At 64.5% G+C, this 57,671-nt stretch carries 49 protein-coding genes and 2 pseudogenes (2 of these 51 only partly in view); 26 read left to right on the top strand and 25 right to left on the bottom strand.

Going from position 1 to position 57,671, the window contains the following annotated elements; all coding sequences use genetic code 11:
* The 5 genes and pseudogenes from OWC48_RS27305 to OWC48_RS27290 form a co-directional block, all read right to left on the bottom strand.
* On the bottom strand, window positions 1-265 hold the 5' portion of the coding sequence (locus OWC48_RS27305; RefSeq protein ID WP_282522746.1) for a GGDEF domain-containing protein. 884 nt of this gene lie to the left of the window's left edge; only the first 265 of its 1,149 coding nucleotides appear in the window; it begins with the start codon at window positions 263-265; the stop codon falls past the left edge of the window.
* A gap of 117 nt (window positions 266-382) precedes the next feature.
* Window positions 383-1,666, bottom strand: coding sequence for a TRAP transporter large permease (locus tag OWC48_RS46970; RefSeq protein WP_306664507.1), 1,284 nt, complete (start codon window positions 1,664-1,666; stop codon window positions 383-385).
* A 240-nt stretch (window positions 1,667-1,906) separates the two neighbouring features.
* Window positions 1,907-2,251, bottom strand: a pseudogene (locus tag OWC48_RS46965) (TRAP transporter small permease); the annotation flags it as partial.
* 260 nt (window positions 2,252-2,511) lie between these two features.
* Complete coding sequence (locus tag OWC48_RS27295; RefSeq protein WP_282522745.1) at window positions 2,512-3,513, bottom strand: DctP family TRAP transporter solute-binding subunit; 1,002 nt, start codon at window positions 3,511-3,513, stop codon at window positions 2,512-2,514.
* A 212-nt stretch (window positions 3,514-3,725) separates the two neighbouring features.
* Complete coding sequence (locus tag OWC48_RS27290; protein ID WP_282522744.1) at window positions 3,726-4,496, bottom strand: methyltransferase domain-containing protein; 771 nt, start codon at window positions 4,494-4,496, stop codon at window positions 3,726-3,728.
* 145 nt (window positions 4,497-4,641) lie between these two features.
* Between OWC48_RS27290 and OWC48_RS27285 the strand changes: the two genes are divergently transcribed.
* Window positions 4,642-5,385, top strand: coding sequence for an SDR family NAD(P)-dependent oxidoreductase (locus OWC48_RS27285; RefSeq protein ID WP_282522836.1), 744 nt, complete (start codon window positions 4,642-4,644; stop codon window positions 5,383-5,385).
* A 101-nt stretch (window positions 5,386-5,486) separates the two neighbouring features.
* On the opposite strand, the gene OWC48_RS27280 is transcribed toward OWC48_RS27285, so the two are convergent.
* The gene (locus OWC48_RS27280; RefSeq protein WP_282522743.1) at window positions 5,487-5,840 is read right to left on the bottom strand and encodes a UBP-type zinc finger domain-containing protein; all 354 of its coding nucleotides are present in this window, start codon (window positions 5,838-5,840) and stop codon (window positions 5,487-5,489) included.
* A gap of 334 nt (window positions 5,841-6,174) precedes the next feature.
* Here OWC48_RS27280 and OWC48_RS27275 point away from each other — a divergent pair, with 334 nt between their 5' ends.
* Window positions 6,175-7,269: an amidohydrolase family protein gene (locus tag OWC48_RS27275; RefSeq protein ID WP_282522742.1), complete on the top strand. Its 1,095-nt coding sequence runs from the start codon at window positions 6,175-6,177 to the stop codon at window positions 7,267-7,269.
* A gap of 146 nt (window positions 7,270-7,415) precedes the next feature.
* Complete coding sequence (locus OWC48_RS27270; protein WP_282522741.1) at window positions 7,416-7,883, top strand: hypothetical protein; 468 nt, start codon at window positions 7,416-7,418, stop codon at window positions 7,881-7,883.
* Between the two features lie 94 nt (window positions 7,884-7,977).
* Here OWC48_RS27270 and cax read toward each other — a convergent pair whose 3' ends face one another.
* Together cax and OWC48_RS27260 are read right to left on the bottom strand one after the other, a co-directional pair.
* The gene (gene cax, locus OWC48_RS27265) at window positions 7,978-9,078 is read right to left on the bottom strand and encodes a calcium/proton exchanger (protein ID WP_282522740.1); all 1,101 of its coding nucleotides are present in this window, start codon (window positions 9,076-9,078) and stop codon (window positions 7,978-7,980) included.
* A 339-nt stretch (window positions 9,079-9,417) separates the two neighbouring features.
* Entirely contained in the window at window positions 9,418-10,479 is a 1,062-nt protein-coding gene (locus OWC48_RS27260) for an isocitrate/isopropylmalate dehydrogenase family protein (protein ID WP_282522739.1), read from the bottom strand.
* A gap of 171 nt (window positions 10,480-10,650) precedes the next feature.
* Here OWC48_RS27260 and OWC48_RS27255 point away from each other — a divergent pair, with 171 nt between their 5' ends.
* Complete coding sequence (locus OWC48_RS27255; RefSeq protein WP_166105605.1) at window positions 10,651-12,039, top strand: MFS transporter; 1,389 nt, start codon at window positions 10,651-10,653, stop codon at window positions 12,037-12,039.
* Window positions 12,040-12,043: 4 nt separating this feature from the next.
* On the opposite strand, the gene OWC48_RS27250 is transcribed toward OWC48_RS27255, so the two are convergent.
* Window positions 12,044-13,666, bottom strand: coding sequence for a B12-binding domain-containing radical SAM protein (locus OWC48_RS27250; protein WP_282522835.1), 1,623 nt, complete (start codon window positions 13,664-13,666; stop codon window positions 12,044-12,046).
* A 321-nt stretch (window positions 13,667-13,987) separates the two neighbouring features.
* Between OWC48_RS27250 and OWC48_RS27245 the strand changes: the two genes are divergently transcribed.
* From OWC48_RS27245 to OWC48_RS27200, 10 genes are read left to right on the top strand one after another with little or no spacing between them, the layout of a single operon-like run.
* Window positions 13,988-14,437, top strand: a complete 450-nt coding sequence (locus OWC48_RS27245; protein ID WP_282522738.1) for a (2Fe-2S)-binding protein — start codon at window positions 13,988-13,990, stop codon at window positions 14,435-14,437.
* A gap of 11 nt (window positions 14,438-14,448) precedes the next feature.
* Entirely contained in the window at window positions 14,449-16,635 is a 2,187-nt protein-coding gene (locus OWC48_RS27240; RefSeq protein WP_282522737.1) for a molybdopterin cofactor-binding domain-containing protein, read from the top strand.
* 46 nt (window positions 16,636-16,681) lie between these two features.
* Entirely contained in the window at window positions 16,682-17,965 is a 1,284-nt protein-coding gene (locus tag OWC48_RS27235) for an NAD(P)/FAD-dependent oxidoreductase (RefSeq protein WP_282522736.1), read from the top strand.
* The gene (gene soxX, locus OWC48_RS27230; protein WP_282522735.1) at window positions 17,958-18,410 is read left to right on the top strand and encodes a sulfur oxidation c-type cytochrome SoxX; all 453 of its coding nucleotides are present in this window, start codon (window positions 17,958-17,960) and stop codon (window positions 18,408-18,410) included. The genes OWC48_RS27235 and soxX overlap by 8 nt, the downstream gene beginning before the upstream one ends.
* A 4-nt stretch (window positions 18,411-18,414) precedes the next feature.
* Entirely contained in the window at window positions 18,415-18,882 is a 468-nt protein-coding gene (locus OWC48_RS27225; RefSeq protein WP_282522734.1) for a SoxY-related AACIE arm protein, read from the top strand.
* Window positions 18,882-19,199, top strand: a complete 318-nt coding sequence (soxZ, locus tag OWC48_RS27220) for a thiosulfate oxidation carrier complex protein SoxZ (protein ID WP_282522733.1) — start codon at window positions 18,882-18,884, stop codon at window positions 19,197-19,199. The genes OWC48_RS27225 and soxZ overlap by 1 nt, the downstream gene beginning before the upstream one ends.
* The gene (gene soxA, locus OWC48_RS27215; RefSeq protein ID WP_282522732.1) at window positions 19,196-19,975 is read left to right on the top strand and encodes a sulfur oxidation c-type cytochrome SoxA; all 780 of its coding nucleotides are present in this window, start codon (window positions 19,196-19,198) and stop codon (window positions 19,973-19,975) included. Before soxZ ends, soxA begins: the two co-directional genes overlap by 4 nt.
* Window positions 19,976-20,033: 58 nt before the next feature.
* Complete coding sequence (locus OWC48_RS27210; RefSeq protein ID WP_282522731.1) at window positions 20,034-21,383, top strand: ABC transporter substrate-binding protein; 1,350 nt, start codon at window positions 20,034-20,036, stop codon at window positions 21,381-21,383.
* Window positions 21,380-22,318: a carbohydrate ABC transporter permease gene (locus OWC48_RS27205; RefSeq protein WP_282522730.1), complete on the top strand. Its 939-nt coding sequence runs from the start codon at window positions 21,380-21,382 to the stop codon at window positions 22,316-22,318. Before OWC48_RS27210 ends, OWC48_RS27205 begins: the two co-directional genes overlap by 4 nt.
* Entirely contained in the window at window positions 22,315-23,184 is an 870-nt protein-coding gene (locus OWC48_RS27200) for a carbohydrate ABC transporter permease (protein ID WP_306664494.1), read from the top strand. Before OWC48_RS27205 ends, OWC48_RS27200 begins: the two co-directional genes overlap by 4 nt.
* A gap of 58 nt (window positions 23,185-23,242) precedes the next feature.
* On the opposite strand, the gene OWC48_RS27195 is transcribed toward OWC48_RS27200, so the two are convergent.
* The 3 genes from OWC48_RS27195 to OWC48_RS27185 form a co-directional block, all read right to left on the bottom strand.
* A complete protein-coding gene (locus tag OWC48_RS27195; protein WP_282522729.1) occupies window positions 23,243-24,910 on the bottom strand; it encodes a regulator in 1,668 nt (555 codons plus the stop codon).
* 10 nt (window positions 24,911-24,920) lie between these two features.
* Window positions 24,921-25,619, bottom strand: a complete 699-nt coding sequence (locus tag OWC48_RS27190; protein WP_282522728.1) for a cysteine hydrolase family protein — start codon at window positions 25,617-25,619, stop codon at window positions 24,921-24,923.
* A 348-nt stretch (window positions 25,620-25,967) separates the two neighbouring features.
* Window positions 25,968-26,921, bottom strand: coding sequence for a hypothetical protein (locus tag OWC48_RS27185; RefSeq protein ID WP_282522727.1), 954 nt, complete (start codon window positions 26,919-26,921; stop codon window positions 25,968-25,970).
* Window positions 26,922-27,085: 164 nt separating this feature from the next.
* On the opposite strand from OWC48_RS27185, the gene OWC48_RS27180 reads away from it, so the two are divergent.
* Complete coding sequence (locus OWC48_RS27180) at window positions 27,086-30,562, top strand: indolepyruvate ferredoxin oxidoreductase family protein (RefSeq protein WP_282522726.1); 3,477 nt, start codon at window positions 27,086-27,088, stop codon at window positions 30,560-30,562.
* A 140-nt stretch (window positions 30,563-30,702) separates the two neighbouring features.
* Here the strand turns inward: OWC48_RS27180 and OWC48_RS27175 are convergent, their stop codons facing one another.
* From OWC48_RS27175 to OWC48_RS27160, 4 genes are all read right to left on the bottom strand, one after another.
* A complete protein-coding gene (locus tag OWC48_RS27175; RefSeq protein WP_282522725.1) occupies window positions 30,703-32,433 on the bottom strand; it encodes an FAD-dependent oxidoreductase in 1,731 nt (576 codons plus the stop codon).
* A gap of 59 nt (window positions 32,434-32,492) precedes the next feature.
* Window positions 32,493-33,512, bottom strand: a complete 1,020-nt coding sequence (locus OWC48_RS27170) for a S1C family serine protease (protein WP_282522724.1) — start codon at window positions 33,510-33,512, stop codon at window positions 32,493-32,495.
* A 105-nt stretch (window positions 33,513-33,617) separates the two neighbouring features.
* Complete coding sequence (locus tag OWC48_RS27165) at window positions 33,618-34,067, bottom strand: hypothetical protein (protein WP_282522723.1); 450 nt, start codon at window positions 34,065-34,067, stop codon at window positions 33,618-33,620.
* Window positions 34,068-34,074: 7 nt separating this feature from the next.
* Window positions 34,075-35,673, bottom strand: coding sequence for a GMC family oxidoreductase (locus tag OWC48_RS27160; protein ID WP_282522722.1), 1,599 nt, complete (start codon window positions 35,671-35,673; stop codon window positions 34,075-34,077).
* 201 nt (window positions 35,674-35,874) lie between these two features.
* Between OWC48_RS27160 and OWC48_RS27155 the strand changes: the two genes are divergently transcribed.
* On the top strand, window positions 35,875-36,663 hold the full coding sequence (locus tag OWC48_RS27155) for a thermonuclease family protein (protein WP_282522721.1): 789 nt from the start codon (window positions 35,875-35,877) through the stop codon (window positions 36,661-36,663).
* Between the two features lie 214 nt (window positions 36,664-36,877).
* Here OWC48_RS27155 and cyoD read toward each other — a convergent pair whose 3' ends face one another.
* From cyoD to OWC48_RS27135, 4 genes are read right to left on the bottom strand one after another with little or no spacing between them, the layout of a single operon-like run.
* Complete coding sequence (cyoD, locus tag OWC48_RS27150; protein ID WP_282522720.1) at window positions 36,878-37,267, bottom strand: cytochrome o ubiquinol oxidase subunit IV; 390 nt, start codon at window positions 37,265-37,267, stop codon at window positions 36,878-36,880.
* Window positions 37,264-37,905: a cytochrome (ubi)quinol oxidase subunit III gene (locus tag OWC48_RS27145; protein ID WP_247307599.1), complete on the bottom strand. Its 642-nt coding sequence runs from the start codon at window positions 37,903-37,905 to the stop codon at window positions 37,264-37,266. The genes cyoD and OWC48_RS27145 overlap by 4 nt, the downstream gene beginning before the upstream one ends.
* Window positions 37,905-39,905 (bottom strand): cytochrome o ubiquinol oxidase subunit I, encoded by a 2,001-nt coding sequence (cyoB, locus tag OWC48_RS27140; protein WP_282522719.1) that lies wholly within the window; start codon window positions 39,903-39,905, stop codon window positions 37,905-37,907. The genes OWC48_RS27145 and cyoB overlap by 1 nt, the downstream gene beginning before the upstream one ends.
* Entirely contained in the window at window positions 39,895-40,728 is an 834-nt protein-coding gene (locus OWC48_RS27135; RefSeq protein ID WP_282522718.1) for a cytochrome ubiquinol oxidase subunit II, read from the bottom strand. The genes cyoB and OWC48_RS27135 overlap by 11 nt, the downstream gene beginning before the upstream one ends.
* Window positions 40,729-40,962: 234 nt before the next feature.
* On the opposite strand from OWC48_RS27135, the pseudogene OWC48_RS27130 reads away from it, so the two are divergent.
* The 3 genes and pseudogenes from OWC48_RS27130 (at window position 40,963) to OWC48_RS27115 (ending at window position 43,142) form a co-directional block, all read left to right on the top strand.
* Window positions 40,963-41,774 (top strand): annotated as a pseudogene (locus tag OWC48_RS27130) (SDR family NAD(P)-dependent oxidoreductase).
* Between the two features lie 11 nt (window positions 41,775-41,785).
* A complete protein-coding gene (locus OWC48_RS27120) occupies window positions 41,786-42,340 on the top strand; it encodes a carboxymuconolactone decarboxylase family protein (protein ID WP_282522717.1) in 555 nt (184 codons plus the stop codon).
* 1 nt (window position 42,341) lies between these two features.
* Entirely contained in the window at window positions 42,342-43,142 is an 801-nt protein-coding gene (locus tag OWC48_RS27115; RefSeq protein ID WP_282522716.1) for an SDR family NAD(P)-dependent oxidoreductase, read from the top strand.
* A 45-nt stretch (window positions 43,143-43,187) separates the two neighbouring features.
* On the opposite strand, the gene OWC48_RS27110 is transcribed toward OWC48_RS27115, so the two are convergent.
* Window positions 43,188-44,528 (bottom strand): sorbosone dehydrogenase family protein, encoded by a 1,341-nt coding sequence (locus tag OWC48_RS27110; protein WP_282522715.1) that lies wholly within the window; start codon window positions 44,526-44,528, stop codon window positions 43,188-43,190.
* Window positions 44,529-44,764: 236 nt separating this feature from the next.
* Here OWC48_RS27110 and OWC48_RS27105 point away from each other — a divergent pair, with 236 nt between their 5' ends.
* The 3 genes from OWC48_RS27105 (at window position 44,765) to OWC48_RS27095 (ending at window position 47,334) form a co-directional block, all read left to right on the top strand.
* Window positions 44,765-45,955 carry a urate hydroxylase PuuD gene (locus OWC48_RS27105; RefSeq protein WP_282522714.1) on the top strand — a complete coding sequence of 397 codons (1,191 nt, stop codon included), beginning with the start codon at window positions 44,765-44,767 and terminating at the stop codon, window positions 45,953-45,955.
* A gap of 171 nt (window positions 45,956-46,126) precedes the next feature.
* Window positions 46,127-46,984 carry a VOC family protein gene (locus OWC48_RS27100; protein WP_282522713.1) on the top strand — a complete coding sequence of 286 codons (858 nt, stop codon included), beginning with the start codon at window positions 46,127-46,129 and terminating at the stop codon, window positions 46,982-46,984.
* A gap of 74 nt (window positions 46,985-47,058) precedes the next feature.
* Window positions 47,059-47,334: a hypothetical protein gene (locus OWC48_RS27095; RefSeq protein WP_282522712.1), complete on the top strand. Its 276-nt coding sequence runs from the start codon at window positions 47,059-47,061 to the stop codon at window positions 47,332-47,334.
* Window positions 47,335-47,342: 8 nt separating this feature from the next.
* Here the strand turns inward: OWC48_RS27095 and OWC48_RS27090 are convergent, their stop codons facing one another.
* Window positions 47,343-48,377, bottom strand: a complete 1,035-nt coding sequence (locus tag OWC48_RS27090) for a L,D-transpeptidase family protein (protein ID WP_282522711.1) — start codon at window positions 48,375-48,377, stop codon at window positions 47,343-47,345.
* A gap of 176 nt (window positions 48,378-48,553) precedes the next feature.
* On the opposite strand from OWC48_RS27090, the gene OWC48_RS27085 reads away from it, so the two are divergent.
* Window positions 48,554-49,498, top strand: coding sequence for a lytic transglycosylase domain-containing protein (locus OWC48_RS27085; protein WP_282522710.1), 945 nt, complete (start codon window positions 48,554-48,556; stop codon window positions 49,496-49,498).
* Window positions 49,499-49,536: 38 nt separating this feature from the next.
* On the opposite strand, the gene OWC48_RS27080 is transcribed toward OWC48_RS27085, so the two are convergent.
* The gene (locus tag OWC48_RS27080; RefSeq protein WP_282522709.1) at window positions 49,537-50,511 is read right to left on the bottom strand and encodes a tripartite tricarboxylate transporter substrate binding protein; all 975 of its coding nucleotides are present in this window, start codon (window positions 50,509-50,511) and stop codon (window positions 49,537-49,539) included.
* A gap of 423 nt (window positions 50,512-50,934) precedes the next feature.
* On the opposite strand from OWC48_RS27080, the gene OWC48_RS27075 reads away from it, so the two are divergent.
* The 3 genes from OWC48_RS27075 to OWC48_RS27065 all read left to right on the top strand — a co-directional run bounded on the left by OWC48_RS27075 (window position 50,935) and on the right by OWC48_RS27065 (window position 55,555).
* Complete coding sequence (locus OWC48_RS27075) at window positions 50,935-51,609, top strand: hypothetical protein (RefSeq protein ID WP_282522708.1); 675 nt, start codon at window positions 50,935-50,937, stop codon at window positions 51,607-51,609.
* A gap of 29 nt (window positions 51,610-51,638) precedes the next feature.
* Window positions 51,639-51,875, top strand: coding sequence for an HGGxSTG domain-containing protein (locus OWC48_RS27070; protein WP_071917640.1), 237 nt, complete (start codon window positions 51,639-51,641; stop codon window positions 51,873-51,875).
* A gap of 353 nt (window positions 51,876-52,228) precedes the next feature.
* Window positions 52,229-55,555, top strand: coding sequence for an adenylate/guanylate cyclase domain-containing protein (locus OWC48_RS27065; RefSeq protein ID WP_282522707.1), 3,327 nt, complete (start codon window positions 52,229-52,231; stop codon window positions 55,553-55,555).
* 98 nt (window positions 55,556-55,653) lie between these two features.
* Here the strand turns inward: OWC48_RS27065 and OWC48_RS27060 are convergent, their stop codons facing one another.
* Together OWC48_RS27060 and OWC48_RS27055 are read right to left on the bottom strand one after the other, a co-directional pair.
* Entirely contained in the window at window positions 55,654-55,881 is a 228-nt protein-coding gene (locus tag OWC48_RS27060) for a hypothetical protein (protein ID WP_282522706.1), read from the bottom strand.
* A 53-nt stretch (window positions 55,882-55,934) separates the two neighbouring features.
* A protein-coding gene (locus OWC48_RS27055) for an efflux RND transporter permease subunit (protein WP_282522705.1) crosses the window boundary here: on the bottom strand, window positions 55,935-57,671 show its 3' portion. The gene runs 1,446 nt beyond the window's last position; 1,737 of the gene's 3,183 nt are visible here — the last part of the coding sequence; its start codon lies beyond the right edge, outside the window; the stop codon is at window positions 55,935-55,937.

The following is a 57,671-nucleotide window of genomic DNA, read 5'->3' as shown; positions in this document are numbered from 1 at the left end:
CCCGAGCGAACTGCGGTGGACGCGCGAGGCGACGCCGGAATGCGACAATTTCGAACAGACGGACGATGGCCACCACGACACCAGCGACCGTCAGGGCCGCCGTCACCTTATCACCGGTCTCATAGGTCGTGATCGCGCCGACCATCGCCAGGCAGGCGGCCGCAAGAATGTTGGGCACCGTCGTGCCGTGAAGGCCCGTGATGACTTCCATATAGACGGCGTCGGAAATCGACGCCCGTCCGGATTCCATTCTGTTGAAGAACATGCCAGCCCCACCCGCTGACATGGTTCTACCGCAAATCCGTAAAATCGGTTCCCAGCGCAGCGATGGCATTTGAGCGTGCGGGTTTACCGCGCGTTAGCCATGTCTGGCCGAGATAGGCTAGTGCATCCCGAGCACCCGCGGCAGCCACAGCGTCAAATCGGGCCAGTAGGTCACGATCACGAGGAAGCCGAGCATGGTGATCAACCACGGCATCACCGCGACCGCGAGATCTGTGATCCGCATTCGCGCGATCATCGAGGCGACGTAGAGGTTCAAGCCGACAGGCGGATGGCAGAGGCCGACCTCCATGTTGACGTCCATCACGATGCCGAAATGCACGAGGTCGATGCCGAGCTTCTTGGCCGCCGGCGCCAGGATCGGCGCCATGATCAGGATGATCGAGTTCGGCTCCATGAAGTTGCCGGCGAGCAGCAGGAGGATGTTGACGACCAGCAGGAAGCCGACCCAGCCGAGATTCTGTGCCGCGATCCAGTCGGCCAAGGTCGCCGGTAGGTTCTCGTTGGAGAGCACGAAGGAGAACAGCACCGCGTTGGTGACGATGTAGAGCAGCATCGCGCTGGTGTTGGCGGCGCGCAGCAGCACCCGCGGCACGTCCACGATCTTGATGGCCTTGTAGACGAACACCGCGATGATGAAGGAGTAGACCGCAGCCATCGCGGCCGCCTCGGTGGCGGTGAACAGGCCGCTATAGATGCCGCCGATGATGATGACGACCAGCATCAATCCCCAGATGCTCTCGCGGAAGGTGCGCACCGTCTCGCCCCAGGTCGCCTTCGGCAGCCGTGGATAATCGCGCTTGCGGGCGAGCCACCAGGTGACGATGCAGAGCATGGTCGTCAGCAGAATGCCCGGCAGCAGGCCCGCGACGAACAGCGCGCCGATCGAGGTGTTGGTGGAGACCGCGTAGACGATCTTCGGAATCGAGGGCAACATCAGGATGCCGAGTGAGCCGGCAACGGTGATGATGCCGGCGCCGAAGCGCATCGGATAGCCGTGCCGCACCATCTCCGGCAGCACGATGGCGCCGATCGCGGCGACGGTGGCGACGCTCGAGCCGCACACCAGCGCGAACATCGCGCAGGCGACGATGCCGGCAAGGCCGAGGCCACCGTGCCAGTGGCCGATCAGCGAGGTCGCGAAATTGATCATGCGGCGCGCGACACCGCCATGGGTGAGGAAATTGCCGGCGAGGATGAAGAACGGGATCGCCATGATCTCGAACCCCTCGATGCCGGTGAAGAGCTTCATCGAGACCGCTTCGATCGGCACCGTGGTCAGCGTGAACAGGAACGTCATCACGGTGAGGCCGAGCGCGATCGAGACCGGGATGCCGGTCAGCATCAGCGCGATCAGCAGCGCGAACACGGTCGCCGCACGCATCCAGTGCGGCAGCACCACCACGCCGAACTTCTCGGCGAGACACATCGCGAAGATCAGGATCGGCGCCATGATCAGGATCACGCCGAGCGGCGACACTTTTCGCGCAGCGGCCCTGGTCGCCGCGCCGGCGGGCTGGGGATGCAGCGCCGGCGAGACGTCGGCCTCCACGCCCTCGACATGGCTCTCGTCGTGATGCGGCAGATGGCCGGTCCAGTAGTAGGACCACGAGACCTGGAGGAAGCGGAAGCACATCAGGCCGGAGCCGAGCGGGATCGCCAGATAGACGAACCACATCGGCGCTTCGAGGTCGTTCGATTGCTGGCCGGTCTTGAACATCTCGGCGACGAAGGAGGCGCCGAAGGCGGCGATCATGCCGGTGAAGAGCGCGCCGCAGAGCAGCGAGAACAGGATCACGTGCTTGCGCGAATGTTCTGGCAGGCGGTTGACGAGCAGGTCGACGCCGACATGGATGCCGGTGCGCACGCCATAGGCCGCGCCGAACTTGGCCATCCAGATGAACATGTAGATGCAGAGTTCCTGCGCCCAGGACAGGTCGAGCTCGGACAGGAAGGTGAACACCGCCATCGACAGGGTCGCGAGCCAGCTCATCCCGTGCGCAGCCGCCCATCTGGAGAGGACGATCGATTCGCCTGCGCCGTAACGGTGCAACACGGCGATGAAGATCAAGCCGGTTGCAGCCGCGATGAGCGTCGCGATCAGCCATTCTTCGAGATGGTTGAGCGCCTGGTTGAGCACGCGAAGCAAATCAAAGTCCCCCTATCGATGCGAAACGGCCGGGAGTGCGCACACTCCCGACCGTTCGTATTGTCCTTGCGGAAAACGCGTCAGTTCATCTTGACGTCGAGTTCCTTGGCGACGAGATCGAGCACCTCCTGCCCGACCCGGCCCTTTGCCCATTTGTAAGTCGGCTGCATCGCTTCCTGCCACGCCTTGCGATCGGCGTCAGTCAGATAATGCAGCTTGGTCTTGCCCGTCTTCTTGATCTCGGCCAGCGCGTCCTCGTTCTCCTGGTGCGCGATCTGGTTGGTGTACTCGGTTGCATCCACCATCGCCTTCTCGAGCTGGGTGCGGATGTCAGGCGGCAGTCCGGACCAGAATTTCGAGTTGACGATCACGGCATATTGCAGATGCGCGTGATAGGACACGGTGATGTCCTTCTGCACCTCGTAGAACTTCTGCGTCAGATAGTTGGACGCGGTGTTCTCGCAGCCGTCGACCACGCCGGTTTGCAGCGCCTGGTAGACTTCGGAGAACGCCATGATCTGCGGGATCGATCCCATCAGGCGGAAATACTGGTCGGCGATCTTCGATCCGGAAATGCGGAACTTCAGGCCCTTGAAATCCTCGGGCTTCGTCAGCGCACGGTTCGACGACACCATGTGGAAGCCGTTGTCCCAATAGGCGAGCCCGGTGATGCCCTTGGCTTCCAGCTTCTGGAACAGCCATTTGCCGACGGTGCCCTTCATCGCGCTGGAATAGGTCTCGTCGTCCTTGAACAGCCAGGGCAGGTCGAGCGCCTCGAATTCCTTGATACCGAGCGGCGCGAATTTCGCGGTCGAGGGCGCCAGCATCTGCACCGAACCGAGCTGAAGCGCCTCGATCTCCTCCTTGTCCTTGTAGAGCGAGGAGTTCGGATAGACTTCGATCTTGACCTTGCCGTCGGTGTACTTCTCGGCGAGCTCCTTGAACTTCAGCGCGCCCTTGCCCTTCGGGGTATCGTTGGCGACGACGTGGCTGAACTTGATGACGATAGGGCTCTGGGCCTGGGCCAAGACAGGGGCAACGAGAATAGCTGCGGCGGCGACTGCAAGAAGCAGCTTGCGCATGAAATAACCTCCCAACAACCTCTAAAACCGGGTTCTTTTTGTTTTACAGCCCGGTTTGCAGCCCAGTAGTGGCAGCAATCTACCACCCGAACAACTAGACCTAAGCCCAATTTGTCACAGGCAAGCTAGCTTGACGGCTGTTGTCCGCGCAACCCGGGACCCGCTCCCAGTTCCGGGTTGCGAACGGTTTATGTCGCATTGCGGCAGTGTGATCAGCTCTTGCGCTCGGCGACCATGAACAGACGCCGGAACGGAAACAGCGTCTGCCCCGCGGCATTCTTCGGATAGGCCTTCGCGACCCGCTCGCCATAGGCGGCCTCGAACGCAGCCTTCTCGTCGCCCTGCAGGATGTCGAGATAGCGCGTCAGCCAGGTCCCCTTGGTCCACTCCTTCACGGGATTGTCGCCTTCGAGCACCTGCAGATATTCGGTCTCCCAGATGTCAACGTTCTGGGAAAGCGGCGCGAGCAAATCATGATAGAAGGCCGGCCCTTCGACCGGCGGCGGGGTAACGAGATGCTCGACCTTTGACCGCCACGGACCGTTCAGCGCCGTCTCGCCGATCAGCACATGCGATGGCGCGAGGAAGTTGCGCGGCATCTGCACCGCAAGCATGCCGCCGGGCGCCACCTTCTCCATGACTGACGGAAACAGCGCCGCATGATTGGGCAGCCAGTGCAGTGCGGCATTGGAATAGATCAAATCGTATTGCCTGGCGGGGTGCCAATGGCCGAGATCCTCGTGCGACCATTCCACATCCGGCGCCGCCTTGCGGCCCGCGGCCACCATCTCGGCCGAGCCCTCGACACCGGTCACGGTCGCGTCCGGCCAGCGCTCCTTGATCAGTTTGGTCACGTTGCCGGCCCCTGCCCCGAGATCGGCGATCGCGCGCGGGGCGAAATCCGGAATCCGCATCAACAGGTCGACGGCGGGCCGAAGCCGATGGCCGGAGAATTTCAGATATTGCTGCGGATCCCAGACCATTGCTCAACGCCTTTTCTTTTTCGTGTTTCCTTCGTCGAGGCTCTTGGTTACCACTGCTCGTCCCGCTCAGGCAATTCGCGAAGCCCGCGGGACGGGCAGGAAACGAACGACAAGAAGCAAAAAGCAAACAAGAGAGCGTGTGACCATGGACCTCGGGCTCAAATCGAAAACCGCAGTCGTGACAGGAGCGAGCATCGGCATCGGCCGCGCCATCGCCAAGGGCCTGGCTGCCGAAGGCGTCCGCGTCGTCGGCGTGGCGCGGCGCACTGATCTCCTTGCCGAGCTGGTGCAGGAAGTCGGCTCCGGCCTGATCACACCGTTCGAGCAGGACGTGATGGCCAAGGACGCCGCGGAGAACATCGCGGCCTTTGCGCAAAAGGCGCTCGGCCATGTCGACATCCTCATCAACAATGCCGGCGGCAGCCGCCCGCTGCCGGTCGATGCGCCCGACAGCAAATGGGACGAGGCGATCGCGCTGAATTTCACCAGCTACCGCCGCATCGCGCACGCGCTGCTGCCGCAGATGATCGAGCGCAAATGGGGCCGCATCGTCAACATCACCGGCAAGTCCGAGCCGGAAGGCCTCAACGCGGCGTTCGCCGCGAAAGCCGCCGTGCACGCCTGGGCAAAAGGCCTGTCGCGCGAGATCGGCGAGCACGGCATCACCATCAACTGCATCCCGCCCGGCCGCATCATGAGCGAGCAGATCCGCCGCAACTACCCACCGGATTACCGCGAGCGCTTTGCGGAAGAAGAAATCCCGGTCGGCTATTGGGGCGAGCCGGAGGACCTCGCGGCGCTCGCGGTGTTTCTGGCGTCGCCGGTGGCGCGCTACATCACGGGGACGGTGATCCCGGTGGATGGGGGACTGCGGAGATATCAGTTTTAGGGCGAGGGCTCCCAAGTCCGAGGCTCCCAAGTCCGATCAGCCCGCGAAAGCATGCCACGTCCACTCTGCTCTCGGGAGCGGACAGCGTCCGATCAGACTCCCTATTCATGGAGGAGCGTTTGCCAGTCTGAAGGCACCGCCTCGGCCGGTCCGGGCACCGGCTGATCCAACGGACGCGAGTGAGGGCCTTGAAGCTTCGGGCCGGCAAAACTCTCTCCTGTGCGATAGTCGTAAAACCATCGTTCGCCCGGCTCGAAGCTCGTGATAACAGGGTGACCTGTCGCCGCGTTGTGTTTCGATGCGTGCTGGTTTGGTGAAGTATCGCAGCAGCCGATGTGACCGCATTCGACGCATCTGCGAAGATGCAGCCACCACCCGCCCGCAACCGAGCATTCCACGCAACCCGTTCCGGTTGGCTTGGCTGCGAGGTTGATGCCATCCCTCTCAGACTTCATAGGTCAACTCACTGGAAATGCTCGCGGTCACCACAGATGCATTCACGCCGCGATCTCCGCCATGTGCACATTTTGCCAGTGTTTTGTCCGACGGGTCAACATCGCGACAGCACGGAGCCTCTCGCGGGACAATTGGTGCCGCGTTCACGCAAAGTTGCGGCCGCGATGCGCAGGCGTGACAAGAGGTATCGTTCGGCGACGAAAAATCGGCACATTCCAATCCCCAACAATCACCGCCCACGCTGCAGCCACACCGCGGACAGCGGATGGACGAAGCGTTCTGCCTATAGAAACACCACAGGCCTTTGCCTGTTCGTCATCGGAGACGCGCAACATGAAGACGTGGGATCCGAAATCGGCAGGGCATCAGCCCTGCTCTACCTGTTGCGGCACGTCCTCGTCGCGGCGCGGCTTTCTCGCTGGCGTCGGTGCGCTTGGCCTTGCCTCGGCCATCCCCGCCGTTGCGGTGCACGGACAGACCAGGCCGGCGCTGATCGATACCCATCTTCATTTCTATCCGCCCGAATATCAAAAGCTTTGGCTTGGCTATGAGGACGCACGCAAGCAACCGCACTTTCCCGGTCAGGTGGCCTGGACCCGCGACAAGCTCGTCGAGGACATGGATCGCAATGGCATACGCACAGGCATCCTGTCGGTCGCCTCCACGCCCGGCGTGTGGTTCGACCTCGGGCCGGCGGAAGCCGGCCGGCTCGCGCGCGCCTGCAACGAGTACGCGGCGGAGATGATGCGCGACCATCCGGGTCGTTTCGGCCTGTTCGCGACCTTATCGATGCAGGACGTCGATGCCACGCTTGGGGAGATCGAATATGCGTTCGACACGCTGAAGGCGGATGGGATCGGACTGCAAAGCAGCTACGGCGACAAATGGCTCGGCAATGTCGCCTACAGGCCGGTGTTCGAGGAACTGAACCGTCGCAAGGCGGTCGTTTATGTGCATCCGCTGGTCGCGAGTTGCTGTAGCGGGCTCAGCGTCGGCACGTTTCCGGCGGTGATCGAAGTCCCGCACGACACCACACGCACCGTGACGAGCCTTCTGCTCAGCGGCGCATTCGCCCGCCACCGCGACATCAAATGGCTATTCTCGCACGCCGGCGGCACGATACCGATGATGGCCGGGCGCATCAATTCGTTCTATGGGGCGCGGCCCGACCTGAAGGAGTTTGCGCCGGACGGGATCGAAGGCGAACTACGCCGGCTTCACTACGACACCGCGAATGCGACTTTCGCACCGTCCATGGCCGCGCTGCTCAAGCTCGTGCCCGCCTCCCAGATCACCTATGGCAGCGACTATCCGTATTTCGGCCTCGGCCAGTTCGCGCAGTTGCAGAAGCTTGGCCTCTCGACAGAGGATCTCGATGCGATCGGCCATCAGAACGCGGCACGTCTCGTTCCCCGCTTGCAGGGTTAGGGCATTGGGCAGCGTCTCCTGACGGCGCGGCGGTGCGCGACAAGGATGCTTGATCTAGATCAAGCCCGCCGCGGCAACGCCATCCCGGAATAGGCTGTCGATGGCCGCGCAGAAGCGCCGCCCGTAAGCCAAGGAGATGATCGATCATGACATCCTCGAATTCCCTGCGTACCTTCGTTCTCGCCGGAGCCGGCGCCCTGCTATCAGGCACAATCGCTCAGGCCGGGCCGATCCCGACGCATCTTTCGACGATGAAATCGATGGTCGATCAGACCACCACCGAAGTGCGCTGGGTCGGCGGCTGGCGCGGCGGCGGCTACGGCTATCGCGGCGGCGGCTGGGGCTACCGCGGAGGCTGGGGTTATCGCGGCTACGGCTATCGCGGCCTCGGTTACGGTGTGGCCGCCGGCGCGGTCGTCGGCGGCGCGATCGCGCGGAGCGCCTATTACGGCGGCTATGGCGGGTCCTACGGTGGCTACTATGGCGGTTATCCCGCCTACGGCTACGGCTACGGCTACCCGGCCGCATCGTATTACGGCTATGGCGGCGGCGACTACGGCTATGGCTACGGCGGCGACAATTGCCCGCCCTCCGGCAGCTATTGGGCCTACTAGCGGGAAACGTATTCGCCGCTTCAGGGGATGGCTCGCCACGGGCCGCCATCCCCCGACGAGCCAATTCACCCCTGTTCCGACGGGCAGCAGCACCTCATCCCTCGCCCGCCGGCGGGACCACATACAGCGTCAGCGCAAACACCGCATAAATGAAGATCATGAGCACGCCGACGAACCATGCCGAGCGCCCACTGGTGGTGATGAAGGTCGCCGTGACTGTTGCGATCATCACCATGGTGACGGCGCCAGGCCAGAACTGAAGGTTCATCGGCGTGGGTCCGACGACATAACTGAGCAGCACGAGCGCGGGTGCAACGAACAGCGCAATCTGGGAGGCGCTGCCGAGCGCGATGCTGACGACCATGTCGAGCCGGTCCTTGCGCGCCGCGGCAAAGGCCACCGCAAATTCGGCAGCGGCTCCGACCAGCGAAACGATGATGAAGCCGACAAAGGCCGGACTCATGCCGAACGTTTCCGCCGCTTTCTGCACCGATTCCACGAAGATCTCGCTCACCAGCGCGACCAGCACGGTGACGACCAGCAACGTCCCGACGGCGACGCTGATCGGCCAGTGCGCCTCCTTGTCCTCGCCGTGATCGCCACTTGCGAACAATTCCTTGTGGGTCCCGAGCGAGAACCACAGGCCGAGCGCGTAAGCCGCGATCAGCAGGATCGAAATGCCGACGCTGAGCTTGTGAATGACGCCTCCGTCCTGCGGCAGATGTTCGAGGTCGGCGACCGCCGATGGCGCCAGCAGGGCGACCGTTGCCATCAGCAACAGGCCGGACGACAGCCGCGCGCCGGCGCGATTGTACTCCTGCACATGATAGCGCAGGCCGCCGAGCAGCAGGCAGGCGCCGAGCATGAATGTCGCGTTGGTGACGATCGCGCCGGCAATCGAGGCCTTCACCAGCATGTACTCGCCTGCACGCAGCGCCGTGATGGCGATGATCAGCTCCGTCAGATTGCCGAGCGTTGCGTTGAGCAGTCCGCCCACGGCATCGCCGGTCCTGGCGGCGACCGCTTCGGTGGCGTGGCTGAGCAGCGCCGCCAGCGGCACGATCGCTAGCACGGCCAGCACGAACAGCAGCGTGTGGGAATGCGGGGCGACCGCCTCCGCCACCAGCACGATGGGCACGAAGACCAGCATCCACAGCAAAGGCGTATTCCGGATCTCCCTGAGCAGGGTTTGCATGTCAGCCGCCCCTTTCCATCGATGCGTTGGTGGAAAGGTCTGGCGGACGCTTGGGCTGAGTATTGATCTGCCTCAACGTGAGCCGGATGAAGCACGCCGCTGGATGGCATGAGGCGGACATCGCGCATGATGGGAAAGCGCCCTCGTCCCCGACCCCTGGCACGATAGTCACGATAGTATTGTGCCAGTGTTTTGCCCGACGGGTCAACGCGATCACGGTCGCGAATGTCGTCGCGACGCGCTCCGAAAATCCCTTATCGATCAAGGGACCTTCTACTGTGCATGGGGTTGTTTTTCGACTTTTTGTGTTGGGCCCCACAATAAAATCGCGAGAGCTCCTCACTCCGCCTGCAAGATCTCCGCAACCGCAGCCCCCGCCGCAATCGTGCCGAGCCTGCCGCCGATGTCGCGCGTCGCCCAGCCTTCGCCGATCGCCTTCGCCACCGCGGCTTCGATCGCACGCGCCGCTTCCTCATAGCGGACGGCGCCGGTCTTCTCGCCATGCCAGGCCAGCAGCAAGGCGGTCGAGAGGATCAGCGAGACCGGGTTGGCGACGTCCTGCCCCGCGATGTCAGGTGCCGAGCCATGCGCCGCCTGCGCCATCGCATAGCGGTCGCCGACATTGAGCGAGCCGCCGAGGCCGAGGCTGCCGGAGAGCTCGGCCGTGAGATCGGACAGGATGTCGCCGAACATGTTGGTGGCGACGATGACGTCGAAGCGATCGGGGTTGCGCACGACATGCGCCATCATGGCGTCGACCAGGACGTCGTCGACTGCGAGGCCGGGATAGCCATTCGCCGCCGCACGGCAGATGTCGAGGAACATGCCGTCGCCGAGTTTCAGCACATTGGCCTTGTGCACGATGGTCAAATGTCTTCGCCGCTTCATCGCCAGACGGCAGGCGGCGTGCGCGATGCGCTCGCAGCAGAGGCGCGTGATCCGGCGCAGCGAGATCACGACGTCGGGCGTGACCAGCATCTCGCCATTGCCCTGCTCCATGTTGCGGTCGGCGTAAAACCCTTCGGTGTTCTCGCGCACGACGACGAGGTCGAACTCGCCGAGCCGGCCGGGCCGCCCCGCATAGGTGCGCGCGGGCCGGACATTGGCGTAGAGGTCGAGGCTCTTGCGGAAATGCCTGGACGGATTGATCTCGCCACGGGCCTCGTCCTTGAAGTCGAAGGTCGCGGTCGGGCCCAGGATCAGGCCGTCGGCGGCGCGGACGATGTCGAGCAACTCGGGGCGCACCGTCGTGCCTGATAGCTTCAGGCTCGCATGGCCGACCGCGTGCTCCTCGAGCCGCAGGTCAAGCTGGAAGCGCTCGGAGGCCGCGCGCAGCACGCCCGATGTCGCCGTCGTGATCTCCGGTCCGATGCCGTCACCGGGCAGAACGACGATTTGCATGGTGATCCCCCAAGATTGCATCAGCTGGCGCGATCATACGCCAGCTGCCGGCCGCATCGCCTGACCTTCGCGCATACACAGCATGCAAGCATATGCCTGTGGAAGCGGCCTTCGGCGTAGTACATGCGAAAAGTCCCCTTTCACCACGCCGCCGGAGCAACGCGCCAGGCAATGACAATCACGTTACCTGCCGCCGCGCGCGAGCCCGACCATCCCATTGCCGACGGCCTTCCGGCCACGCAGCGGCGCTGGGCGATCGCCGCCATCTTCACCGCGCTGGCGATGGCCTCCCTCGACACCGCGATCGCCAATATCGCGCTGCCAGCCATTGCCGCCGACCTGCACGTCACGCCGGAGCAATCGGTCTGGGTGGTCAATGTCTACCAGATCGCGCTGGTGGCCACTTTGCTGCCGCTCGGCGCACTCGGCGAGATCGTCGGGCACCAGCGCATCTATCTCGGCGGCCTGATCCTGTTCACCATCGCCTCGCTGTTCTGCGCGGTGGCGTGGTCGCTGGACAGCCTGCTCGTCGCCCGCACGCTGCAGGGCTTGGGCGCCAGCGGCATCATGAGCGTCAATACGGCGCTGGTGCGGTTCGTCTATCCCGGCCGGATGCTCGGCCGCGGCTTTGGCCACAACGCGCTCGTGGTCGCAACCGCCTTCACCTTCGGTCCGTCGATCGCCTCTGCCATCCTCGCATTCGGCCCGTGGCCGTGGCTGTTTGCGGTCAACATCCCGTTCGGTCTCGTCGCGATCGGCATCGGCTATGCGATGCTGCCGAAGACGCCGCGCGCCGATCACGGCTTCGACTTCCTCGGCGCGGTCCTGGCGTCCGCCTGCCTCGGCCTGTTCATCACGGGCATCGGCAGCGCCGCGCACAATCTGTCGCCTGTTATCGTGGGCATCGAGCTGATCACGGCCCTCGCACTCGGCTTCATCCTGACGCGCCGGCATGCCGACCATCCCGCGCCGATGCTGCCGATCGACCTGTTCAGCCGACCGATGTTCGCGCTGTCGGCGGCGACCGCGGTGTGCTCGTTCGCCGTGCAGGGCCTCGCCTTCGTCTCGCTGCCGTTCTATTTCGAGGACGTGCTCGGGCGTTCGCAGGTCGAGACCGGCTTCTTCATGACGCCCTGGCCGCTCGTCGTCGGCATCATGGCGCCGATCGCGGGGCGCCTCTCCGACCGGCACGCGGTCGGCCTGCTCGGCGGCATCGGGCTCGTGCTGCTCGGCCTCGGCATGGCATTGCTCGCGATGCTCCCGTCCAATCCTGCTATCCCCGACATCATCTGGCGGATGGTGATCTGCGGCATGGGGTTCGGCTTCTTCCAGGCACCGAACATGAAGGCGGTGATGTCGAGCGCGCCGCCGCACCGCAGCGGCAGCGCCTCTGGCATCGTCGCGACCGCGCGCCTGACGGGCCAGACCACGGGCGCGGCGCTCGCCGCCCTCTGCTTTGCGCTTGCCGGCCACGACGGCGCAACCGTCGCGCTGGCCCTCGGCGCCGGCTTTGCCGCGCTCGGCAGCGTCATGAGCTTCTTGCGGCTGGCGGTGAAGTAAGCCTTCAGGCCAGGTGCCGGGCTGCGGTGGTGTCGAGCGTCGCAGCGGTCGGGATGACCGTCTCGTCATCGAGCGCAGCGAGGCGCCCGTCGATGGCTTCGATGACCTTGCGCGAGAACGGCCCGAGATGCGCATAGGCGGCAATCATCTGTACGGCAATGCGCGCCGATGAGGTGTCGCGCTTGGCGCAGTTCATGAAGGTCTGCCACAGCGGCCCGCGCGCTTCGGGAAGGGCGGTGACAACACGGTGCACCGTCTCCATCGCCCCGACCCGCGAGCGGATGTCGCCCTCGGCGAGCTCGGAGCGCTGCCTGGATCGGTCGAGCAGCGTCATCAGGCGGTCGACGCGTCCTGCGTAGGCGGCGGGGCTGTAGATGTGCTCCAGCACCCGCTTGTAGTCCGTCAGGATGTCGCGCAACGGGCGGACCGTATCGAAGTTGATGCCGTCCGTGCACTGATCGGCGCCGATGGTCGGCGCCAGATCGTGGCCCGGATGCAGCCGGCCTTCACGCTCGAGTCGGCGCGTGAGCTGCGTGTTCGGCAAGGCGTAGAGCAGGCCGACCATGGCGACGGGAATGGCGGCCTCCTCGATGAAATCGATCATCGCCTCCGCCATCGAGACCTTCTCGGTGTCGAAGCCGACGATGAAGCCCGCAGTGACGAGCATGCCGGCGGCATAGATCTTGTGGATGCTCTCGGCGATGTTGCGCCGCGTGTTCTGCTTCTTCCGCATCGCGACCAGCGTTGCAGGGTCCGGGCTTTCGATGCCAACGAAGATGCCGAAGAAATTGGCCGTGCCCATCAGCTCCAATAGCTCGGGATCGTCGGCCAGGTTGACCGAGGCCTCGGTGGACAATTCGAAGGGATAGCCGTGCGCGCGCTGCCATTCGGCGAGCTGGGGCAGGAACTGCCGCAGCGACTTCTTGTTGCCGATGAAATTGTCGTCGACGAAGTCGAGATGGCCGCGGTAGCCCATCCGGTAGAGCGTCTCGAGCTCGACGAACATCTGCTCGACCGTCTTGGTGCGCGGCACACGGCCGTAGAGCTCGATGATGTCGCAGAACTCGCAGGTGAACGGACAGCCGCGCGAATACTGCACACCGAGGTAGAGATAGTCCTCGAACTTCAGGAGATCGAAGCGTGGCACCGGCGTCTTTGTCACGTCGGCCTGGAATTTCGGCGCAGTGAAGACGCCGGAGCGGGCCCCGCTTTCCCAGGCCGCGATGAACTCGTCGATGATGCCCTCGGCCTCGCCGAGCACCCGGAAGTCGGCCTTCTCGTAGATGTGCGGGCTGGAGGTGGGATCGGGTCCGCCGACGACCACCGGCTTGCCGGCGGCGCGGCAGAGTTCGATCAGGCGCAGCGTATCGGCCTGCTGCGGCAGCATGCCGCCGGTGAACACGACGTCGGCCCAGGTGAGATCCTCGTCACCAAGGGGCTGGGTGTTGCAGTCGATCAGCCGGACCGTCCAGTCCTTCGGCAACATCGCGGCCACCGTGATCAGGCCGAGAGGGGCTGCGGGTCGCTTCACACCCATCAGCTCACAGGATTCGCCAAAGCTCCAGAACGACTCCGCCGTGAACAGCGGATAGAGCATCAGTACGTTGCAGGGGCTGGCCACGTTTATGGAACTCCTTTTGAATCGGGTGCAGTGTAGCAAAGCATGGCCGTCTTGCACCCCGGCAAAAGGGACAAACTGTCGCCGCAGTGGGAACTGGCCGGAACGCGCCGGGCGTCGTTCCGAGCCACCTCTTGGCGCCGGGAGAGGCTCATCCGGCCGCTTGGACGGGCGATTTCGGCGGCAACACCGCGCTCCCGACATTCTTCCCCGCGCATGCCAGCCTCGCTGTTGGCCTTCCCTCGGACTATTGATTTGAACAGTTCCAATTTGCCAGACACATTGTTCCGTAAGTCTAATCGGTGGATTGGGCCAATCAGGGGACTTGCGATGGCAAACCTAACAATCAACGGAAAAACCTTCACGCTCGACGTCGAGCCGGATACGCCGCTGCTCTGGGCGATCCGTGAGAATGCCGGCCTGACCGGCACCAAATATGGCTGCGGCATTGCGCAATGCGGCGCCTGCACCGTTCACATGGACGGCGTTGCCATCCGTTCCTGCGGGATTTCGGTCAGCGAGGCCGAAGGCAAGAAGATCACCACGATCGAGGGGCTCGCGTCCGGCGACGCGCTGCACAAGGTGCAGAAGGCCTGGATCGCCCAGGACGTCCCGCAATGCGGCTATTGCCAGAGCGGCATGATCATGGCGGTGGCGGCGCTGCTCGCCGAAAAGCCGAAGCCGACCGACGCCGATATCGACGAGGCCATCACCAATATCTGCCGCTGCGGCACCTTCCAGCAGGTGCGCGAAGCGATCCACACGATCGCTAGCGCCTGAGGAGCCGCCCCATGAACAAGCATGTTTCTCCCAAGATGAACCGTCGCGCCTTCGTCATCGGCACCGCCGCTGTCGGCGCCGGCCTCGCCATCGGGCTCGATCTCCCCTTCGGTGGCCCCGCCGTGGTCCGCGCGGCCGACGGCTCGCCGGAAGTCAACGCCTGGGTCGTGGTCAGGCCCGATGACACCGTGGTGATCCGCATCGCCCGCTCCGAGATGGGCCAGGGCTCGCTCACCGGCCTCGCCCAGCTGGTCGCCGAGGAACTCGAATGCGACTGGTCGAAGGTCACGACCGAATATCCGACCCCCGGCCAGAGCGTCGCCCGCAAGCGCGTCTGGGGTGATTTCTCGACCGGCGGCAGCCGTGGCATCCGCAGCTCGCAAGACTATGTCCGCAAGGGCGGCGCGACCGCGCGCGTGATGCTGATCGAGGCCGCCGCGAACGAGTGGAAGGTGCCGGCCTCCGAATGCACCGTCGCCAAGGGCGTCATCACCCACAAGGCGTCGGGCAAGACGACGACTTACGGCAAGGTCGCCGAAGCCGCCGCCAAGCTGACGCCGCCGGCCGACGTCAAGCTCAAGGATCCCAAGGACTGGACCATCGCAGGCAAGGGCCTGCTGCGGCTCGACACCGCCGACAAGACCACCGGCACGATGATCTACGGCATCGACGTCAAGCTGCCGGGCATGCTGAACGCCGCGATCAAGGACTGCCCGGTGTTTGGCGGCAAGCTGAAGAGCTATGACGAAGCCAAGATCACCGGCATGAAAGGCGTCAAGAAGGTCGTCAAGGTCGGCGACACCGCCGTTGCGGTCGTCGCCGACACCTGGTGGCACGCCAAGAGCGCGCTGGAAGCGCTGCCGATCGTCTGGGACGAGGGCGAGAACGCCAAGGTCACGAGCGAGTCGATTGCGAAGTGGCTCGCCGAGGGCCTCGACGATTCGCAGCCGGCCTATGTCGGCAACAAGAACGGCGATGTGAAGGCGGCGATTGCCGGCGCAGCGAAGAAGGTCGAAGCCGTCTACAATTACCCCTACCAGAACCACGCCACCATGGAGCCGATGAACGCCACCGCGCTCTACACGGTGGACAAATGCGAGGTCTGGTGCGGCACGCAAAACGGCGAGGCGGCTTTCGCGGCCACGTTGGAAGCCTCGGGCCTACCGGCGGAGAAGTGCGACGTGCACAAGGTGATGCCCGGCGGCGGCTTCGGCCGGCGCGGCCAGACCGACTATGTCCGCCAGGCGGTCATGATCGCCAAGCAGATGCCGGGCACGCCGATCAAGCTGTTGTGGTCGCGCGAAGAGGACATGGCGCACGGCAGGTATCACCCGATCACCCAGTGCAAGATGACCGGCGCGTTCGACGCCAACAACAATCTGGTGGCGCTGCACTACCGCCTGTCCGGGCAGTCGATCCTGTTCTCGCTGCGCCCCGAAGCGCTGCAGAACGGCATGGATCCGGCTGCATTCCAGGGCGTCGCCCAGTCCGGCGAAGCCGCGTTCGGCTATTCGGTGCCCAACCTCCTGGTCGAGCACGCGATGCGCAACCCGCACGTTCCGCCCGGCTTCTGGCGCGGCGTCAACGTCAATCACAACGCGATCTACATGGAATGCTTCATGGACGAGCTGGCCCAGGCCGCAGGCCAGGACCCGCTCGAATTCCGCCGCAAGCTGATGCGCAACCATCCCAAGCATCTGGCGGTACTCAATGCCGTGGCCGAGAAGATCGGCTGGGACAAGCCGGCACCACTGGGCGTCTATCGCGGCATCGCGCAGGTCATGGGCTATGGCAGCTACGTTGCCGGCGCCGCCGAGATCTCGGTGACCGACGGCAACAAGATCAAGGTGCATCGCATCGTCGCCTCCACTGATCCCGGCTACGTCGTCAATCCGGCGCAGGTGGAGCGGCAGATTGCCGGCTCCTTCGTCTATGGCCTCTCCGCGCTGTTCTACGGCGGCTGCACCGTCAAGGACGGCAAGATCGAGCAAACCAACTTCGACACCTACAATTCGATGCGCATCAACGAGATGCCGAAGGTGGAATCGGTGATGGTGCCGAGCGGCGGGTTCTGGGGCGGCGTCGGCGAGCCGACCATCGGCGTCGCGGCGCCGGCGGTGCTCAACGCCTATTTCGCGGCGACGGGCAAGCGCATCCGCTCGGTGCCGCTGCGCGACCAGAACATCACCTTCGCCTGAGAAACGCCGCGGCGGCTGCAACGGCCGCCGCGGCATTTTTGCCTGGATGATCCCGATGACCACGCGCCCGGTGACACGGCGGAATGCCGTGCTCGGCATCACCGCGGCCGCCGCAACACTGGCGGGGCCATCGGTCCTGCGTGCGCAATCGGCAGCACGCATCGTCGTGGTCGGCGGCGGCTTTGGCGGCGCGACATGCGCCCGCGCGCTGAAACGCGCGCGTGAAGACTTGCAAATCATCCTGATCGAACCCAACGCGGTCTTCACCTCATGCCCCTTCAGCAACGAGGTGATTGCGGGGCTGCGCGAGATCGACGCGCAGCAGTTCGACTATGACAAGTTCGCCGCCGAGGGCATCACCGTGATCGGCGAGGCCGTGACCACAATCGAGCCGCAGCGGCGCAGCGTCGTGACGACCGACGGCGTCGCGCTGCCCTATGACCGTCTCGTGCTCTCGCCCGGCATCGACTTCCATTTCGAGGCCCTGCCCGGCTATGACGAGGCGGCATCCGAAAAAATGCCGCACGCCTGGAAGGCCGGCGCGCAGACGCTGCTGCTGCGCAGGCAACTGGAGGCGATGACGGACGGCGGCACGGTCGCCATCGCCATCCCGGCCAATCCCTCGCGCTGCCCGCCGGCGCCCTACGAGCGCGCCAGCCTGATCGCGCATTACCTGAAGACGAAGAAGCCGCGCTCGAAGGTACTGGTCCTCGATGCCAAGGACACTTTTTCGCAGCAGCGGCTGTTCGAGAAGGCGTGGAAGGAGCTCTATGGCGACATGATCGAGCGCATCGCGCTGTCGCAGGGCGGTCGCGTCACCTCGGTCGATCCTTCGACAAGGACCATCATCACCGAGTTCGGCAATTACACGCCTGATGTCGCCAACGTCATCCCGCCGCAACGCGCCGGCCGCATCGCCGAGATCGCGGGCGCGGCGGATGCGACCGGCTGGTGCCCGATCGATCCCGTGACCTTCGAGTCGAAGCTCGTCCCGAACATCCACGTCATCGGCGATGCCTGCCTCGGCGGCGGCATTCCCAAATCGGCCTCGGCCGCGAGCGCACAGGGCAAGGCTTGCGCCGCCGCCATCGTCAACCTGTTCGCGGGCCGCGCGCCGGAGGCGCCGCGGTTGACCGGCGTCTGCTACAACACCGCCGCGCCCGGCTACGGCTTCTCGCTCGCCGGCAATTACCAGCCCAGGGGCGACATCTTTGCCGAGGTCGAAGGCGGCGCGACCAGCCCGGTCGACGCACCGCGCGAGCTACGCGCCCGCGAGGCGGCGGAAGCCGAGCGCTGGTTTCAAACCATCACGGCGGACACCTTTGGCTAGAGCATTCCTTCATATCGCAGCGCTGATCGTCGCCGGCCTTGCCCTGGCCAGCGGAGCAAGAGCCGACGAGCTCGTGCCCTACAAAGTCATCGGTGACACCATCCCGCAGCCGCTCACGGGCACGCCGGGCGATCCCGCGCGCGGCCGCGCGCTGGTGGTGGCGCGCACCACGACCTGCATCCTCTGCCATTCCGGTCCGTTCCCGGAGGCGCGGTTCCAGGGTGACCTCGCGCCTGACCTCACCGGCACCGGGAACTGGTGGTCGGCGGGCCAGTTGCGGCTGCGGCTGGTCGATGCATCGCGCTACAACCCGCAGACCATTATGCCGTCCTATTATCGCGACGACGGGCTGGTCCGGGTCGGGCGCAATTTTGCCGGCATGCCGATATTGTCCGCCGCGGAGATCGAAGACATCGTGGCCTTTCTTGTAACGCTTCGGAACTAGCTTCATGCCAACCACGCGACGACAATTCCTGAGTATTGCAGGCGGCGCGACGGTCGCCGGAACAATCCCGATCGTCACGCTGCGACCGCTGGAAGCGACGCCCGCGACGCTCAGCACCGCCATCCGCAACGTCGTCGGCGAAGCCCAGATTCGCACCGGCAAGGTCAAGCTCGACATTCCGCCGCTGGTCGAGAACGGCAACACGGTGCCGATGACGGTGAGCGTCGCAAGCCCGATGACCGCGAACGACTACGTCAAGAGCATCCACGTCTTCAACGAGAAGAACCCGCAGCCGAACATCGGCAATTTCTATCTCAACCCCTCCTCCGGCCGCGCCCAGGTCTCGACCCGGATCCGGCTCGCCGACACCCAGAAGGTGGTGGCAATCGCACGGCTGTCCGATGACACGTTCTGGCAGGTCGGCGCCGACATCGTCGTGACGCTGGCCGCCTGCACCGAGGAGATGAACTGATGGCCGCGCTCATCAACGTTCCGGCAAAAGCCAAACGCGGCGATGTCATCGAGATCCGCACGCTGACCTCGCACATCATGGAGACCGGCTTCCGCCACACCGCGGACGGCGCGCTGGTGCCTCGCGACATCATCACGAGTTTTACGTGCCGCTATAATGGCACCGAAGTTTTCCGTGCCGACCTGTTTCCGGCGATCGCGGCCAACCCATATCTCTCCTTCTTCACGGTCGCGAAGGAGAGCGGCAAGTTAGAATTCGAATGGATCGGCGACAACGGCTATTCGTCGACCGCATCGGCCTCGATCACGGTCGAATGATCTTTTGGCACGCGATAGCGGCGGCCACATTGTTGGCCGCGGCCCCTGCCCTGCTCGCCGGCGAGATTCCGCCGGACGCGCGCCGCTCCGGCTATTCGTTCATGGGGCCCGACACGCGCGCGATGCAGGATGACGACACGTCCAATCCGGGCATGCTTTTCGTGCTCGACGGCGAGGCGCTCTGGGCAAAGAAGACCGGCAGCTCCGACAAGGCCTGTGCGGATTGCCATGGCGATGCTCGCAGCAGCATGAAGGGCGTTGCGGCGCGCTATCCGGCATTCGACAAGGTGCTGGCGCGCCCCGTCACCCTCGACCAGCGTATCAACCTCTGCCGCGCCAATCATCAGCAGGCGCCGGCGCTGCCCTACGAGAGCGGCGACCTCCTGGCGCTGTCCGCCTTCGTCGCCCACCAGTCCCGCGGCGTCGCGATCACGGCCGGCGATGATCCGGAGCTGAAGCCTTTCGTGGCACAGGGCCGCGACCTCTTCATGCAGCGCGAGGGCCAACTCAACCTCGCCTGCACCAATTGCCACGACGACAATTTCGACAAGCGTCTTGCGGGCGCGCCGATCACGCAAGGACAGCCGACCGGCTATCCGCTCTACCGCCTGGAGTGGCAGACGCTGGGGTCGATCGAGCGCCGGTTGCGCAGTTGCATGACCGGCGTTCGCGCCCAGGCCTATGATTACGGCGCGCCCGAGCTGGTCGCGCTTGAACTCTACCTGATGTCGCGGGCGCGCGGTCTGCCGATGGAGACGCCTGCCGTGCGTCCCTGAGACCCCAGATTAGGACTAGGCAGGCGTGGCACGGCCGTTAGTATCCCTCCCAAAGAAAATGAATCAGAGGGAGGGATTTGACGTGGCCAACCATAATATCTCGCGCCGCACGCTGTTGACGGGGACCGCCGCGGCTGGCGCGCTCAGCCTGACCGGACTACCGGCACGCGCCGAGGTCAACTGGAAGAAATACGCCGGGACCAAGCTGGAGGTGATCCTCGCCAAGGGTCCGCGCGGCGACAACCTGCAAAAAAACATCAAGGAGTTCACCGAGCTCACCGGCATCCAGGTGGAATCCGAACAGATCCCCGAGCAGCAGCAGCGCCAGAAAGTGGTGATCGAGCTGACCTCGGGCCGGCCGAGCTTCGACGTCGTCCATCTTAGCTATCACGTCCAGAAGCGGCAGTTCGAGAAAGCCGGCTGGCTGGCGGACATGTCGCCCTTTATGAAGGATCCGACGCTGACGGCACCCGATCTCGTCGAGAGCGATTTCTCGGCCGCCGGCCTGCAATACGCCAAGAACGACAAGGGCCAGATGCTGTCGCTGCCCTGGTCGGTCGATTACTTCATCCTCTACTACAACAAGGAGTTGTTCCAGAAGAAGGGCGTCGCCGTCCCCAAGACCCTCGACGAGATGGTCGCGGCCGCCGAAAAACTGACCGACACCAAGGAAGGCACCTACGGTTTCGTCGGACGGGGCCTGCGCAACGCCAACATGACGTTGTGGACCAACTTCTTCCTCGACTATGGCGGCGAATTCCTCGACGCCAAAGGCAACATCCTCACGGACGGCCCCGAGGCGGTCGCGGCGACAAAGCTCTATCAGACGCTGCTGACGAAGGTCGCCCCGCCAGGCGTCGCCGGCTTCAACTGGATGGAGTCGATGGCCTCGTTCACGCAAGGACGTTCGGCGATGTGGATCGACGGCGTCGGCTGGGCGCCGCCGCTGGAGGACCCCGCCGCCTCGCGCGTGGTCGGCAAGGTCGGCTACACCGTCGTGCCGGCCGGACCGAAGGGGCAATATTCGGCCACCTATGGCGACGGCATCGGCATTGCCGCGGCGAGCAAGAACAAGGAAGCCGCCTATCTGCTCTGCCAGTGGGCGGTCTCGAAGCAGCAGGGCGCGCGGCTGTTGCAGGCCGGCGGCGGCGTGCCGTTCCGCAACTCGATCCTCGGCGATCCCGAGGTCCAGAACGGCGTGAAGATGCCCAAGGAGTGGCTGCAGTCGGTGATCGATTCCGCCAAGATCAGCAAGCTCGGCCTTCCCGTCGTGATCCCGGTCGCCGAATTCCGCGATCTCGTCGGCGCGGCCCTCACCTCGACACTATCGGGCGCCGATCCCGCAACCGAGCTGAAGAAGGCTCACGATCAGTACCGGCCGATCCTGGAGCGCAGCGAAAAGGCGTGAGTACATTGACACAATCGACTCCGGCCGCGGCACAGTCTGATGCCGCGCCGGAGAAGGCGTTGCGGCCGCCGTCCTACTGGCCATTCGTGGTGCCGGCGCTGGTCGTCGTGCTCGCGATCATCATCTTCCCGTGGGTCTTCACCATCTGGATGAGCCTGAACGAGTGGAAGGTCGGCTCACCGACCACCTTCGTCGGGTTTTCCAACTATCTGCGGCTGACGAGCGATCCCCGCTTCATCGAAGCGGTGGGCCACACCATGGTCTACACTTTGCTATCGGTGCTGCTGCCGCTGATCCTCGGCACGTTCGCGGCCGTCGTGTTTCATCAGAAGTTCGCCGGCCGCGGCTTTCTGCGCGGTATCTTCATCATGCCGATGATGGCGACCCCCGTCGCGATCGCGCTGGTCTGGACCATGATGTTCCACCCGCAGCTCGGCGTGCTGAACTACCTCTTGTCGCTGGTCGGGATACCCGCGCAGCTCTGGGTCTTCCACCCCGCAACCGTCATTCCCTCGCTCGTGCTGGTCGAGACCTGGCAATGGACGCCGCTGGTCATGCTGATCGTACTCGGCGGCCTCGCCGCGATCCCGACCGAGCCCTATGAAAGCGCGCAGATCGACGGCGCGAGCTTCTGGCAAGTGTTCCGCTTCATCACGCTGCCGCTGATCATGCCGTTCCTGTTCATCGCCGGCATGATCCGCATGATCGACGCCGTGAAGAGTTTCGACATCATCTTCGCGATCACGCAGGGAGGACCGGGCTCGGCGTCGGAGACGATCAACATCTATCTCTACAGCGTCGCCTTCACCTATTACGACCTCGGCTACGGCTCGGCGATCGCGGTGGTGTTCTTCCTCCTCATCGTCGCCCTCGCGGCCGTGATGCTCTATGCCCGCCAGCGCATGCTGTGGACCGAAATTGCGAGCGGCGCATGAACCCAAGTCAGGTCAGCCCAAGTCAAGTCAACCCAAGTCAAATCAACCTACGTCAGGTCATTGGCAGGATCGGTCTGTGGCTCTCGGTGTTCGTCATCGTGTCGCCGGCGATCCTGTTCTTCCTCTGGATGGCGTCGCTGTCGCTCAAGTTCGAGGTCGACAACGCCGCCTACCCGCCGGTGTTCATCCCCGATCGCATCGCCTGGAAGAACTATGCCGACGTGCTCGCTTCCAACCGCTTCCTGACCTATTTCGTCAACAGCCTGATCGTCACCGGCGGCGCGACCACGCTGGCGCTGCTCGTCGGCGTTCCCGCCGGCTACGGCATCGCGCGCATGGCCGCGCACAAATCCGCGATCGTGATCCTGATCGCGCGCATCACGCCCGGCCTGTCCTATTTGATCCCGCTGTTCCTGCTGTTCCAGTGGCTGGGATTGCTCGGCACGCTGGTGCCGCAGATCATCATTCATCTCGTCGTGACGGTGCCGATCGTGATCTGGATCATGATTGGCTATTTCGAGACCACGCCGCTGGAGCTGGAGGAAGCCGCGCTCATCGACGGCGCCACGCGCTGGCAGGTCTTTCGGCACGTCGCCCTGCCGATCGCCAAGCCCGGGATCGCGGTCGCCTTCATCCTCGCCGTGATCTTCTCCTGGAACAATTTTGTGTTCGGCATCGTGCTGGCCGGACGCGAGACGCGCACGCTGCCCGTCGCCGTCTACAACATGATCTCGTTCGACCAATTGAGCTGGGGACCGCTGGCCGCGGCCGCATTGATCGTCACCTTCCCGGTGCTGCTGCTCACAGTGTTCGCCCAGCGGCAGATCGTGGCCGGGCTGACCGCGGGCGCCGTCAAGGGCGGGTAGCAAATAAAGCAGCCGGGCGACACGACATCGCCCGGCTGCGTTTCATGTTTTCCAAGACCTACTCCGCAGGCGCGGCGTGCATCTCCGGATGCGCGGCATAGTGCTCGGTGGCGCCGAGCTTGCTGGCCGCGAACAGTCCCGCCGCCATCACGGCATAAGCGAACGCCACCGCGGGCGTGACGCCGAAGCCACCGCCGATACCGACGGCTTCGCCATGCATGAAGCCGAAGTAAGTGAGCACAGCACCGACCAGCGCGAAGGCCGAGGCCTTCTCGAAGTCGCGCTCGATGATGAAGACGCCGATCGCGCCGAGGATGAGGCCGCCGAGGATGGAGCCGCCGCCCATCACCTCGAGGCCGTGATAGAACACGCCCTGCTGCGGCAGTGCTGCAATCGCGGCCGCCTTGACCGCGTCGGCCTTGTCGGCGGCCATGCCGCCGACGGTCGCCGCCGCCGTCATGGTCGAGCCGAGCATCGTGTCGATCTGGAGCTTGGCCCAGGCGGCAAGATGCGGGGTCAGAGCCAGCACGATCGCAGGCGCGTGCTTGACCGGCGTGGTCTGGAACGCCTGTGCGCCGATCAGCATGCCGATATAGAGCAGGATCGGCGAGATCGCGACCACAGGCACGAGCGCCAGCAGCACCGAGATGATGCCGAACCAGGCCAGCACCACCACCATGATGCCGGTCGCAGCCGAATAGCCGATGCGGCCGCCCATCGCCTTCCAGCCGGGATGCCCGATATAGACGGCGTTGATGAAGGGGTTGCCCATCAGGCAGCCGATCAGGCTGACGACGCCGTCGGCGGTGAGCACTCGCGTGGTCGGATATTCGTCGCCGGCCGCTTCCGCGCTCTCGACATTGTCCATGGCCTCGACGAGGTCGTAGATGCCGAACGGAATGGCGGTGACGAGGATGATGCCGAGGAATTCGAAGCCGGAGAAGACGTAGCCCACCGCCGGGATCGGCACCGAGAAGCCGAAATTGGCAAACGCTGCGCCGACGCCCGCGACGCTCAACCCACCGAGGCCGAGGCCGAACAGGTTCGAGCCCCAGGCGATGACCATGCCGACCGCGATGGCGACGAGGCCGGCAGGAATGCCGCGCCAGTATTTCACGCCGCCGAACCAGCTCACCAGGATGATGGCGAAGCAGACCAGACCAATCTGCGGCGTCATGTACATCTCCAACGCAGGGCGCATCGAGATGAAGGTGACGGAGACGCCGGCGAGCGTGCCGAGCAGCGCGGCGCGCGGCGTGATCTTGCGGATGAACGGTGCGATGAAGCCGCCGATCATCAGGATGAAGCTCTGGAAGAACACCCAGACGAGGCCGGCCGACCAGCCCTTGAGCGGATCACCGGTCTTGATCGTGATCGGCAGCATGATCACGAAGGTGACGATGAACATGTGCGGCACGCTGACGCCCGAAGGCAGTGCGCAGACATCGTTGCGGCCGGTCTTCTGCGCCAGCCGATAGGCGAGATACGCGTAGTAGAAGGTGGAGAGGCACATCATCAGCCCGAGCGCGGGCAGGATGCGGCCGAACACGAGACTATCCGGCATCTTCAGGACGAAGCGCAGCAGGCCCGTGAGCACCAGCATGTTGACGAGGATGTTGGTGCCGAAGCCGAAGAACGCGTTCCAGTCGCCCGATGTCCATAGTGCCGGCTTGAACTCGGACTTGCTCAGATCAGAACTGCCGGCCGTCCCCGTCAATGTGCTCATGATGTTACCCCTATGTGGTCGAAGTCTTCATTGCCTCCAGTACTGCGGCTGAGTCCGCGACCCAGCCGAAGATGCCGCCCTGGGCCTTGATCATCTTCAGGCCCATCTCGTGAAATTCCGGGAAGTAGGATGCGCAGCCGTCCGCGATGACGACGCAGCGATAGCCGCGGTCATTGGCCTCGCGAACGGTCGTGTTGACGCACACTTCCGTGGTGACGCCGCACACCAGAAGATTCTCGATGCCGTATTTCTCCAGCACGTCCGTGAGCTCGGTGGCGTAGAACGCGCCCTTGCCGGGCTTGTCGATCACCACCTCGCTGTCGAGCGGATAGAGCTCGGGAATGATGTCGTGGCCGGCTTCGCCGCGAATGAGGATGCGGCCCATCGGACCGGGATCGCCGATACGCAAGGACGGCGCGCCGCGCTCGACCTTTGCGGGCGGCGCATCGGAGAGATCGGGCAGATGGCCCTCGCGCGTGTGGATCACCAGCATGCCGGTGTCACGCGCCGCCTTCAGCACCGCGCCGATCGGCTTCACCGCGCGCGCGAGCTGGCTGACATCGTTGCCCAGCGTCTCGCCGAAGCCGCCCGGCTCCATGAAATCCCGCTGCATGTCGATGATGAGAAGCGCGGTGGCAGGCCAGTCGAGCCTGATCGGCTCGGGCTCGGCGCTGATGACGCCCAGTGTCGGCTTGGTCGAGTTCAACATGACTCAAGGCCCCCGCGAGAACTCTCTTCGCCAGGAGTTCTGCAAACGCCGTGCCATTGTGTACAATTGAGATCGGGAGGACCGCGCGAGGAAATTTGCTGCGCTGTCAGAATGTTATCGGAAAAGCACGCGCCTGCTTATTCGCTGTGCGACGACTTTGCGACGTGCATTTGCTTAAAGGATGAGCGCTCTCCGTCGTCATTCCGGGGCGACGCGAAGCGTCGAGCCCGGAATCCATGGGGCTGCAGCACGCGAGGTGAAATGGATTCTCTGATGCGCAATTGCGCATCATAGCTCGCGCGACGCGCGCCCCGGAATGACGAGGGAGTGTGTGGCGACGCCTTGCCCCTACCGCCCCGCGCCGTACAGCTGCCGATACTCCATCTCATACGGCGCATACGAATCCTTCAGCGTCGCCATGTTGAGCAGCATGGTGGCCACCACCGCGCCCGCCTTGTCGAACACCCGCGTCTTGATCCAGGCGCTCTCGGTGCGGCGGCTGCCGGAGAGCGCGACGACCTCACGCTCGACTTCGTATGCCTCATCGACGAAGAGCGGTCCCTTGATCAGCCTGATCTCCTGGTCCGCGAACAGGCCGACCGCCGGCCCCTTCGCCGGCAACGGATCGTCCTTGGAGCGGTACTGGAGGAGTACGCTCAACATCTCCATCGGGATGATCGCGCTGCCCCACGGATTGTCGGCGCCGGAATAATACGGCGAGTTCTCGGTGATGACGGCGAGCTTCTGCCTCAGGGAGAACGGATAGAGGTCGCCCATGTTCTGGTCGAACGCCATCCGTACCGCCTGCCGCCTGGTGGTCTGCGCCACCTTCACGTCGCGCAGGATCACGGGATCGGTGAGTGGCTTGAGCTCGGTGAGGCGCGCCTCGAGCGCGGTCGCCGCGTGCGGTTCGCCGACCGAGGCCGTGCCCCGCAGCACCTCGGTGCCGTCGCGCTTGACCATCTGGATCTGGCACTGGCTCGTGCCGGGCAGCGGCTTCGACAGCATCGCCTGCACCTCCTCGCCTTCGAAGCAGGCGTTGCGGTAATGCGCGGACAGGCAACCGCTTTCGAACCAGGCCTGCCCCCACAGCCGCGCGCCGAGCGGGGCGAACTGGCTGAAATGCGTCGGGCCTTCGATGGTGCCGCCCTTGAAGCCGAGCTTCTGCGCGGTGGCATCGTCGTAGATCGAGGCGTGCGCGTCGTAGACTTGCGCGTGCAGCATCTGGCGCGGCTGGCGCCACGGGCCAATCAGCGCCTCGGGCGTCTCTGTCATCTCGGTGTCGAATGCGTTTGCAGCCATGGTGTCCTCCACAGGCAGCCATGACTAGCAGGAGCGCCACGGATGCGGCTAGCCGTATTGACTTCGCCGGCCCATGCTCTTGACTGTCACAATTCGCGTCGCGCCGCCGCACTCCCTCCCGCAGCGCAAACCCCCACGCCGAACGAGAGACGAGGACTCCTGAAATGACGCTGATGCAGGTCGAGCTGGACGACAAATACCGGCTCGAATCGAAGCGGATCTTCCTGTCCGGCACGCAGGCGCTGGTTCGGTTGCCCATGTTGCAGCGCGAACGCGACCGGCTCCAGGGCCTCAACACCGGCGGCTTCATCTCGGGCTATCGCGGTTCCCCGCTCGGCATGTACGACCACGCGCTGTGGCGCGCGAAGTCGCACCTCCAGCAGCACGACATCGCCTTCGTCCCCGGCCTGAACGAGGACCTGGCTGCGACCGCCGTCTGGGGCAGCCAGCAGGTCGGCCTGTTCCCCGGCGCCAAGGTCGATGGCGTGTTCGGCATCTGGTACGGCAAGGGCCCGGGCGTCGACCGCTCGGTCGACGCGCTCAAACATGCGAATGCGGCCGGCACCTCGCTCAACGGCGGCGTGCTCGCGCTTGCCGGCGACGACCATGGCTGCCAGTCCTCGACGCTGGCGCATCAGAGCGAGCAGGTGTTCGCGGCGGCGCTGATCCCCGTGATCAATCCGGCGACGCTCCAGGACTATCTCGACCTCGGCCTCTATGGCTTTGCGCTGTCGCGCTTCTCAGGCTGCTGGGTCGGCTTCAAGGCGATCAGCGAGACAGTGGAAAGCTCGGCCTCAATCGACAGCGATCCAGAGCGCATCCGGATCAAGCTGCCCGACGATTTCGAGATGCCGCCCGGCGGCCTCAACATCCGCTGGCCCGATCCGCCGCTGGACGCCGAGAGACGTCTGTTCGGCCCGAAGATGGCCGCCGTGCAGGCCTTTGCCCGCGCCAACCAGCTCGACCGTATCGTGCTCGATTCAAAGCCCGCCCGGCTCGGCATCGTCGCGACCGGCAAGGCCTATCTCGATCTGCGCCAGGCGCTGGCCGATTTGGGCATCACCGACAAGGACGCGCAGGATCTCGGCCTTCGTATCTACAAGGTCGCACTGACCTGGCCGCTGGAAGAGAGCGGCGCCAAACGTTTCGCCGAAGGTCTTCAGGACGTGCTGGTGGTCGAGGAGAAGCGCGGCTTCATCGAAGACCAGCTGATGCGCATCCTCTACAACATCGATGCGTCGAGGCGGCCGACCGTCACCGGCAAGCGCGACGAGCGCGGCGCGCCGCTGTTGCCGAGCGAAGGCGAACTGACGCCGACCATCGTCGCGGGCGCGCTGGTGGCGCGCTTGCGAAAGCTCGGCCATCACAGCCCGGTGCTGGAGCAGCGCCTCGCGCGGCTCGAGGCCTTCGACAATCCCGTCACATCAAGCACGCAGATCAAGCTCGCGCGCACGCCATTCTTCTGCTCGGGCTGCCCGCACAACTCCTCGACGCGCGTGCCCGAGGGAAGCCGCGCCATGGCCGGCATCGGCTGCCACGGCATGGCCCTGAGCATGCCGACCCGCCGCACCGATCTGATCTCGCATATGGGCGCCGAGGGCGTGAACTGGATCGGCCAGTCGCCCTTCACCACCGAGAAGCACATTTTTCAGAACCTCGGCGACGGTACCTACACCCATTCCGGACTTCTCGCCCTTCGCGCGGCTTCCGCCGCCGGCATCAACATCACCTACAAGATCCTCTACAACGACGCGGTCGCGATGACCGGCGGCCAGCCGGCCGAAGGCGCCTTCAACGTCGCGCAGATTGCGCATCAGGTCTGGGCCGAGGGTGTCAAGCGCCTCGCGATCGTCTCCGACGACCCGAGCAAGTACCCGCAAGGAAACTACTTCCCGCAAGGCGCGACCATCCATCACCGCCGCGAGCTCGATGCCGTGCAGCGCGAGCTGCGTGACATCAAGGGCCTCACGGTCGTGATCTACGACCAGACCTGCGCCGCCGAAAAGCGCCGCCGCCGCAAGCGCGGGCTCTATCCCGATCCCGCCAAGCGCGCCTTCATCAACGAGCTCGTCTGCGAAGGCTGCGGCGATTGCTCGCAGGCCTCCAACTGCGTCTCGGTGCAGCCGCTGGAGACCGAGTTCGGCCGCAAGCGCCAGATCGACCAGTCGAACTGCAACAAGGATTTTTCCTGCGTCGAAGGTTTTTGCCCGAGCTTTGTCACCGTGCATGGCGGCAGCCTGAAGCGGATGAAGACGTCGGCGGTCGATTCCGGACAGTTGTTCGCCGACCTGCCGCTGCCTCCTGCCCGCGAGCTCGAGGCGCCGTACAACATCCTCGTCACCGGCATCGGCGGCACCGGCGTCATCACCATCGGCGCGCTGCTCGGCATGGCCGCCCATGTCGACGGCCGCGGCTGCTCAGCGCTCGACTTCACCGGCCTGTCGCAGAAGAACGGCGCGGTGATGAGCCATGTGCGCATCGCACAGAGGCCGGAGGACATCTCTGCCGTCCGCATCACCACCGGCGGCGCCGACGTCATTCTCGGCTGCGACATGATCGTCTCGGCAGGTCCCTCCGCGCTCAGCCGTGCCGAACGCGGTGTGACCAAAGCCTACATCAATGCCGACCTGCAACCGACCGCGAGCTTCGTGCAAAATCCCGATCTCGACTTCGAGATGGGCACGATGCAGACCGTGCTGCGTGACGCCGTCGGCGACAAGAACCTCGACATCATCGACGCGACAGGCATTGCCTCGGCCCTGATGGGCGACTCGATCGCGACCAATCCCTTCATGCTCGGCTTCGCCTTCCAGAAGGGCGCGATCCCGCTGTCGCTGGGGGCCCTTCTCCGCGCCATCGAGATCAACGGCGCCGCGATCGAGATGAACAAGCTCGCCTTCACCTGGGGACGGCTGGCCGCCCACGACATGTCGCGCGTGCGCAGCGTCCTCCAGTTCAAGAGCCGCGCTTCCGCGCCGACGAAGTCGCTCGACGACGTGATCGCGACCCGCGCGGAGTTTCTGACCGGCTATCAGGACAAGGCCTACGCCGACCGCTACCGCACGGCCGTCGCCAAGGTGCGCAAGGCGGAAAGGGCCGCCTCGCCCGCGTCCACCGAGCTGACCGAGGTGGTCGCGAAGAACCTGTTCAAGCTGATGGCCTACAAGGACGAGTACGAGGTGGCGCGGCTCTATACCGACGGCAGCTTTGCCAAGAAGGTGTCGGAGAAGTTCGACGGCGACTTCACGCTGAAATACCACCTCGCCCCGCCGATCTTCGCGCAGCGCGACAAGACGACCGGACACCTTCAGAAGAAGGAGTTCGGCGGCTGGATGATCCACGCCTTCCGCCTACTCGCCAAGCTGAAGGTCCTGCGCGGCGGCGCGTTCGACCCGTTCGGCCGCACCGAGGAGCGCCGGACCGAGCGGAGGCTGGTCGCGGATTATCTCGTCATGATCGACCAGCGGATGGCTGGGCTGAAGGCGGAGCAGATCCCGCTGCTGGCGCGGCTCGCCCGCGTGCCCGAGACGATCCGCGGCTTCGGCCACGTCAAGGAAGCCAACATCAAGCTGGCGGCGGCCGAGACAGCCCGGCTGGAGGCCGAGCTGGAGAACAGCCGCTTTGCCGCGGCTGCGGAGTAGGAGAAGGCGGGTGCACGTTCCCGGTGTCATCGCCCGGCTCGACCGGGCGATCCAGTACTCCGAGACGGTTGTGGCTCAATCGATAGGCCCCGGCGTACTGGATTCCCCGCCTTCGCGGGGAATGACAGCGGTGGAGATGGTTAGACGGGAGTCCCTGCAACCGCAGACGTCGCTGTCATCACACTCCCCTCCGCCAGATGCCGCCCCGCGATATACCCGAACGTCAGCGCCGGCCCCAGCGTGATGCCCGGTCCCGGATAATTGCCGTTCATGATCGACCCCATGTCGTTGCCGCAGGCGTAGAGCCCCGCGACCGGCGTACTGTCCTCGCGCAGCACGCGGGCCTGGGCATCCACCTTCATGCCGATGGCGGTGCCGAGATCGGCCGGATGGATGCGCATCGCGAAGAACGGCGCGCGGAGGATCGGCGCGACGCAGGGATTGGGCTTGTGCGTGGCTTCGCCGAGGTGGCGCTGATAGATGGTGCTGCCGCGACCGAATTCGGGATCGCGGCCCTGCTTCGCATCAACGTTGTAACCTGCGATCGTCGTCGTGAGCACGGACGGATCGACGCCGATCTTGGCCGCGAGCTGCGCGATGTCGGGAGCCTTGAGCAACTCGCCGCTCGCCACATGGCGCCGGAGGTTGAGCGTAAACGGCTTGATGCGACCGAGGCCATAGCTCCACAGGAACCGACGGTCGCAGACGAGATAAAACGGCCGATCCGGCTCGCCATTGCTGTCGCGCAACATCGCCAGCACGAACTCATGGTGGGACTGCGCCTCGTTGACGAAGCGACGGCCGGCCGCGTTGATGGCGATCACGCCGGGCTTGGCGCGGTCCGTCACCGTATGTGGAAAAACGCCACGGCTGCCATCGGCGCGACGGAACAGCGAGGCCGGCACCCAATAGGCCGGGCTCGTCGCCTCCGTGTTGAGCGCGGCACCGGCCGTGGTTGCAAGCCGGAGCCCGTCGCCCGTGACAGCGGTGCTGGCCGCCGAGACGAAACCGGCCGCGGCCGGGAAGAAGCGTTTGCGCAACACAGCGTCGTGCGAAAAGCCGCCGGTAGCAACCACCACGCCGCGGCGCGCGGCGATCAGGCGGTCACGGGAGCCGTGGCGGATGACAACGCCGCCGACGCGATCGCCCTGCATCGACAAGTCTTCGACATCGGCGCAGAAGAGAATCTCGACCTGACGCGCCAGCAGCGAGGCATAGAGCCGCGCCGCGAGCGCATTGCCGAGATGCAGCGTCGTACCGCGCCGATTGCGCAGCCGCTGCAACGCGTACTCGGAAACCAGCCGCGCCGCGCGCAGGGTCGAACGCAGCGATTTTCCGGCCCGGCGCAGATGCGGGATGTCGAGGCCATTGACCATCATCCCGCCCAACATCGTGAACTCCGGCAGCGGCGCGCGCAGCCGCGCGAAATGCGCGCCGAGCCGGGTGCCGTCGAAAGCGACCGGCTCGAGCACGCGCCCGCCTGATGTCGCGCCCAGCCGCTCCGGATAACAGTCCGGACAGGCTTTCACCGGCTCGAGGCGAACCTCGGTGTTGGCTTCGAGATAGGCGACCGCCTCCGGCCCGCGCGCGAGGAAGGCGGCGCGCAAGCCGGCATTGGCAGGCTCCGGCACGGTGCTCGACAGATACCGGACCGCGTCCGTGATGCTGTCGGACAGCCCTACGTCCTTCATCTTGGGATTGGCGGGGATCCAGACCATGCCGTCGCACCAGGCGGTGGTGCCGCCGACGAACGCCGTCTTCTCGATCACCAGCACGCGCAAGCCTTCAGCGGCGGCAACGGCCGCAGCCGTCATGCCACCGGCACCGGCGCCGACGACAATGACATCGTAGGTCTCATGCGCCGGCATCATGCGGCAAGGGTCCGGGAACGAGGCATGACACCGTCATACCTCGCCCGGAGGCACCAACGCTAGCGCGCCGGCTTGCGTTCGATCGGGTCGATATCGATCGCCCGCAGGCGGCCGAGCCGCAGCACGTCCATGGCGAGCCGGTGACCGATCCGGTCGCGGTCGAGCACGCGGATCAGATCGTCGACGCCGTTGATATCGACGCCGTCGAGCTTGATGACGACGTCGCCGGGCAACAGGCCCGCCTTCGCCGCCGGTCCGTCGGGCTCGATCTGCATCAAGAGCGCGCCCATCTTGTTGTCGACACCGGCCAGCACCGCGTGCCGCCGTGGCACCGGTGCAGTCTGCCCGGCGACGCCGATATAGGCGCGGCGGACATAGCCGTGGCGGATGATCTCCGACAGCACGAACTGCGCGGTGTTGCTGGCAACCGCGAAGCAGATGCCTTGCGCGCCGTTGATGATGGCGGTGTTGATGCCGATCACCTCGGCATTCGACGACACCAGCGGCCCGCCGGAATTGCCGGGGTTGAGCGCGGCATCGGTCTGGATCACGTCCTCGATGGTGCGGCCGCTCACGGAGCGGATCGAGCGCCCCAGCGCCGAGACCACGCCGGCGGTCACGGTCGACTCGAAGCCGAGCGGATTGCCGATCGCGATCACGAGCTGGCCGCGCCGCAGGGTCTTGGAGTTGCCGAGCGCTGCATAGGGCAAGTCGCGGACGCCGTTGGCGCGCAGCAGCGCCAGATCGGTGTCGGGGTCGACGCCGAGCACCCGGGCCTCACCGACGTTACCCTCGACGTCCCGCAGCCGGATCTCCTTGGAGGAACCGACCACATGGCTGTTGGTGAGAACCAGCCCGTCCGGCGAGATCACGATGCCGGAGCCGAGCCCGCCGCGCTCGCGGCTGTTCGGCACCTTTGGCCCGGTCTCGACGCGCACGACGGCGGGACCGACACGGTCGGTCACGTCGATCACGGCGTTGGAATAGGCGTCCAGCAGGGCCCGGTCATCGACCGGAGCAGACGCAGTCGCTCGCGATGACGCGGCGTCATCGACGATGTCTGAGGTAAAATCCAACATGGCAAGAGTCCTTGAGGCTCACACAGATGGTGGCCTGTTCCTGCCAGCGCAAGTGGCCCGCCTGGGGCGCAAGGCTGGGCTGCCAGCGCTTGACTACCAAGGTGGCTAGGGCGCGCGCCGCAGCGTGCCCGCCCTCGCCTTGACCGGATCGAGCAGCGACCAGTCGCCGTCCGGGAGCACGTAGCCCTTGGGGAACGGCGCGCGCAGCTCGAGCCCGAGCGAGCGCAGCACCCGGTCGTCACGGTAGTAGCATTGCAGGACGACGCGGACGAGCGTTGCGGCAGCCGCACCGCCGGAACTCCGAAACTCCTGCGCCACCGCATCGCGCCTGGCGGCATCGAGCTCGGCGAGCGGTTGCCGTGCGAGCCGGGCCAGATGATCCAGCGCCGCCGCCACCAATTTGGTGTCGCGGCCCAGCGTCGTCAGAACATCGGTCTGGATCGCGGGGTCGTCGGCGCCGGGCACCTTGTACTCGTCGCTGGCGGGCACGATCATCGCTGCGATGGTGCGGAGGTCGTTGCATTGGACGCGCGTGAGTTGATTGTCTGCGGACATGACGGCCTCAGTCGAACAAGTTTGCGAGGCGCTGCTTCATCTGGTCGGCGATGTAGAGCGCGAGGGCCTGGATGGTGGACGTCGGATTCACGCCGCCCGAGGTGACGAAGATGCTGCCGTCGACGATGAAGAGATTTTTCACGTCGTGCGTGCGGCCCCATTCGTTCACGACGGAGCGTTCGGGCTCGGTGCCCATCCGCGCGGTGCCGAGCAGATGCCAGCCGCCCCACGGGATCGGCGAGTTGACGCAGATGTCGGTCGCCCCCGCCAATTCCAGAACTTCGCGGCCGCGGGCGAGCGCATGCTCCATCATCTTCCGGCTGTTCTCGCTGATCGTGTAGTCGATCCTCGGCGCGGGAATGCCGTGGCTGTCCTTCATGACGGGATCGAGCGTGACGCGATTGTGCTCCTCCGGCAGGTCCTCGCAGATCGCGGAGAATCCCAGCCGATGGCCGTTGAGCTTGCGGAAGACGCGGTGATGATCCGCGCCCCATGGCAAAATGCCTTTCTGTTCGCTGACGACGGCCTCGAACACCGGTCCTGCCCCGCGCACGAACTGGACGCCGTAGCCGCGCACGAAGCCGCGCGACAGGTCGGTGTCATACCACTCCTTGCTCCACAGGCAGGTCGGCGGCGCGCGGTTGCTATCGGTCGGCTCCTTCACGTAGCCGTAGATCTGCGCATAGGGATGGAACATCAGGTTCTTGCCGACGAGGCCCGACGAATTGGCAAGACCGTGCGGGAAGCGGTTGGATGCCGAGTTGAGCAGCAGCCGCGGCGTGCCGACGCCGTTGCAGGCGATGATCACGACATGCGCCGGCTGGAACTGCTCGACGCCGTCCTTGTCGTAATAGACCACGCCCGAGGCCATGCCGTTCTCGTCGGTGGTGATCTCGCGCACCCGGCAATACGTGCGCAGCTCGACGCCGGCACGGATCGCCTGCGGCCAATAGGTAATGTCGGTCGAGGATTTTGCGCCTTGGGCGCAGGCCGGCGTGCAATGGCCGAGATTGATGCAGCGCGCGCGGCCCTCATAGTCGGTGGTCGCGACCGTCGTGTCCGACGGCCACCAGTGCCAGCCAAGCTTGTTCATGGCCTTGCCGATGATCGCGCCGGACAATCCCATCGGCTGCTGCGGCATCGGCGGATGCGTCAACGGCGACAGCGGATCGCCCGATAGCCCGGACGTGCCCATGATGCGATCGTTCTCTTCGAAAAACGGCGTCAGCGCGTCGTAGTCGATCGGCCAGTCGTCGGCGACGCCGTCGAGCGTCTTCACCTTGAAATCGGAGGGATGGAGCCGCGGCCAGTGCGCGGTGTACATCACCGTCGAGCCGCCGACCGCGTTGTAGTTGACGACCTTGATCGGCGAATTGTCGTCGTTGATCGGATAGTCCTCGGGCCGACCGCGGACATTCGGGCTCGACGACCACTCGCCGTAGAACTTGGCCTCCCAGTCGCGGCCCGTGCTGGGATATTCCGCCGGGTTCATCCAGCCGCCCTGCTCCAGGCAGAGGATGTGCATCTTGGTCTCGGCCAGCGACCACGCGATCGCGGCACCTGAAGCGCCGGCGCCGATGATCAGGACGTCCACGGGGTCTTTCATCGAAACTACTTCCTCCCGCCCTCGCCGCTTCAAGGGCGATTCGGCCTGCGCAGGTTTTTGATCGTGCCGAACGATAGGGGCAGACCGGCCGGTCAGTAAAGGCTGGCGCGCGAATGTCGCACTTCGCAGGGCGCAGACCATTGGTATCGCGACGTCCGGATGCTAGGAACGAGGCGCCAGAGCAATCGATAGCGAGACGTTATGTCCTTTAGGAATTCATTTGCCGCCGCCCGCGCCTTCGCGCTTGTTTCGTTTCTCGCTCTGTCCGGGTTTCTGACCTCTTCCGGGCCGGCCTCCGCGCTGACGGCGGCCGCGACCATCCGGGACGCCAATTCGATCCAGCTCGGCGACGTCACCTACCGCCTCGACGGCGTCGACGCGCCCGAGCTGGACCAGGTCTGCATCGACGATCACGCCGATCCCTGGACCTGCGGCATCGAGGCCCGCGACCAGCTGGCGAAGCTGATCAACAAACGCAGCGTGCGTTGTGACGATGTCGGGCCGGAAAAGAGTTTCGGCAAACGGCACCGGGCGATCTGCACGGCCGAGGGCGACAAGGTCTCGTTGAACGAGCAGCTGGTCAAGCTTGGCTATGCCATCGCCCGCGAGCCGATCAAGGCGAACGTCAAGCCTGCCGCGGCCGATGCCAAAACCGCGTCAGCCGGGATCTGGAAGGGTTGCTTTGTTGCACCGCAAGAATTCCGCATGGGCAAGAAGGACGGCGCGCTGCTCGGCGCCGCCTGCCGCGCCGACCGCGACAAGGAAATCCGCGCGGCGCTTTTTCCGGAGGAGCCGACCATGCCGCCGAGTTGCAGCATCAAGGGCAAGCTCGCCGTGCGGGCGCGCGTCACCGGCAATATCGGCATCTATCACTTGAGGGGCTGCCCGAGCTATCCCGCGACCACCAAGCCGGACCGCTGGTTCTGCTCGGAGGACGACGCGCAGGCCGCCGGCTTCCGCAAGGCCTACAATTGCCGCCGGCCGAAATGAGGAAGCCCGTCACGGGTATGTGAGCGGTAGCCGGAGACAGTATTGATCCGGAATTGAACTCTCTCGGGGGTTGCTACATCTAATATGTACGCAAGCGCTTTGCGCGAGCGTTCCTTGGCAGCAATCCGGCTTCGGTCCGATTGCTTTGCTCGGGCGTTTCCTCCCTAGACTTGGGCCGCTTGTCACAACAAGCGGCTCTTCTTTTTTGTGCGCCCTATTTCCGCATCGGCATGATCTGATCCATCGGCGGCATGTTGGCATTCAGATGCCCCATGATCCAGACGGTGCCGCCAACGACCAGGAAGACGACCAGAAGGCCGAAGGCGAGCGCCAGCACGTTGTTGGTGTTGTCAGGCCCCGTCGTGATGTGCAGGAAGAACACGAGGTGCACGCCCATCTGCGCGATCGCCAGCACGATCAGAGCGACGGGGATGGACGGCTGCCAGACCAGGTCGGTGCCGGCAATGAAGAACGAGGTTGCCGTGAGCACCAGCGCGAGGCCGAGCCCAACGACATAGCCGAGCACCCGCTCGCCGACGCTGTGCTGCTCTTCCTCGCCCGGTGCGAGATCGTGTCCGGTCCGCACATGCATCTGATCGCTCATACGGCACTCCCAAGCAGGTAGACGACGGAGAAGACCCCGACCCAGACGATGTCGAGCGCATGCCAGAACAGCGCAAAGCACATCATCCGGCGCAAGACGTCGGCACGAAAGCCCTTTGCGAACACCTGGGCCATCATGGTGAGCAGCCAGAGCACGCCGGCGGAGACGTGCAGGCCGTGGCATCCGACCAGCGAGAAGAACGAGGTCAGGAACGCGCTGCGCGACGGGCCATAGCCGCGTGCGACGAGGTCGGCGAATTCGCGGAACTCGATGGTGAGAAAGATCAGTCCGAGCACGCAGGTCACGGTCATGCCGAGATAGAACCAGAACCGGTTGCGCACGTCGGCGGCAATGCTGGCCATGCCGCAGGTGAAGCTCGACAGCAGCAGGCAGACCGTCTCGATCGCGACGTTCCTCTGCTCGAAGATCTCCGAGCCGCTGGGGCCGCCGGCGGTCTGGCCGGACAGCACCGCATAGGCCGCGAAGAAGCAGGAGAACATCACGATATCGGAGAGCAGGAAGACCCAGAAGCCGTAGGCAGTCACGATGCGTTTCGATGCCGGGCCGGGGTGCTCGACGACGAGCCCGATGTGGTGGGGGTCGGCATGCGCGCGGCCGGCGGTCGCCGTCATCGACATCAGAGCGCTCCCGCCATGCTGACGAGGCTGCGCCGTTCCTCGAGATTGATGCGGTCTATCGCTGCGACCTCGGCGGCCGGAATGACGTATTCGTCATGGTCACGCCAGGCGAACACGACGAAGGTCGCGAATGCGCCGATGCCGCCCAGGATCACCATCCACCAGATGTGCCAGATCAGCGCGAAGCCCATGATGGTGGCGAAGAACGCGCAGATGAAACCGGTCGGTGAATTCCGGGGCATCTCGATGTCGTGATATTCGGGCGCGGCGTGATCGAGCGATTGCTGCTGGGCGGCCGCCTTCATGTCCCAATAGGCATCCTCGCCGCGCACGTCGGGATGGAACGCGAAATTGAACACCGGCGGCGGCGACGACGTCGCCCATTCCAGCGAGCGGCCGTCCCAGGGATCGCCGGTGCGGTCGCGCAGGGCCTCGCGGTTGCGGATGCTGACCACGAGCTGCACGATCTGGCAGATCACGCCGATCGACAGCACCGCCATGCCGGCGGCCGCCACGAACATCCATGGCCGCCAAGCCGCGACGTCATAGTGCTGCATGCGCCGGGTCATGCCGAGCATGCCGGCGACATAGAGCGGAATGAAGGTGACGTAGAAGCCGAGGAAGGTGAACCAGAACGCGGCCTTGCCCCAGCGCTCGTCGAGACGAAAGCCGAACGCCTTCGGGAACCAGTATTCGAAGCCGGCGAAGGCGCCGAATAGCACGCCGCCGATGATGACGTTGTGGAAGTGCGCCACCAGGAACATACTGTTGTGGAGCATGAAGTCGGCCGGCGGCACCGCGACCAGCACACCCGTCAACCCGCCGATGATGAAGGTGACCATGAACCCGACCGCCCACAGCATCGGCGTCGCAAAACGGATGCGGCCGCCATACATCGTGAAAAGCCAGTTGTAGATCTTCACTCCCGTCGGTATCGCGATGATCATGCTGGCGATGCCGAAGATGGCGTTGACGTCGGGACCGGCGCCCATCGTGAAGAAATGGTGCAGCCAGACCATGAAGGAAATGACGCAGATCGCCATGGTCGCGAGCACCATCGAGCGGTAGCCGAACAGCGCCTTGCCCGAGAAAGTCGACACCACCTCGGAGAAGATGCCGAAGGCCGGCAATACGAGGATATAGACCTCGGGGTGCCCCCAGGCCCAGATCAGGTTCATGAACATCATGACGTTGCCGCCGGCTTCATTGGTGAAGAAGTGGAAGCCGAGGTAACGGTCGAGCAGCAGCATCGCCAGCGTGGCAGTCAGGATCGGGAACGCTGCGACGATGAGGAGGTTCGAGGCCAGTGTGGTCCAGCAGAACATCGGCATGCGCAGATAGTTCATGCCCTTGGTGCGCAGCTTCAGCACGGTGGTCACTAGATTGATGCCGGCGACCAGCGTGCCGACGCCGGAGATTTGCAAAGACCACGCGTAATAGTCGACGCCGACGCCCGGCGAATAGGACAGTTCCGACAGTGGCGGAAAAGCCAGCCAGCCGGTGCGCGCGAACTCGCCGACCACGAGCGAGATATTGACCAGCAGCGCGCCGGTCGCGGTCAGCCAGAAGCCGACCGAATTCAGCGTTGGGAAAGCAACGTCGCGCACGCCGAGTTGAAGCGGCACAATCAGGTTCATCAGCCCGATCACGAACGGCATCGCCGTGAAGAAGATCATGATGGTGCCGTGCGCCGAGAAGATCTGGTTGTAGTGCTCCGGTGGGAGATAGCCTTGTGACTGGTAGGCGACCGCCTGCTGGAGCCGCATCATGATGGCATCGCTGCCGCCGCGCAGCAGCATCACCGAGGCCAGCAGGATATACATGACGCCAATGCGCTTGTGGTCGACGCTGGTGATCCACTCGTGCCAGAGATACGGCAGATGTCCCTTAACGACGACCCAGATCAGCACCGCGAGGATCGCAACCAGCACTACGGCGCCCGCGACCAGAGGGATCGGCTGGTCGAACGGGATCGCCGACCAATCGAGCTTACCGAGCATCGTGGCCTCCACTGTGCGGCCTGCCGGCATCGGAGAGCAGCTCCGGGCCGGGCCCTGGCGGAATGTGCTGGGATGCGATCAGGTCGAACAGCCGGGGATCGTCCAGGCGAAAGGTCAGCCTGTTCTTCTCGATGCCCTGCTGCATCAGTTTCGTGTAGCTCTCCTCGTTCAGCACGGCATCGGTCTTCGCCGTGGTCGCGACCCAGTCCGGGAAGGCGAGCGGCGAGATCACGTTGACGTCGAACATCATGTCGGGAAAGCCGTCGCCGGAGAAATGCGCCGACAGGCCCTGCAACTTGCCCTCGTTGTCGGCACGCAGGTTCAGCTTCGTCACCATGCCGTTCATGGTGTAGATCATGCTGCCGAGCTGCGGGATGAAGAACACGTTCATCACGCTCGACGACGTCAGCTGGAAATTCAACTCGGCGCCGGCCGGCACCGTCAGCGTGTTGACGGTGGCGATGCGCTGGTCCGGATAGATGAAGAGCCATTTCCAGTCGAGCGAGACCGCCTGGATGCGGACCGGACTGCCGGTGCCCGGCACGGGTGCTGCGGGATCGAGCTGGTGCGAGCCGATCCAGGCGACGCCGCCGAGCAGGATCACGGTGAGCGCGGGGATCGCCCACACCACCATCTCGACGCGGCCGGAATAGACGAAGTCAGGCTGGTAACGTGCTCTCGGATTGGACGCACGAAACCAGAACGCAAAGGCCAAGATCGCGAAAATGGTCGGCACCACGATCACGAGCATGATGAAGACGGAATCGACCAGGATGGTGCTGTTGGCGGCAGCCACCGGCCCTTGTGGATCGAGCAGATTCATCGGCAAGCCACTGGCGATTGGGAAACCCCGGGGAAGAGCCTAGCGCGGAAAAGCCCCCGCAACAAACGCAAGCTCGGCAGAACGGTTCCGCGATACGCCCGCTCAATCGCGCGCCGTGCCGCCCGGCGGCATGCAATTCCATGCGATGTCAATGACATCTGCGCGGGACCGCCAGCCTTCTCTCCTGTCAGGGCGATTGCTAATCTGCACGAAAATAATTTGGGATGAGACGACATGCAGGGCCCCGAGGACGATGCCGGCCTCGCCGGCAAGGTGGCGCTGATCAGCGGCGGTGGCGCCGCTGGCGACGGCATCGGCAACGGCCGCGCTGCAGCAATTCTGTTGGCCCGCGCCAGCGCAAAAGTGCTGGTGGCCGATCGCGACCTCAAGCTCGCCGAGCGCACCGTGGAGATGATCATGGCCGAGGGCGGCACGGCAGCGGCACATGGCGGCGACGTCACCAGCGAAACCGATTGCAAAATACTGGTCGAGGCCGCGCTTGACCGCTGGGGCCGGCTCGATTTCCTCGACAACAATGTCGGCATCGGCAGCCGCGGCAGCGTGGTCGACGAGACACCCGAGCAGTATCGCCGCGTCATGCAGGTCAACGTCGAGACCATGTTCCTGCTCTCCAAGCACGCGATCCCCGCGATGATCAAGACCGCCAAGGGCGGCGCGATCGTCAATATCTCCTCGATCTCGGCGCTGCGGCCGCGTGGGCTCACGACCTACACGACGTCGAAGGCGCCATCATCGGTCTCACGCGCGCCATGGCGGTTGATCACGGTCGCGACAACATCCGCGTCAACTGCATCTGCCCCGGACCGATGTACACGCCCATGGTCTATGCCCGCGGCATGAGCGAACAGGCGCGCGCCAACCGCGCCAGGGCCTCGCTGCTGAAGACCGAAGGCACCGGCTGGGACGTCGGCCACGCCGTCAAATTCCTGCTCAGCAACTTTGCACGCTACATCACCGGCCAGGTGCTGGTGGTCGACGGCGGCGTGACGCTGCAAGCGCCGGAACGTGAATCACAGGAACACTGAAAGGAACACGGATGGCCCGCCTGCCCTATCTCGAGGCCGACCAGGTCGCGCCCGAATATCGCGACATGCTCAAGCGCAACACCAATCTGCACAAGCTGCTGGTCAACTCGCCGGAGATGGCGCGCGCCTTCAACGACATCGGCAGCTATATCCGCTTCAAGAGCAAGCTCGACCCGCGGCTGCGGGAGCTCGCGATCCTCCAGGTCGGCTGGATGGAGAAGTCGGAATACGAATTCACCCACCATGTGAAGATCGGCAAGGAGTTCGGCGTCACCGACGAGGACATCACAGGCCTGATGGCGGAGACCGAGGGCAAGCCGTCGAAGCTGGAGCCGCTCGCCAGGGCGATCCTGAAAGGCGCCCGCGAGATGGTGCGCGAGCTCGCGATGTCGGACGCCACCTTCGCCGAGATCAAGAAAGATCTCTCCGACGAGCACATGGTCGACCTCGCGCTCACCATCGCCTTCTATTGCGGCGTGGTGCGCGTGCTCGCCACCATGAAGATCGACAACGAGCCGTATTACAAAGAGGTACTCCAGCAGTACCCGATCCCGGGAGTGAAGTGACATGCGCTTGAAGGACAAGGTCGCGATCGTCGTCGGCGCCGGCCAGAGCCCCGGCGAAGGCATGGGTAATGGCCGCGCCACCGCGCTGACCTTCGCGCGCGAGGGCGCCAAAGTGCTGTGCGTCGACCATCATCTGGAATCGGCGCAGGAAACCGTCGATCTGATCGCAGCGGAGCAAGGCACCGCCGCGGCCTTCAAGGCCGACGTGACCAAATCCGCGGACATCAAGGCGATGGTGGCGGACGCGCAATCGCGCTGGGGCCGTATCGACGTGCTGCACAACAATGTCGGCGTCAGCCTGTCCGGCGGCGATGCCGAGCTGCTTCAAATCACCGAGGAGGCGTTCGACCGTGTCGTCGCCATCAACTTGAAGAGCTGCATTCTCGCAGCGAAGGAAGTGATCCCGATTATGCGCGCGCAAAGAAGCGGCGCCATCGTCAACATCTCCTCGATGGCCGCGATCACGACCTATCCTTACGTCGCCTACAAGGCGACGAAGTCGGCGATGATCGCCTTCACCGAACAGCTCGCCTACCAGAACGCCGAATACGGCATCCGGGCCAACGTCATCCTGCCCGGCCTGATGAACACGCCGATGGCCGTCGACACCCGCGCCCGCGAATGGTCCAAGACCCGCGCCGAAGTCGAAGCCGAGCGCGACAGCAAGGTGCCGCTGCGCAGGAAGATGGGCACCGGCTGGGACGTCGCAAACGCCGCGCTGTTTCTGGCGTCGGACGAGGCGAACTTCATCACGGGCGTGACGCTGCCGGTGGATGGTGGCGCGAGTGTGAGACGGGGGTAAGTCGAGCGCGCTGCTTACCCTCCCCCTCCAGGGGAGGGTACAGCGTCACTGCGGTGCGCGCGTCACCCGCCAGATCGTGCCATTGCCGTCCTCCGACACCAGCAGCGATCCATCCTTCGCCACGGCAACACCAACCGGCCTTCCCCAGACCTCCGTGTCGTTCACGACGAATCCCGTGACGAAATCCTCGTACTCGCCCGTCGGCATGCCGTCCTTCATCCGGATTCGGATCACCTTGTAGCCGGTGCGCTTCGACCTGTTCCAGGAGCCGTGCTCGGCGGCGAAGGCCTCGCCCTGATACTCCGGCGGAAACTGCGTGCCCTGATAGAAGGTCATGCCCAGCGACGCCGAGTGCGGCTGCACCAGCACATCGGGCACCGTCACCTTGTCCTTCAGATCCGGCCGCGCGCCGATGTGGCGCGGGTCCTCGTTGCCGCCGATGTAGAACCACGGCCAGCCGTAGAACGCGCCCTCCTTCACGCTGGTGACGAAATCGGGCACGAGATCGTCGCCGAGGCCATCGCGCTCGTTGGTCGAACACCAGGGCAGCCCGGTCTGCGGCTGGATCGCAAGGCCGACGCAGTTGCGGATGCCGGTGGCATAGATCTTCCGCTCCTTGCCATCGGGATTGAAGGCCAGCACGGTGGCGCGCTCGGTCTCACTCGCCCAGGTCGCGCCAAGCGGTTGCGTCTTTGACCACACCTCCAACCCGCCCGGCGGCGTACCCATGCCCTCGGCGACGTTGCTGAGCGAGCCGACCGACACGAACATGCGCTTGTTGTCAGGCGTGAAGACGATGTCGCGAGTGGAATGGCTGCCGTCATGCGGCAGGCTTGCCACGATCGTCTCCGCCCTGCCGCGCGCCTTGAGATCGCCGGCCTGATAGGGAAACCGGACGACGCTGTCGGTGTTGGCGATATAGACCCATTGCGGATTGTCGCCGTTCGGAAAGAAGGCGATGCCGAACGGCCGTCTCAATCCGCTGGCAAACACCTCGCTGGTCGCGGCCTTGCCGCCATCCCCGGCGCGCAGCACGCGGATGGCGTCGGCCCGCGTCTCCGCGACGAAGACATCGCCGTTCGGCGCGACCCTCACAATGCGCGGCGCGCGCAAGCCTTCGGCGAACAGCTCGATCTTGAAACCCGCCGGCACACGTGGCGTGGCCTCCGGCGGTCGCGACGCCACACGCGCGGTGCTCGCAACCGACCGCGTCGCGCCGGGCCTGACGAGATCCTGCGGTCGGATCAACCTGACCGTGCCGGGCTTGTCGGCCTGCCAATCGCCATAGGCGTCCTTGCCTTGCAGAACCGGCTCGGCCTGCGCGCTGGCAGCAACCGCGACCAGCAATCCCGCAGCCGTTGCTGCGGACGAGATCCTGCTTTTCACGTCGTCTTCCTCCCAGCCTGCGCGTCCTGAACGTCGACGCTTATAGGTCCGCAAATGTTCTGCGGCAGTCCAGACACCTGCCGAATCCCACGTCAGCTCATGCCCGCACGATGTGCATCAGCCGCGGCCCATCGTACTGGAAAATGCGGCAGATCGGTGCGACACATTGTAAGGGCGCGACCGCCGGTTGCGGTCATCAAAGCTGCGGCATCCAGGTCGCAATTGATGGGGTGATCATGTGGGGATCCATCATATCGGAATGGGCGAGCCTGCTGCTGCGCTGGCTGCACGTGGTGGCGGCGATCGCCTGGATCGGCAGTTCCTTCTACTTCATCGCCCTCGATCTCAGCCTGAAGCCGAAGGCTGACCTGCCGGACGGCGTGCAGGGCGAAGCCTGGCAGGTCCATGGCGGCGGCTTCTACCGGATGATGAAATATCTGGTGGCTCCGAGCCAGATGCCGGAGGAGCTGACCTGGTTCAAATGGGAGGCCTACACCACTTGGCTGTCCGGCTTCGCGCTGATGGTGGTGGTGTACTATCTCGATGCCGACCTGTTCCTGGTCGACAAGTCGATCCTCGACCTCACGCCATTCCAGGCCGGGCTGTTCAGCTTCTGCAGCCTGGCGCTGGCATGGCTGCTCTATGAGGCCGCCTGCCGCACCGGGCTTGCGCAGCGCGAGCTGCCCTTTGCCATCGGCGGCTATCTGTTCCTGGTCGCGCTCACTTACGCCTTCACGCACGTCCTGAGCGGTCGGGGCGCCTTCAACCAGATTGGGGCGATCATCGGCACCATCATGGTCGCCAACGTGTTCGCACTGATCATCCCGAACCAGAAGAAGATCGTGGCCAGCCTGATCGCGGGACAGGCGCCCGATCCGAAGCTCGGCAAGACCAGCAAGGAGCGCTCGGTTCACAACAACTACCTGACCTTGCCCGTCGTCGTGCTGATGATCAGCAATCACTATCCGCTGCTCTACGCGACGCGCTTCAACTGGATCATCGTCGCGATCATTCTGGCGCTCGGCCCCGTGATCCGCCACTTCTTCAACGAGCGGCACGCGGGGCGCAAATCGCCGTGGTGGGTGTGGGGCGTCGCCGCATTGGGCGTGATCGCGATCCTGTTGCTCTCCGCCGCCGGCCCCCGCGAGGTCAAGACGGGCGCGCTGTCCGCGCAGCCGACGCGCGCCAATGTCGAGGAGATCGTGATGTCCCGTTGCAGCATGTGCCACGCGGCCGAGCCGGTCTGGGCCGGCATCGTGACCGCGCCCAAAGGCATCCTGCTCGACGCGCCCGAGCACATCCATCGCAACATTCGCCTGATCGGCCGCGCGGCGGCGTGGTCCAATGCGATGCCGCCGGGCAACATCACCGACATGACCAGCGAGGAGCGCGCCATCCTCGCCGCCTATATCGAGCAGGCGCAGTGACGCCATCACGCGTCGACACCGCATTTCGCGAAATGAAATTCCGCATCTGCCCCCGATTTGAAAATGACTTGATCGCCTATCCGGCGTAGACAGGGGCCAGCGGCCGCTGGCGCGGTCCAGGTCCAAGTCCAGGTCCAAGTCCAAATTTGCATTTGCTGCGGGGAAAGAACAGTGGCCCTCAAGAACATCATCGGTATCGACCACGCCGTAGTCATGGTTCGGGACCTCGACAAGGCCGCAGAAAACTACAGGCAGCTCGGTTTCACGCTGTCGCCACGCGGCACCCACAGCGCGCATATGGGCACCGGCAATTACACTATCATGTTCGACCCCGACTATATGGAGCTGCTCGGCGTGCTGGTGGCGACCGAGCACAACGCACCGGCCCGCGCCTTCGTCGACAGGCACGGCGAGGGCATCGAGCGCATCGCCTTCACGGCGCTCGATAGCGCGGCCGGCGCCGAGGAGATCCGTGCGCGCGGCCTGACGCCGATCGGCCCGACCGATTTCGAACGGCCGGTGACGCTGCCCGATGGCACGATCTCGGCGGCAAAATTCCGCACCTTCATGTGGCCGACCGCGGAAGCCCCCGGCGGCGTGCGCATCTTCGCCTGCCAGCACAAGACCCGCGAGACGGTGTGGATTCCTGAATTGATGAAGCATGCCAATGCGGCGAAGCGGATCAGGCAGACGCTGATCGCAACGCCCGAGCCCGCGCAGGATGCGGCGCATCTCGGCCGCCTGATCGACCGAGAACCGAAGGCGGAAGCCGACGGTGCGGTCGCCGTGCCGTCCGGCGGCGACCGCGCCGACTTCGTCTATCTGACGCTGGAGCAGCTCGGCAAACGCTATCCCGGCGTGCCACTCACCGGTCTTTCCGGGCGCGGCGGCGCCGCCCTGGTCCTCGTCAGCGGCGATCTCGCAGCCACCGAGAAGGCGCTGGGTCCGGCGGCGTTGCGCAGCGGCGCTGCGATCTGCGTGCCGCCGGCCAAGGCCAACGGCACCCTGCTCGCCTTCGTTGCCGGCTGATTTGAACTAATTCTTTAACAAGCGTTTACCGGGCAAGCCTAGGATTTTCGGGTTTTCCACCCGAGACCGAGCGCATGTTCAAAGAGGAATCGCCGATCGCCTATGACGCGCCGGCCGAACTGAAGAAGTGGCCGTCGCTGAAAGGCGAGAGACAGAAGCACCGGGGTCCGCCCTATCTCGTCTACAACGGCACGCTCGCCGACTGCGTTCGCGTGCTCATGGATAAGCCGATCAAGGGCATCTCGCTCTACGACATCATGACGAAGCCGCAAGCAGCGTTCGATCAGACCGTGCTGTCGCCCGGCGATGCCGCCGAGATCGCGATGCGCAAGGATTTTCCCAAGGACTAGTTCGAGGACTAATTCGAGGCGCGCTTGCCGCCGGACTTCCCGTGCTGCTTCGACGAGGATTCCGTTGGCGCGTCCAGGAAGACAACCGGCGTACCGCGCTTGACGTTGTCGCCCAGCATGCGCACGTCCCAATTGGTCAGCCTTATGCAGCCGTGCGATGCGGACTTGCTGACCTTGTCGGGCTCCGCCGTTCCGTGGATGCCGTAACCCTGCGCCGACAGGCCGATCCAGTAGGCCCCGACCGGATTGTTCGGCCCCGGCTTGACGTCGAACGGCGCCTTGGATTTGACGTTGTGGAATTTGTAGTCGGGATTGTAGTGGTAGGTCGGCTTGTCGCTGGTGCTGGTGACCTTGAGCGTGCCGCTCGGCGTTGGGCGATCCGGACTGCCGATTGACGCCGGATAGAACGCGAGCAGACGGTCGGACCCGTCGAACGCCTTCAATGTCCCATTCTTCTTGTCGATCTCGAGCCGCGCAATGCGTGGCAGCTCCCGCCGTGCCGAAACGTTTGCAACGATGATCGTCTCGCCAGCCTTGTCGAAAGACTTGCCCGCATTGAGCGTCCGAAGCAAATCCTCGCTCATGTGGAATTTCTCGGCGAGCCCCTCGAGCGGACTGGTGTAGCTCAGCGCTTGCAGCGACTTCATGTCCTCCAGCTTGCCCGGCAGCACCTTCAGGAATGGTCCCTTCACATCGGCATCGGTGATTTTGTAGTCGACGACAACAGGACCTTCGCTCGCCGCGCTCAGTCTGTCCCAGAGCTCCTGCGCTATTCCCTTGTCGGATGCGATACCGTTCTGCTCGGCGAATGCCTTCAGCGCCTTTTGCGCGTTCTCGCCGAGCTTGCCGTCGATCTCGCCGGGCGAGAACTGCGCACGGTCCAGCATGACCTGAAGCTTCGTCGCGGATGCGTTGACCTTGTCGGTCGCAGGCCGTCTTGCGGGACGCGCGGCATCGTTCACCGCGGTGGCATCGAAATTATTCGCGAGCGCGGGACAGATCATCCACAGCGTCAACACCGCGCCAAGCATCCATCGCGTCATGTCGCTCGTCCCAATTCATCGCTCCGCAAAACCGCGGAGAGTTTCGCTGCGGGAACACCGTAGTAACACCGACGGAACCGGCGAGACCGCAGCTTCGCCGCAATCGGACGGTTAAGAACTCCTTATTGCCGGCGCAGCGCCGGTCGTTCATCCCACGGTTCGAGGTTGTCCACGCAATGCGATTTGTCGTCGCGGTCTGCGCCGCGTTTCTGATTCTGATGTACGACCTCGATCCGTCGACGTCCCGGCAAACAAGCTTCGACCACGCCATTCTTCAAAACACACAAGCCTCGCCACTTGTTCCTGTGGTCGAGCTCTTCCTCGCCAGCGTGCAAGCCATCGAGCTCGCCAATGCGCGCGCGGCCTATGACGAGACACCCGAGCCGCCGCGCGTCGTCGAAACTGCCGTGCAGGCGCCGGTTTCGCCGACCGAACGATTCTGCCACGCGCTTCGCGAAGCCGCCGAGGCGAGCGGCATTCCGGTGCCGTTCTTCGCGCGCTTGATCTGGCAGGAAAGCCGCTTCAAATCGAACGAGGTCAGCCAGGCCGGCGCGCAGGGCGTCGCGCAGTTCATGCCGGAGACCGCCGCCGAAGTCGGGCTGGACGATCCCTTCGATGCGATGAAGGCGCTGCCGGCATCGGCCAGATTCCTGCGCAAGCTCCGCGACGATTTCGGCAATCTCGGCCTTGCCGCAGCCGCCTATAACGCAGGCCCCGGCCGGATCCAGAAGTGGCTTGCCCGGGAAAGCGAGCTGCCGCGCGAGACCCGCGACTATGTCCGCATCATCACCGGCACCAGGGCCGAGGAGTGGACCGAGCGCGCGGGGGCGCTTGCGATCCGCATCGACCTGCCGCGCGAAGCGCCGTGCGAAGGCATCGGCAGTCTCTCCAAGACAAAGGACGTCGTCTGGGTTCCGGTGAACCTGACGACCTCGGCAGCCACCATCATTCGCAAGGGCGAACAATTGGCGGCGCGTTTGACCGCCAGCCGTGCGCGCAAGCGGCTTGCATTCTTGATCCGGAAGACCAGTCACGGCAAGGCGCGCGGCATGATCGCAGCCCGCGCCGCCGGAAAGAGCGCGAAGGCCCGCGCAGTGCGTCTCGCATCGAGCGAGCGCTGATCCGCTAGCGCAAGCAGATCCTCTCGCCGCGACGCCCCCTACTCCGCCTTGATGTTCGCGGCCGCGACGACCTCGGCAAGCTCCGTGGTCTCCTTCGCGATCTTCGCGGCGTAGTCGGCCGGGCTGAGCACGCTCACGACGCCTTGCGACTCCAGCCGCTCCTGCACCGCAGGATCCCTGGCGGCGGCGACGATCTCACGGTGCAGCGTCTCGCGGATCGGCGCGGGCACGGCCTTCGGCATGAAGAAGCCGACCCAGAACGAGATGTCGAAGCCGGGATAGCCGGCTTCCGCGACGGTCGGCACGTCAGGCAGCGCCGGCAGCCGCTCGGCCGATGACACCGCGAGCGCACGCAGCTTGCCGGCCTTCACCAGCGGCACGGCGGACAAGGGATCGAACACCGCCAGGACTTCCTGCGCGAGGATGCCGACCTCGGACGCCGCACCGCCGCGATAGGGCACGTGGATCAGCTTGATGCCGGCCTTCTGGCTGAGCAGCTCCATGGCGAGATGGGCGAGGTTGCCGTTGCCGCCCGAGCCGTAAGCGAGCGCGCCGGGCGCGGCCTTCGCCGCCGCGACGAGATCGGCCACGGTCTTGATGTCAGCGGTCTTGGGATTCTCGGGATTGACCACGAGAACGAGCGGCGCCGAGATGACGGTGGTGAGCGGCGCAAAGTCCCCTTGCGGATCGTAGCGGGCGTCCTTGAACAGCGTCTTGTTGAGCGTGATGGTGGACGAGTTGCAGGCGAGGATGGTGTAGCCGTCCGCGTCCGCGCGCGCCACGCCCTCGGCTGCGATCATGCCGTTGGCGCCGGCACGGTTCTCGACCACGAAGGGCTGGCCGAGCTTGTTGCTCAGCCGGTCGCCGACGATGCGCGCGACCACATCGACCGGACCGCCCGCGCTGAAGCCGACCATGATCTTGACCGGACGCGTCGGATATTTCTGCGCGAGAGCCTCGGTCGTCACGCACAATCCGGCGACAATCGCCAGCAGGCGAAGCGTTCGTTGCATTGGTTCTCTCCCCGGACCCGCACCGCCGCCTTTGCATGGTGCGACGCATCTGGAGATCATGATTAGCGGTCGCGCCGGATTTCGCAATCGCGTTTGCACGCCGGCATTCCGTCGCGCGGCACGCGAGAGCCGCATCCCAACAAAAAATGCGAAAAACAACCCCATGCACAGTAACCGGCCCCTGTCAGAACAAGGACTTGCGCAGGACACGCGTTTTCGGATATCGCGAAATGCAGTTTGACACGTCGGGCAAAACACCGGCATGATGGCATCATCGCAACAATCGCCAGCGTCCACGCCGCCCACTCCACGGGCGCCTCGCCGCGATCGTGCGTAAGCCTCTCATCGACATCTCAAAATCGGTAATCGCGCGCAGCAAGCGAGCGGTCGTTCGCGCGCCTGCGCCGGCAAAGGACACAGCACATGACGACGACATCTCCAAATCGCCACACCACACCGCCGGTTGCGACAACCGATCGCAGCGACCCGGCTGCGAGCCCGCGCGTAAAACTCTACAAGTGGCGCATTGCAATCAACCATCCCGATCCGCAAGCCGGCGAACGGCTGCTGGCCGATGCGCTTGGCGCCGTCGATCGCGATGCGCTGCACGGCATCTTGAAGCAATTGGTGCAAGCCAGCGTGGTTGCGCAGAAGCCGGACGAGGCCAATCTCGCCTTCATGATCTCGATGATGAAGAGCATCGCGCCGCGGGACTCCATCGAGGCCATGCTGGCGGCACAGATGGTGAGCATTCACGTCCTGGCGATGCGCTGCGCCCATCGCCTCGCCTTCGCCGACGACATCCCGCGGCAGGACAGCGCCTCACGCGCGCTCGCCAAGCTGGCGCGAATCTTTCCGGCCCAGGTCGAGGCGCTCAACCGATACCGCAACAATGGCGAGCGGGCGATCACGGTGGAGAGTCTGACGGTGCAGGATGGCACGGGAGCCACCGCGAGCCACGCCGTACAGCACGCGGACATGCTCGTAACGGAGCAAGACACCAGGGACACAGCGATGTTTGCTGGATCGATCTCGCCTCGCGAAGCCGGCGAAGGCGAACATGAACCGGTCGATGCCGCACAAGGCGCCACCGCGTGAGCGGCGATCACACCCGCAACACGGCTGCGATGCAGGCGAGTCCGCGCTGCGGCGCCAGGACACGCAGCGGCACCGCCTGCCTCGCGCCGGCGGTGCACGGCAAGACCCGCTGTCGCATGCATGGCAGCGCCGCGAGATCAGGCGCACCGAGGGGAAATCAGAATGCGCGGAAGCATGGGCTATTCACGCAGGACCGGATCGCAGAACGAAGGGCGATACGGGCGTTGCTGGGCGAGACGCGGAAGCTGCTGCAAGAGTTGGGCTAGACCGTATACCCATAAGCCCCGCGGCGTGATGCGACGAAGGCTACGTCTGCGTTGCCCCAATAGCGACCAGGTTCGTGCGGCAGTGAAAGGGGTCGCGATGGGCCACTAGGAGACATGTGTCCCTGCCCGGCGATAGCGGACATCGTTGCAGTTATTTGTCGAGTTGTTCTCATCATGCCATGCGCGGTTTGGTAGTTGGCACCAGTACTGTTACACCATTTGGCAACAATCGAAGGTAAGCCGCGGCCGAACCCCGCAAGCTAGAAGTATGCTATGCTGACAAGATCAGGATAGACTTTTCTGCCGTAGTCCCCAAATTTGGCTGGCCGTCAATCAGACAGTCGGTGGAGCCAATGCAGCAGATTGCGGAGTGGCTCGATACACTTGGCCTAGGGCAATACGCGCAGCGCTTTGCCGAGAACGACATTGATCCAAGCGTTCTGCGCGAACTGACTGACAATGACCTCGAAAAACTTGGTGTCTCGCTCGGCCATCGCAAAAAGATGTTGCGCGCGATTGCGGAGATCGCTGAGACCGGACGAAGACCCGTGCGTACTCCCTGGACCTCGGCCGAGAGACGTCAACTCACGGTGATGTTCGCTGATTTAGTTGGCTCGACGGCGCTCTCGACAAGGCTCGACCCGGAGGATTTGCGAGAAATCATTGGTGCGTACCACCGCTGCTGTGCCCAGCAGATCGCGAAATTTGGCGGATTCGTTGCAAGATATATGGGCGACGGCGTGCTCGCATATTTCGGCTATCCGCGGGCGGATGAAGACGATGCTGAGCGCGCTGTAGGCGCCGGACTGGCATTGGTCGCGGCCGTGACGGGCCTCGATGCCGGTCCAGGGGTAAGATTGCGAGCACGAATTGGGATTGCCACTGGTTTGGTGATCGTCGGTGATCTCATCGGGGACGGCCCATCGCAGCAGTGTGAGGTGGTCGGTGAGACCGCCAATCTGGCCTCGCGGCTTCAGGCGCTGGCCGAGCCGGATACAGTTGTGATCGACGGCAGCACCCGCCGCCTCATCGGCGGCCTCTTCGAATATTTCGCTCTCGGGAGTGTGTCCATCAAAGGCTTCCGCGATCCGGTGCCGGTCTGGCGAGTCATCGGTGCGAGCGCGGTCGATAGCCGCTTCGAGGCCTTGCGCGTAGCCAGAACGCCACTACTCGGTCGTGATGAGGAGATCGAGCTGATCATGCGCCGCTGGCAGCAGGCAAAACGTGGTGATGGCTCTGCCGTGCTGATATCGGGTGAACCCGGCATCGGCAAATCGCGCCTTGCCGAGACCGCGGTGGAGCGGCTGAGCGATGATCCACATATCCGCTTGCGCCGTTTCTGCTCGCCACATCACCAGGACAGTGCACTTTTCCCGACCATATCACAGCTCGAGCGCGCAGCAGGATTCCGGCGTGACGATACGGACCAGCAACGTTTGGACAAGCTCGAGGCGTTGCTCACGGAGGCAAACGCGGACCTTAGCGAGGCCGTTCCTCTGATCGCGGACCTGCTGTCCGTGCCAACAGGCGATAGCTATCCACCTCTCAGCCTCACGCCGCAGAAGCGCAAGGAGAAGACGCTCCAGGTCCTCCTAGCCCAGCTCGAGGGACTGGCAACGCGCCGGCCCGTGCTGATGGTGTTCGAGGATGTGCATTGGATCGACCCCACCTCGCTCGACTTATTGGACCTCGTCGTCGACCGGGTGGCCACCCTCCGGGTCTTGCTGATCATCACTTTCCGGCCCGAGTTGGCGCCGCCCTGGACCGGGCGCTCGCACGTGACATCGATGAGCCTCAGTCGTCTGTCGCGTCCACAGCGCGCCGAGATGATCATGCAGGTGACCGGCGGCAAGGCGCTGCCCCAAGAGATCGCCGAACAGATCATCGATCGGACCGATGGCGTACCGCTGTTCATCGAGGAATTGACCAAGGCGGTGATCGACAGTGGCATTCTGGCCGATGCTGGTGACCGCTTCGATGCGAGGGAGCCCGTGCCTCGACTTGCCATCCCTACCTCGCTCCACGCCTCGCTCCTGGCTCGTCTCGATCGCTTGGCGCCAGTCCGCGAGCTGGCGCAGATCGGCGCCGCTCTCGGGCGGTCGTTCTCGCATGAACTGATCAGCGCGGTCGCAGCGATGCCGCAGCAGCAGGTAGACGGGGCCTTGGCGCAGCTCGTTCGCGCCGAACTGGTTTTCCAGCGGGGGATCCCGCCTGATGCAGAGTACACCTTCAAGCACGCGCTGGTGCAGGACGCAGCCTATAGCACCATGCTGCGCGGTCGACGTCAGCATATCCATGCCCGCGTTGCGACGACGCTAGAGAGCCAGTTCCCTGAAATCGCGGCCGCTCAGCCGCAACTCATGGCCTATCATTGTGCCGAGGCCGCCTTCAACGACAAGGCGGTCGGCTATCGACTCAAGGCCGGCCAGCAGGCGGTCGCGCGGTCGGCGATGACGGAAGCGGTAGCGCAGTTGCAGAGGGGTCTCGAACTGCTGGCGAACATGCCCGAGGAGTCGCGGCCCGTGCAGCACGAACTCGACCTGCAGATTGCCCTCGGGCGGGCTCTGATGGCGGCTAGGGGGTATTCGGCGCCGGCGGTGGCCGATACCCTCGACAGGGCGCGAGCACTCGCGGAGCGGTTCGATCGACCGGATCGTCTCGCTCCGCTGCTCTATTTCCAATGGGGCTTCCACTCGGTTCGGGCCGAGCACAAGCTGGCGGTATCCCTTGCCGAGCAGATGGAGAAATTGGGCGACACAAGAAACGATCGAGCCACTCTGCTGCTGGGTCGCTATATCCACGGCGCCAGTTGCCACTATCGCGGGGAGTTTGTGACAGCACGCGGCCTTCTTGAGCTGTGTGACGGCTTGAGAGATCCCGCCGCTCGCGCGACTTGTGCCGCCATAGCGGTGGCCGATCCGCACGCGGCGAGCCAGGGTCACTTGGCGGTGACATTGGCGCTTCTGGGCCACATCGATCAGGGACGCGCGCGCGTCGACGAGGCGCTAAAGGAGGCCCGTTCGCTCGACCATCCGTTCACTGTGGCCTTTGTGTTGAGCAAGGTGTGCGCAGTGGAGGCGGCCGCCGGCTTGCCGCTTGACACATTGCGGCATGCGGAGGAACTGCTGTCCCTCTCGAACGAGCATGGCTTTCCGCTCTGGTTGGGTCTCGGACTTCTCCAGCGTGGTCGCTCGTTGACAGCACTTGGACAAGCGCAGGACGGCATCCCGTTGCTCGCGAAAGGGCTCTCGGTGCTTCGTGGTGCCGGAGCTGTCGTGCACACGCCGCGCGCACTTTGTTTTCTCGCCGAGGCTCACGCCAAGGTCGGGGATCTGCAGGAGGAGCGGAACTGCCTCGTCGAGGCTGCGCAGCTGATCGAGACGACCGAGGAACGATCCAGTGAAGCCGAGCTGTATCGACTTCGAGGCGACATGGCGAACGCGCGAGGCAACCAAGCAGCTGCGGAGCAGAATTATCATCGAGCGCTCGCGGTGGCCAAGCGCCAGAGTGCGAAGACGTTTGGGCTGCGCGCTGCGACCAGCCTCGCCCGCCTGTGGCGCGATCAAGGCAAGTGCATGGAAGCTCACGACGTCCTCGCGCCGGCATATGGCTCGTTCACCGAAGGCTTCGACACGCCAGTCCTGAGGGACGCCAGGGCGCTGCTCAACCAGCTGGCCTGACGCAGTCCCGCCTTGCGCGTTGCGGGAGAGCTGCTACTTGCCCATATTCCAAGGCTGGACTCCTCTGGTCTACGATCTCATTCAGGTGTCGTCTGCGGCTAGTCGGCGGCGCGCAGAGCGTAGGCATCGGATCCCATTGCCAGCATGCGCTTCATGCCGTCAGAATGACCGCTTCGGGTCAAAATGCGCGCCTTGCCTTCTTGCACGATGAGGCCGGCAAGGCGACGGGCCTGGTACTCAATCCCGGGCCCTGGCAGATCACGGGTCAGCGGATTAACTGACGGGGAGAAAACAAGAAGCGCAGTTCCGCGCGGGATCATTTCCAACGGATTCAGCCGGAGGCGCCGCGCTCGCCGCCGTCGGCGTGGTTGTCAAACAGTCACTCCGCCGCAAAGACCCTTGATTTCTTCGGGTCCAGCTTTTCGACGACGTCCAGATCGCCGTCGTCGACAACGTCCTCTTCCTGAGGATCGCTTCCCGCGTGTCGTTTCGGACTGAACCATTGCGAGACACGGTCCAGATAAAGATAGACAACCGGCGTGGTGAAGAGCGTCAGGACCTGGCTGACCAAGAGACCGCCGACCATGGCATAGCCGAGCGGTTGACGCAGTTCCGAGCCGGTGCCGTGGCCGAGCATCAGCGGCACGCCGCCGAGCACGGCCGCCATCGTGGTCATCAGGATCGGGCGGAAGCGCAGCAGGCAGGCCCGGCGAATGGCCTCGACCGGCGACAGGCCCTGATCCCGCTCCGCCACGATCGCGAAGTCGACCAGCATGATGCCGTTCTTCTTGACGATGCCGATCAGCAGAACGAGGCCGATGAGACCGATCAGGCTGAAGTCGAAGTGGAAGATGAGGAGCGTCGCCAGAGCACCGACACCGGCCGACGGCAAGGTCGACAGGATGGTCAGAGGGTGAATGTAGCTCTCGTAGAGCACGCCGAGAATGAGATAGACCACGATCAGCGCCGCCACGATCAACAAGGGCACGGAGGAGAGCGACTCCTGGAATGCCTTCGCCGTGCCTGCGAAAGTCGAGGTGATGGCAGCCGGCACGTTCATCTGCTTTTCCATCGCGTCGATCGCCTGCGTCGCTTGGCCGAGCGCGACGTTGGGCGCGAGGTTGAAGGAGATCGTCACCGCGGGAAACTGGCCCTGATGGTTGATGGCCAGAGGCCGGACCGGAGCCGTGGTCCACTTGGTGAACGCCGACAGCGGCACCTCTCCTCCCGTCGTCGGTGAGCGGAGGTAGATCTGCTCCAGCGTGGACGGATTCTTCTGCAACGAGGGCAGCACCTCGAGGACGACATAATAGGTCGACAATTGGGTGAAATAAGTCGCGATTTCCCGCTGCCCGAATGCGTCATACAGGGTCGCGTCGATCACGTCAGGCGTGATCCCGAAACGCGCGGCCTGATTGCGGTCGATCGACAGCGTCAGCGTGGTGCCCGACGTCTGCTGGTCGGACGCGACGTCGCGAAGCTCGGGCATCTCCTTCATCTTCGCGAGCAGCTTCGGGGCCCATGTGTTGAGCTGGTCCATGTCGGTCGACTGCAGCGTGAACTGGAATTGCGTCCGCGACGCCCGGCCGCCGACCCGGACGTCCTGCGCCGACTGGAGATAGAGACTTGCACCCTGAACCTTCGCCGTCTGGGCCTGCAGGCGACGGATGACCTGGTCGGCCGAGTCGGTACGTTCATCCCGCGGCTTCAACGTAATGTACATCGTGCCGTCATTGAGCGTATTGCCGCTTCCGCCCATCCGCATCGCCATGTGGTCGATCGCAGGGTCCTTCAGCACGATCGCGCCGATCTCCTGCATGTGCTTCGCCATATCGGCGATCGACACGTCCTGCGATGTTTCGACGATCCCGGTGATCAGCCCGGTATCCTGCTGCGGAAAGAACCCCTTGGGGATGATCACGAAGAGGTAGACCGTCAGCGCGATCGTCGCGAAGAACACCATCAAGGTGATGAAGCGGAAACGCAGCACGAGGTCGAGGCCTCGCTCGTAGCCGTTCACGAGGGCCTGGAACATCCGCTCGCTGAGCATATAGAGCCTGCCGTGATGCTCCTCGTCGTGCGACTTGAGGAAGCGCGACGCCATCATCGGCGTCAA

This window comes from Bradyrhizobium sp. Arg816 (assembly GCF_029989365.1).
Lineage (GTDB): Bacteria > Pseudomonadota > Alphaproteobacteria > Rhizobiales > Xanthobacteraceae > Bradyrhizobium.
The sequence above is the reverse complement of the archived record's forward strand: the minus strand, read 5'-3'. Positions and strand labels throughout refer to the sequence as shown.

Bases quoted from the DNA above. Each gene is read 5' to 3' on its own strand.
- OWC48_RS46970 (WP_306664507.1), bottom strand. From the start codon at position 1,666: ATGCGTGCGGCGACCGTGTTCGCGCTGCTGATCGCGCTGATGCTGACC.
- OWC48_RS27295 (WP_282522745.1), bottom strand. From the start codon at position 3,513: ATGCGCAAGCTGCTTCTTGCAGTCGCCGCCGCAGCTATTCTCGTTGCC.
- OWC48_RS27290 (WP_282522744.1), bottom strand. From the start codon at position 4,496: ATGGTCTGGGATCCGCAGCAATATCTGAAATTCTCCGGCCATCGGCTT.
- OWC48_RS27285 (WP_282522836.1), top strand. From the start codon at position 4,642: ATGGACCTCGGGCTCAAATCGAAAACCGCAGTCGTGACAGGAGCGAGC.
- OWC48_RS27280 (WP_282522743.1), bottom strand. From the start codon at position 5,840: ATGAAGTCTGAGAGGGATGGCATCAACCTCGCAGCCAAGCCAACCGGA.
- OWC48_RS27275 (WP_282522742.1), top strand. From the start codon at position 6,175: ATGAAGACGTGGGATCCGAAATCGGCAGGGCATCAGCCCTGCTCTACC.
- OWC48_RS27270 (WP_282522741.1), top strand. From the start codon at position 7,416: ATGACATCCTCGAATTCCCTGCGTACCTTCGTTCTCGCCGGAGCCGGC.
- cax (WP_282522740.1), bottom strand. From the start codon at position 9,078: ATGCAAACCCTGCTCAGGGAGATCCGGAATACGCCTTTGCTGTGGATG.
- OWC48_RS27260 (WP_282522739.1), bottom strand. From the start codon at position 10,479: ATGCAAATCGTCGTTCTGCCCGGTGACGGCATCGGACCGGAGATCACG.
- OWC48_RS27255 (WP_166105605.1), top strand. From the start codon at position 10,651: ATGACAATCACGTTACCTGCCGCCGCGCGCGAGCCCGACCATCCCATT.
- OWC48_RS27245 (WP_282522738.1), top strand. From the start codon at position 13,988: ATGGCAAACCTAACAATCAACGGAAAAACCTTCACGCTCGACGTCGAG.
- OWC48_RS27240 (WP_282522737.1), top strand. From the start codon at position 14,449: ATGAACAAGCATGTTTCTCCCAAGATGAACCGTCGCGCCTTCGTCATC.
- OWC48_RS27235 (WP_282522736.1), top strand. From the start codon at position 16,682: ATGATCCCGATGACCACGCGCCCGGTGACACGGCGGAATGCCGTGCTC.
- OWC48_RS27225 (WP_282522734.1), top strand. From the start codon at position 18,415: ATGCCAACCACGCGACGACAATTCCTGAGTATTGCAGGCGGCGCGACG.
- soxZ (WP_282522733.1), top strand. From the start codon at position 18,882: ATGGCCGCGCTCATCAACGTTCCGGCAAAAGCCAAACGCGGCGATGTC.
- soxA (WP_282522732.1), top strand. From the start codon at position 19,196: ATGATCTTTTGGCACGCGATAGCGGCGGCCACATTGTTGGCCGCGGCC.
- OWC48_RS27210 (WP_282522731.1), top strand. From the start codon at position 20,034: ATGAATCAGAGGGAGGGATTTGACGTGGCCAACCATAATATCTCGCGC.
- OWC48_RS27200 (WP_306664494.1), top strand. From the start codon at position 22,315: ATGAACCCAAGTCAGGTCAGCCCAAGTCAAGTCAACCCAAGTCAAATC.
- OWC48_RS27195 (WP_282522729.1), bottom strand. From the start codon at position 24,910: ATGAGCACATTGACGGGGACGGCCGGCAGTTCTGATCTGAGCAAGTCC.
- OWC48_RS27190 (WP_282522728.1), bottom strand. From the start codon at position 25,619: ATGTTGAACTCGACCAAGCCGACACTGGGCGTCATCAGCGCCGAGCCC.
- OWC48_RS27185 (WP_282522727.1), bottom strand. From the start codon at position 26,921: ATGGCTGCAAACGCATTCGACACCGAGATGACAGAGACGCCCGAGGCG.
- OWC48_RS27180 (WP_282522726.1), top strand. From the start codon at position 27,086: ATGACGCTGATGCAGGTCGAGCTGGACGACAAATACCGGCTCGAATCG.
- OWC48_RS27175 (WP_282522725.1), bottom strand. From the start codon at position 32,433: ATGATGCCGGCGCATGAGACCTACGATGTCATTGTCGTCGGCGCCGGT.
- OWC48_RS27170 (WP_282522724.1), bottom strand. From the start codon at position 33,512: ATGTTGGATTTTACCTCAGACATCGTCGATGACGCCGCGTCATCGCGA.
- OWC48_RS27165 (WP_282522723.1), bottom strand. From the start codon at position 34,067: ATGTCCGCAGACAATCAACTCACGCGCGTCCAATGCAACGACCTCCGC.
- OWC48_RS27160 (WP_282522722.1), bottom strand. From the start codon at position 35,673: ATGAAAGACCCCGTGGACGTCCTGATCATCGGCGCCGGCGCTTCAGGT.
- OWC48_RS27155 (WP_282522721.1), top strand. From the start codon at position 35,875: ATGTCCTTTAGGAATTCATTTGCCGCCGCCCGCGCCTTCGCGCTTGTT.
- cyoD (WP_282522720.1), bottom strand. From the start codon at position 37,267: ATGAGCGATCAGATGCATGTGCGGACCGGACACGATCTCGCACCGGGC.
- OWC48_RS27145 (WP_247307599.1), bottom strand. From the start codon at position 37,905: ATGTCGATGACGGCGACCGCCGGCCGCGCGCATGCCGACCCCCACCAC.
- cyoB (WP_282522719.1), bottom strand. From the start codon at position 39,905: ATGCTCGGTAAGCTCGATTGGTCGGCGATCCCGTTCGACCAGCCGATC.
- OWC48_RS27135 (WP_282522718.1), bottom strand. From the start codon at position 40,728: ATGAATCTGCTCGATCCACAAGGGCCGGTGGCTGCCGCCAACAGCACC.
- OWC48_RS27120 (WP_282522717.1), top strand. From the start codon at position 41,786: ATGGCCCGCCTGCCCTATCTCGAGGCCGACCAGGTCGCGCCCGAATAT.
- OWC48_RS27115 (WP_282522716.1), top strand. From the start codon at position 42,342: ATGCGCTTGAAGGACAAGGTCGCGATCGTCGTCGGCGCCGGCCAGAGC.
- OWC48_RS27105 (WP_282522714.1), top strand. From the start codon at position 44,765: ATGTGGGGATCCATCATATCGGAATGGGCGAGCCTGCTGCTGCGCTGG.
- OWC48_RS27095 (WP_282522712.1), top strand. From the start codon at position 47,059: ATGTTCAAAGAGGAATCGCCGATCGCCTATGACGCGCCGGCCGAACTG.
- OWC48_RS27090 (WP_282522711.1), bottom strand. From the start codon at position 48,377: ATGACGCGATGGATGCTTGGCGCGGTGTTGACGCTGTGGATGATCTGT.
- OWC48_RS27085 (WP_282522710.1), top strand. From the start codon at position 48,554: ATGCGATTTGTCGTCGCGGTCTGCGCCGCGTTTCTGATTCTGATGTAC.
- OWC48_RS27080 (WP_282522709.1), bottom strand. From the start codon at position 50,511: ATGCAACGAACGCTTCGCCTGCTGGCGATTGTCGCCGGATTGTGCGTG.
- OWC48_RS27075 (WP_282522708.1), top strand. From the start codon at position 50,935: ATGACGACGACATCTCCAAATCGCCACACCACACCGCCGGTTGCGACA.
- OWC48_RS27070 (WP_071917640.1), top strand. From the start codon at position 51,639: ATGCAGGCGAGTCCGCGCTGCGGCGCCAGGACACGCAGCGGCACCGCC.
- OWC48_RS27065 (WP_282522707.1), top strand. From the start codon at position 52,229: ATGCAGCAGATTGCGGAGTGGCTCGATACACTTGGCCTAGGGCAATAC.